At 65.1% G+C, this 57671-nt stretch carries 47 protein-coding genes, 4 tRNA genes and 1 riboswitch (2 of these 52 cut by a window edge); of the genes, 28 read left to right on the top strand and 23 right to left on the bottom strand.

Annotated elements, in window-relative coordinates; genetic code table 11:
- Window positions 1–477: the 3' portion of a gluconokinase gene (locus K7G81_RS07960; protein WP_439649535.1), read on the top strand. It extends 84 nt beyond the left edge of the window; only the last 477 of its 561 coding nucleotides appear in the window; the start codon falls outside the window, past its left edge; it ends in the stop codon at window positions 475–477.
- Window positions 478–497: 20 nt separating this feature from the next.
- On the top strand, window positions 498–1397 hold the full coding sequence (locus K7G81_RS07955; protein WP_223030249.1) for an alpha/beta hydrolase: 900 nt from the start codon (window positions 498–500) through the stop codon (window positions 1395–1397).
- A 106-nt stretch (window positions 1398–1503) separates the two neighbouring features.
- Here K7G81_RS07955 and K7G81_RS07950 read toward each other — a convergent pair whose 3' ends face one another.
- From K7G81_RS07950 to K7G81_RS07940, 3 genes are all read right to left on the bottom strand, one after another.
- Entirely contained in the window at window positions 1504–4542 is a 3039-nt protein-coding gene (locus K7G81_RS07950; protein WP_223030248.1) for a glycosyl hydrolase family 28-related protein, read from the bottom strand.
- A gap of 86 nt (window positions 4543–4628) precedes the next feature.
- The gene (locus K7G81_RS07945; protein WP_223030247.1) at window positions 4629–5306 is read right to left on the bottom strand and encodes a FadR/GntR family transcriptional regulator; all 678 of its coding nucleotides are present in this window, start codon (window positions 5304–5306) and stop codon (window positions 4629–4631) included.
- Window positions 5307–5330: 24 nt separating this feature from the next.
- Window positions 5331–6677, bottom strand: a complete 1347-nt coding sequence (locus tag K7G81_RS07940; protein ID WP_223030246.1) for a GntT/GntP/DsdX family permease — start codon at window positions 6675–6677, stop codon at window positions 5331–5333.
- Window positions 6678–6941: 264 nt separating this feature from the next.
- Here K7G81_RS07940 and K7G81_RS07935 point away from each other — a divergent pair, with 264 nt between their 5' ends.
- Window positions 6942–7232, top strand: a complete 291-nt coding sequence (locus K7G81_RS07935; RefSeq protein ID WP_223030245.1) for a response regulator transcription factor — start codon at window positions 6942–6944, stop codon at window positions 7230–7232.
- A 48-nt stretch (window positions 7233–7280) separates the two neighbouring features.
- Here K7G81_RS07935 and K7G81_RS07930 read toward each other — a convergent pair whose 3' ends face one another.
- The 5 genes from K7G81_RS07930 to K7G81_RS07910 all read right to left on the bottom strand — a co-directional run bounded on the left by K7G81_RS07930 (window position 7281) and on the right by K7G81_RS07910 (window position 12926).
- Window positions 7281–7496 (bottom strand): hypothetical protein, encoded by a 216-nt coding sequence (locus K7G81_RS07930; protein WP_255586786.1) that lies wholly within the window; start codon window positions 7494–7496, stop codon window positions 7281–7283.
- Between the two features lie 119 nt (window positions 7497–7615).
- Window positions 7616–8092 (bottom strand): glycine zipper 2TM domain-containing protein, encoded by a 477-nt coding sequence (locus K7G81_RS07925; RefSeq protein ID WP_223030243.1) that lies wholly within the window; start codon window positions 8090–8092, stop codon window positions 7616–7618.
- A 99-nt stretch (window positions 8093–8191) separates the two neighbouring features.
- Complete coding sequence (dcp, locus tag K7G81_RS07920; protein WP_223030242.1) at window positions 8192–10327, bottom strand: peptidyl-dipeptidase Dcp; 2136 nt, start codon at window positions 10325–10327, stop codon at window positions 8192–8194.
- A 69-nt stretch (window positions 10328–10396) separates the two neighbouring features.
- Window positions 10397–11368 (bottom strand): CPBP family intramembrane glutamic endopeptidase, encoded by a 972-nt coding sequence (locus K7G81_RS07915; RefSeq protein ID WP_223030241.1) that lies wholly within the window; start codon window positions 11366–11368, stop codon window positions 10397–10399.
- A gap of 91 nt (window positions 11369–11459) precedes the next feature.
- Window positions 11460–12926, bottom strand: coding sequence for an FGGY family carbohydrate kinase (locus K7G81_RS07910; protein ID WP_223030240.1), 1467 nt, complete (start codon window positions 12924–12926; stop codon window positions 11460–11462).
- Between the two features lie 227 nt (window positions 12927–13153).
- Here K7G81_RS07910 and K7G81_RS07905 point away from each other — a divergent pair, with 227 nt between their 5' ends.
- From K7G81_RS07905 to K7G81_RS07880, 6 genes are all read left to right on the top strand, one after another.
- Window positions 13154–14269, top strand: a complete 1116-nt coding sequence (locus K7G81_RS07905; RefSeq protein WP_223030676.1) for an AI-2E family transporter — start codon at window positions 13154–13156, stop codon at window positions 14267–14269.
- A gap of 55 nt (window positions 14270–14324) precedes the next feature.
- Window positions 14325–14401, top strand: a tRNA-Asp gene (locus K7G81_RS07900).
- A gap of 268 nt (window positions 14402–14669) precedes the next feature.
- Entirely contained in the window at window positions 14670–15002 is a 333-nt protein-coding gene (locus K7G81_RS07895) for an ArsR/SmtB family transcription factor (RefSeq protein WP_223030239.1), read from the top strand.
- Entirely contained in the window at window positions 14999–15391 is a 393-nt protein-coding gene (locus K7G81_RS07890; protein WP_223030238.1) for a VOC family protein, read from the top strand. The genes K7G81_RS07895 and K7G81_RS07890 overlap by 4 nt, the downstream gene beginning before the upstream one ends.
- Complete coding sequence (locus K7G81_RS07885; RefSeq protein ID WP_223030237.1) at window positions 15388–15834, top strand: SRPBCC family protein; 447 nt, start codon at window positions 15388–15390, stop codon at window positions 15832–15834. Before K7G81_RS07890 ends, K7G81_RS07885 begins: the two co-directional genes overlap by 4 nt.
- Entirely contained in the window at window positions 15827–16357 is a 531-nt protein-coding gene (locus K7G81_RS07880) for an SRPBCC family protein (RefSeq protein ID WP_223030236.1), read from the top strand. Before K7G81_RS07885 ends, K7G81_RS07880 begins: the two co-directional genes overlap by 8 nt.
- 28 nt (window positions 16358–16385) lie before the next feature.
- On the opposite strand, the gene K7G81_RS07875 is transcribed toward K7G81_RS07880, so the two are convergent.
- Both K7G81_RS07875 and K7G81_RS07870 read right to left on the bottom strand, forming a co-directional pair.
- The gene (locus K7G81_RS07875) at window positions 16386–17165 is read right to left on the bottom strand and encodes an SDR family NAD(P)-dependent oxidoreductase (protein ID WP_223030235.1); all 780 of its coding nucleotides are present in this window, start codon (window positions 17163–17165) and stop codon (window positions 16386–16388) included.
- An 87-nt stretch (window positions 17166–17252) separates the two neighbouring features.
- Window positions 17253–18449 carry an acetyl-CoA C-acyltransferase gene (locus tag K7G81_RS07870; RefSeq protein WP_223030234.1) on the bottom strand — a complete coding sequence of 399 codons (1197 nt, stop codon included), beginning with the start codon at window positions 18447–18449 and terminating at the stop codon, window positions 17253–17255.
- Between the two features lie 94 nt (window positions 18450–18543).
- Between K7G81_RS07870 and K7G81_RS07865 the strand changes: the two genes are divergently transcribed.
- From K7G81_RS07865 to K7G81_RS07855, 3 genes are all read left to right on the top strand, one after another.
- Entirely contained in the window at window positions 18544–19266 is a 723-nt protein-coding gene (locus tag K7G81_RS07865) for a DUF4396 domain-containing protein (protein ID WP_255586781.1), read from the top strand.
- Window positions 19267–19361: 95 nt separating this feature from the next.
- Window positions 19362–20060 (top strand): response regulator, encoded by a 699-nt coding sequence (locus tag K7G81_RS07860; protein WP_223030233.1) that lies wholly within the window; start codon window positions 19362–19364, stop codon window positions 20058–20060.
- Window positions 20057–21616, top strand: a complete 1560-nt coding sequence (locus K7G81_RS07855) for a sensor histidine kinase (protein WP_223030232.1) — start codon at window positions 20057–20059, stop codon at window positions 21614–21616. Before K7G81_RS07860 ends, K7G81_RS07855 begins: the two co-directional genes overlap by 4 nt.
- 6 nt (window positions 21617–21622) lie before the next feature.
- On the opposite strand, the gene K7G81_RS07850 is transcribed toward K7G81_RS07855, so the two are convergent.
- Window positions 21623–22441: a DUF1134 domain-containing protein gene (locus K7G81_RS07850; RefSeq protein WP_223030231.1), complete on the bottom strand. Its 819-nt coding sequence runs from the start codon at window positions 22439–22441 to the stop codon at window positions 21623–21625.
- A gap of 162 nt (window positions 22442–22603) precedes the next feature.
- Here K7G81_RS07850 and K7G81_RS07845 point away from each other — a divergent pair.
- Window positions 22604–22693, top strand: a tRNA-Ser gene (locus K7G81_RS07845).
- A gap of 18 nt (window positions 22694–22711) precedes the next feature.
- Here the strand turns inward: K7G81_RS07845 and K7G81_RS07840 are convergent.
- The gene (locus K7G81_RS07840) at window positions 22712–22948 is read right to left on the bottom strand and encodes a hypothetical protein (RefSeq protein ID WP_223030230.1); all 237 of its coding nucleotides are present in this window, start codon (window positions 22946–22948) and stop codon (window positions 22712–22714) included.
- Window positions 22949–23453: 505 nt separating this feature from the next.
- Between K7G81_RS07840 and K7G81_RS07835 the strand changes: the two genes are divergently transcribed.
- Window positions 23454–24356 (top strand): OmpA family protein, encoded by a 903-nt coding sequence (locus K7G81_RS07835; RefSeq protein WP_223030229.1) that lies wholly within the window; start codon window positions 23454–23456, stop codon window positions 24354–24356.
- A 164-nt stretch (window positions 24357–24520) separates the two neighbouring features.
- Here K7G81_RS07835 and K7G81_RS07830 read toward each other — a convergent pair whose 3' ends face one another.
- Window positions 24521–26749 carry a beta propeller repeat protein gene (locus K7G81_RS07830; protein WP_255586780.1) on the bottom strand — a complete coding sequence of 743 codons (2229 nt, stop codon included), beginning with the start codon at window positions 26747–26749 and terminating at the stop codon, window positions 24521–24523.
- Window positions 26750–27023: 274 nt separating this feature from the next.
- Between K7G81_RS07830 and K7G81_RS07825 the strand changes: the two genes are divergently transcribed.
- From K7G81_RS07825 to K7G81_RS07815, 3 genes are all read left to right on the top strand, one after another.
- Window positions 27024–30017 carry a TonB-dependent receptor gene (locus tag K7G81_RS07825; RefSeq protein ID WP_223030228.1) on the top strand — a complete coding sequence of 998 codons (2994 nt, stop codon included), beginning with the start codon at window positions 27024–27026 and terminating at the stop codon, window positions 30015–30017.
- A 97-nt stretch (window positions 30018–30114) separates the two neighbouring features.
- Window positions 30115–31710: a GH39 family glycosyl hydrolase gene (locus K7G81_RS07820; RefSeq protein ID WP_255586779.1), complete on the top strand. Its 1596-nt coding sequence runs from the start codon at window positions 30115–30117 to the stop codon at window positions 31708–31710.
- Window positions 31710–34049: a glycoside hydrolase family 31 protein gene (locus K7G81_RS07815; protein WP_223030227.1), complete on the top strand. Its 2340-nt coding sequence runs from the start codon at window positions 31710–31712 to the stop codon at window positions 34047–34049. The genes K7G81_RS07820 and K7G81_RS07815 overlap by 1 nt, the downstream gene beginning before the upstream one ends.
- A gap of 39 nt (window positions 34050–34088) precedes the next feature.
- On the opposite strand, the gene K7G81_RS07810 is transcribed toward K7G81_RS07815, so the two are convergent.
- Window positions 34089–35219, bottom strand: a complete 1131-nt coding sequence (locus tag K7G81_RS07810; RefSeq protein WP_223030226.1) for a permease — start codon at window positions 35217–35219, stop codon at window positions 34089–34091.
- A 61-nt stretch (window positions 35220–35280) separates the two neighbouring features.
- Window positions 35281–35553, bottom strand: a complete 273-nt coding sequence (locus tag K7G81_RS07805) for a metal-sensitive transcriptional regulator (protein ID WP_223030225.1) — start codon at window positions 35551–35553, stop codon at window positions 35281–35283.
- Between the two features lie 207 nt (window positions 35554–35760).
- Here K7G81_RS07805 and K7G81_RS07800 point away from each other — a divergent pair, with 207 nt between their 5' ends.
- Complete coding sequence (locus tag K7G81_RS07800; protein WP_223030224.1) at window positions 35761–36981, top strand: NAD(P)/FAD-dependent oxidoreductase; 1221 nt, start codon at window positions 35761–35763, stop codon at window positions 36979–36981.
- A gap of 24 nt (window positions 36982–37005) precedes the next feature.
- Here the strand turns inward: K7G81_RS07800 and K7G81_RS07795 are convergent, their stop codons facing one another.
- The 5 genes from K7G81_RS07795 to K7G81_RS07775 all read right to left on the bottom strand — a co-directional run bounded on the left by K7G81_RS07795 (window position 37006) and on the right by K7G81_RS07775 (window position 46085).
- Entirely contained in the window at window positions 37006–38373 is a 1368-nt protein-coding gene (locus tag K7G81_RS07795) for an L-serine ammonia-lyase (RefSeq protein ID WP_223030223.1), read from the bottom strand.
- 123 nt (window positions 38374–38496) lie between these two features.
- Window positions 38497–40731, bottom strand: a complete 2235-nt coding sequence (locus K7G81_RS07790; protein WP_223030222.1) for a GH92 family glycosyl hydrolase — start codon at window positions 40729–40731, stop codon at window positions 38497–38499.
- Entirely contained in the window at window positions 40728–41996 is a 1269-nt protein-coding gene (locus tag K7G81_RS07785; RefSeq protein ID WP_223030221.1) for a phosphatidylinositol-specific phospholipase C1-like protein, read from the bottom strand. The genes K7G81_RS07790 and K7G81_RS07785 overlap by 4 nt, the downstream gene beginning before the upstream one ends.
- Before the next feature lie 13 nt (window positions 41997–42009).
- Complete coding sequence (locus K7G81_RS07780; protein WP_369412061.1) at window positions 42010–43341, bottom strand: CehA/McbA family metallohydrolase; 1332 nt, start codon at window positions 43339–43341, stop codon at window positions 42010–42012.
- Between the two features lie 203 nt (window positions 43342–43544).
- Complete coding sequence (locus K7G81_RS07775; protein WP_255586778.1) at window positions 43545–46085, bottom strand: TonB-dependent receptor; 2541 nt, start codon at window positions 46083–46085, stop codon at window positions 43545–43547.
- Window positions 46086–46342: 257 nt separating this feature from the next.
- On the opposite strand from K7G81_RS07775, the gene K7G81_RS07770 reads away from it, so the two are divergent.
- The 3 genes from K7G81_RS07770 to K7G81_RS07760 all read left to right on the top strand — a co-directional run bounded on the left by K7G81_RS07770 (window position 46343) and on the right by K7G81_RS07760 (window position 50727).
- A complete protein-coding gene (locus K7G81_RS07770) occupies window positions 46343–46921 on the top strand; it encodes an RNA polymerase sigma factor (RefSeq protein WP_223030218.1) in 579 nt (192 codons plus the stop codon).
- Entirely contained in the window at window positions 46888–47889 is a 1002-nt protein-coding gene (locus tag K7G81_RS07765) for a FecR family protein (RefSeq protein ID WP_223030217.1), read from the top strand. The genes K7G81_RS07770 and K7G81_RS07765 overlap by 34 nt, the downstream gene beginning before the upstream one ends.
- 132 nt (window positions 47890–48021) lie before the next feature.
- The gene (locus tag K7G81_RS07760; protein ID WP_223030216.1) at window positions 48022–50727 is read left to right on the top strand and encodes a TonB-dependent receptor; all 2706 of its coding nucleotides are present in this window, start codon (window positions 48022–48024) and stop codon (window positions 50725–50727) included.
- A 31-nt stretch (window positions 50728–50758) separates the two neighbouring features.
- Here K7G81_RS07760 and K7G81_RS07755 read toward each other — a convergent pair.
- Window positions 50759–50835 (bottom strand) — tRNA-Arg (locus K7G81_RS07755).
- Between the two features lie 61 nt (window positions 50836–50896).
- Between K7G81_RS07755 and K7G81_RS07750 the strand changes: the two genes are divergently transcribed.
- Complete coding sequence (locus K7G81_RS07750) at window positions 50897–51646, top strand: queuosine precursor transporter (RefSeq protein ID WP_223030215.1); 750 nt, start codon at window positions 50897–50899, stop codon at window positions 51644–51646.
- Here K7G81_RS07750 and K7G81_RS07745 read toward each other — a convergent pair.
- Together K7G81_RS07745 and aroA are read right to left on the bottom strand one after the other, a co-directional pair.
- A complete protein-coding gene (locus K7G81_RS07745; protein ID WP_223030214.1) occupies window positions 51623–52264 on the bottom strand; it encodes a (d)CMP kinase in 642 nt (213 codons plus the stop codon). The genes K7G81_RS07750 and K7G81_RS07745 overlap by 24 nt on opposite strands.
- 14 nt (window positions 52265–52278) lie before the next feature.
- Entirely contained in the window at window positions 52279–53604 is a 1326-nt protein-coding gene (aroA, locus tag K7G81_RS07740) for a 3-phosphoshikimate 1-carboxyvinyltransferase (protein WP_223030213.1), read from the bottom strand.
- A gap of 105 nt (window positions 53605–53709) precedes the next feature.
- Between aroA and K7G81_RS07735 the strand changes: the two genes are divergently transcribed.
- The 6 genes from K7G81_RS07735 to K7G81_RS07710 form a co-directional block, all read left to right on the top strand.
- Window positions 53710–54048 carry an FYDLN acid domain-containing protein gene (locus K7G81_RS07735; protein ID WP_223030212.1) on the top strand — a complete coding sequence of 113 codons (339 nt, stop codon included), beginning with the start codon at window positions 53710–53712 and terminating at the stop codon, window positions 54046–54048.
- Between the two features lie 56 nt (window positions 54049–54104).
- Window positions 54105–54180: transfer RNA gene (locus tag K7G81_RS07730), tRNA-Ala, on the top strand.
- A 214-nt stretch (window positions 54181–54394) separates the two neighbouring features.
- A riboswitch (Fluoride riboswitch) is annotated at window positions 54395–54461 on the top strand.
- 47 nt (window positions 54462–54508) lie between these two features.
- Window positions 54509–54910, top strand: coding sequence for a fluoride efflux transporter CrcB (crcB, locus tag K7G81_RS07725; protein WP_369412060.1), 402 nt, complete (start codon window positions 54509–54511; stop codon window positions 54908–54910).
- A gap of 77 nt (window positions 54911–54987) precedes the next feature.
- The gene (locus tag K7G81_RS07720; protein ID WP_369412059.1) at window positions 54988–55509 is read left to right on the top strand and encodes an RNA polymerase sigma factor; all 522 of its coding nucleotides are present in this window, start codon (window positions 54988–54990) and stop codon (window positions 55507–55509) included.
- Window positions 55510–55562: 53 nt separating this feature from the next.
- On the top strand, window positions 55563–56498 hold the full coding sequence (locus tag K7G81_RS07715; protein WP_223030211.1) for a FecR family protein: 936 nt from the start codon (window positions 55563–55565) through the stop codon (window positions 56496–56498).
- 103 nt (window positions 56499–56601) lie between these two features.
- On the top strand, window positions 56602–57671 hold the 5' end (the start) of the coding sequence (locus tag K7G81_RS07710) for a TonB-dependent receptor (protein ID WP_369412079.1). It continues 1114 nt past the right edge of the window; the window shows 1070 of its 2184 coding nt (coding positions 1–1070); its start codon is at window positions 56602–56604; its stop codon lies beyond the right edge, outside the window.

The raw sequence follows: 57671 nt of genomic DNA, 5'->3' as shown, positions 1-57671 counted from the left end.
GGCGGGATGCTCGCCGCCGAGCTGCATTGCCCCTTTCTGGAAGGGGACAGCTTTCATCCCGATGCCAACATCGCCAAGATGCGCGCCGGCGAACCGCTCGATGACGATGATCGCTGGCCCTGGCTCGATGCGCTGGGTGCCGCGGCGGGCAGGGCGGCGGCGGGTCGGGGGCGGGTGATCGTCGCTTGCTCGGCGCTCAAGCACAGCTATCGCGACCGGCTCGCCGCCGCGATCGATGCGCCGGCATTGTTCGTGCTGCTCGAGGCGAGCGCGGCCGAGCTCGAACATCGCATGGCCAATCGGCCGGGTCATTACATGCCGCGGAGCCTGCTCGACAGCCAGCTCCAGACGCTCGAACGTCCCGGCAGCGACGAATGCGCGCTGGCGCTTGATGCCGAACGCCCGATCCGCGCGCTATGCGACGATATCTACGCCTTTATCGATCGGGTGAACGCTGGTGGGAACGGCGTCTCCTGACCTCGCGGAGGAGATTTCGCATGAACCGCTGTTCGCTGCTGGCCGTGCTCGCCATCGTTTCGGCCGTCCCCGCTTCGGCGCAGACGCCGCCACCCGAGCCGGTGCGCGAGGTGATCCACATCTGGCCCGAGGGAGCGTCCGGCGCCGAGGCGCGCAAGAGCGAGCCCGAACGGATCGTCAACAGCTACGTCCACAACGTCCAGAACCCGTCACTGACGGTGTTTCCCGCCGATCCGCGCCACGCCAACCATATCGGCATGATCGTCATTCCCGGCGGCGGGCACCAGTTCCTCGTCTGGCAGAACGAAGGCGTCGGCCCGGCCAAGGCGCTCAATCGTTATGGCATCACCGCCTTCGTGCTCAAATATCGCCTCGCGCGGGAGCCGGGCTCGACCTACACGATAGAAGGCGACGCCGCTGCCGACGCGCGCCGCGCGGTGCGCTGGGTTCGCGCTCATGCCGCGCGTTACCATGTCGATCCGCACCGCATCGGCATGATGGGCTTTTCCGCCGGCGGCGAGTTGGTGACGCTGGTCGCCGATAATCCCGCGCCGCCGCGGCGTGCCGATAGCGATGCCGTCGACAGCGTGAGTGGCCGGCCCGATTTCCAGGTGCTGGTCTATCCCGGCCCGCTCGGCATCCCGGCTAAGGCCGCCGCCGGGGCGCCGCCCGCTTTCATCACGGCCGGCACGCTCGATCCCTGTTGTGCCATGCCGGCGATGACTCTCTACAAGCAGCTCCGCGACGCGCATGTCTCGGCCGAGTTGCATTTGTGGGCGGATATCGGCCACGGCTTCAACATCGCGGCGCATTCCGAACGGTTGTCGATCGCGCATTGGCCCGATCGCCTGGCTGATTGGCTGAGCGACGAGGGCCTGCTGACGCCCGGCGATGCCGACGCGGCGGCGCCGGTTCCCTGACTCCCCGTCATTGCGAGCGGAGCGAAGCAATCCAGAGTACGCTCGTAACGCTGGGTCGCTTCGTCCCCCCGATCAAGTCCGTGGTCCTCGGCAACGACGGGTGAGGCTATGGCTGCACCGCATAAAGCGAATGGTGGGTCAGGATGAACAGGGTGTTCTTGTCCTTGCCGCCGAAGATGAGCTGCAGCGGGCGTTCGGGCACGTCGATCTCGCCGGCCGCGGTGCCATCCGGGTGATAGACGAACACTTGTCCGTTGGCGACATAGACGCGGCCGTCCGGACCGGCGACGACGCTCTCGCCGCCCCGGTCGGCAAACCGCTTCGGGTCGGTGACGGCGCCATTCGCGCCGACCAGCCCGGTGTAGGTCACGTCCTGCGAATCGTTGCTCAGATAAACGCGGCTGCCCGGCATGGCCGGCACGATGCTGTAAGCGTCGAGCGTGTCGGAAAAGCGCAGGCCGAGGTGGTTGGGCGGCCCCAGGCTGATGGTGCGGAACGCGGGCAGAACCAGGCTGCCGTCGGGCGATAGATATTCTTCGGCCTTGGGCGCGGCGGCGTAATCGCGGAACATCTCGCCCAGCGTGGTGAATTGATAGCTATCGGGGTCGAGCTGGTCCTTGAACTCGCCGTTCACCCACCAATTGCCCGGCAGCAGCGTATCGGCGCCGGGATGGCCGGCCGCCGGTTGCGGCTCGATCACGCTCAGGTCGGTCGCAGGCGCGTCCGGCCTGAAGCTGTAGACGGTGCCGTTCTTGCCGGCCGATGACAGCACCAGCAGGTCGCCCGCCTTGTCCATCGCCAGATTGACGGGATCGAGCGTGTCGTCGCGCACCAGCTTGAGGCCCTTGTCGGTCGACCAGCTCCAGATCCGCTGGAAGTGATTGTCGACGAAATAGAGCGTGCCGTCCGGCCCCACCGTTGCGCCGGACGCTGACCAGAAGTCGCCGGCCAGCTTGGTCGGCTGCGGGCCGGATGCCGGCGGCGTTGCCGGATCGGCGGGAACGTCGAGCCGCGCAAATTCGCGCTCACGCACCTCCAGGCCGTGGGTGATGTCGTGGATCGCGTTCGAATAGGGGAATTTGCTCAGCCGCAGGAAGGTCGTGCAGCCATTGTCGTCGCACAGGCCGATCCCGCTCTCCGAATTGACGTGGACGTTGCGGAACCGGATGTCGGCGACATTCTCCAGCTCGACGGCCGCGCGCACCGGCTTAACCGTGCGCGTCACGCGATAGCCGTGGTAATTGGCGACGAGGATGTCGTGCGAGTTGCGGATCGACAGCGACACCGTGTTGCGCCCTTCGCCACCCTCCTCCTCCGTCTGGGGGGCGAGAAGCTCCCAATTGGCGACGTGATCGAGCTCGATCTCGGTGCGGACGTGATGCTCGTTGGACAATTCGTAGATATGCCCCGGCGTATCGGTGTACGACACGCGGAAGCCCGATTTGGCGTAGGTGTCGGGGCTCCAGATGCCCGCGAACGTGCCGCCGCCGCCATCCGTCACCCAGATGCTGGCATATTGCGCGCCCCAGCGCTTGCGCGGATCGGCGTCGCCGGTGTGGGTGGCGTTATAGGGATCGAAGCGCGTGCCGTCGTAGAGATAGGTGCCATGGCCGCCCTGGATCTTGACGTCGTCGACCAGTGAATTTGCGCCCGCCTTCCACAGCAACGCCGTGGCGCGGTCGTTGATCCCGCTGGTGTAGAGCCCCAGCCCCGAGACGATGTTGTCGCCGCCCCTGGGCGCCTCGACCAGCGCCTTGGGCGCGCCGACGCCCTGATAACCGGGCGTGCCGTCGGGCAGAACGATCTGCGTCAGGCTGGGGTGGAGGCCGATCAGCACAGTGTCGGGCCGGAGCTTCAGCGTGTCGCTGACATGGTAGAAACCGGCCGGGAAATAGAGCACGCGGTGGGTGTCGATCGCGTGCTGGATCGCGGCGGTGTCGTCGGTCTTGTCGTCGCCGACAATGCCGAGGTCGCGGACGTTGACCCATTCGGAAACCGGCGGCAGCGGCCGGATCGCCGGCGGCGCGGCGGCGGGCATCGCGCCGATCGCCTCGGCCTTCATCACCGTCTCGTAATGGCCGGTTCGGCCGAGGCCGGGCACCGTCATGCCATAGCCGAAATCGCTGACCCGATAGGTGTTTCCCTTGCCCGGCACCGTTCGCCCGCTGTCGCGGAAGCGCGCGAAGGTCGGCGTGTTGCTGGCCAGCGCGTTCTCGAAATTGACCTGCGTATAGGCGGTGCCCTCATTGCTGATGACGACGCCGGCCCGCGCGATATTCTCGAACCGCACGTTCTTGCCGAACAGCCAGTCGCCATAGCCCTTGTCGATGTCGATCCCGACGGGCGTGTCGCGCATGGTGACGTTGACCAGTGTCAGCCCCGCCTCATGCTCGCGGATCGCGGCGTCGCGCTGGCCGTCGAAGCTCGAATCGATCAGCGTGAACTGCCAGGCAGGCGAGGGCTTTTCGGTCAGGATGCCGTAGCGGCCGCCGTGGAAGTGCAGATCCTTCATGATGTTGCCGACCTGGTAGATGCCGGCCAGCCCCGAGCCGAGATCGAAGTCGATATGGCTGAGATAGGCATGCTGCGCGGCGTGGAAGCGCACGCCGATCGCAGCCGGATTGCCCTTGCCGATCGCGAAATCGACGTTGCTCATCGCCGAATAGAAGGTGCCGGGATTGGCGTCGGCGATGGCCGCGTTGGCGGGCACGCTGTCGGGCGGCGGAAAGGGGACATGGGCGCTGCTGTCGGGCCCGTTGCCGGCGAAGATCACCATCGTCGCGACGCCCTTCTGGAAGCCGGGCGTGTTGTCCGCGAGTACGAATACGGGGCGGGTCTTGCCGATGCCGAACAACCGCACCCCGGGGCGCATGTAGAGCGTGTGCGTCAGGCGGTAGCGGCCGGCGGGCAGGAAGACGATCCCGCCGCCGCCCTGGCCATAGGCACTGTCGATCGCCGCTTGCAGCGCGGCGGTGTCGTCGGTGATCCCGTCCCCGGCCGCGCGAACGGTGATGGCGCGGGCGTCTTGCGGTGCGGTGGCGAATACCGAATGCGACGGCGCGGCGAGCGCCGTGGTCGACAGGAGCAATGCCGCGCCGAGCGCCACGCCGCGAGCCCCGCGCCTGATCGGATGCCGCACTTTCATATCGCTCCCCATCTCGGTCTTTCGTGATCTCGCGCGACTATAGATGCGGCCCGCCGGCGGACCACCCGCGACCAAGGTCGTAGGTGCTAGGGCATCAGCCGCTTGCGGCCCTGCGACAGGTGCCAGCGCATCGCCAACGCGGCGCCGTCGGGATCCTGCGCGTGGATCGCCTCGACGATCATTTCATGTTCGGCGAGCATTGCCGCGATCGCCTCGGGCGGGCGCGATCGCGAGATATCCACGCCAGCGCGCATGATGCGGTCGATATCGGCGAACATGCAGTCGAAGGTCGAAACGAATGCCGGGTTGGCGGTGGCGAGCGCTATGGCGCGATGCAACGCCATGTCCTCGCGGTGCGCCGGCCCCGTCTCGAGCAGCGCCTTGCGCAGGTCGGCCATCGCCTGCTCGATCATGTCCAGCTGGTGGCTCGATCGGCGCATCGCCGCCAGCCGCGCCGCTTCCGCCTCGACCACGAAGCGCACTTCGTAGCTGCCCATTGTGGTCGACAGTTCGTCCATCGGCAAATGCGCGCCGAGCCGTTCCGACGGGCGGCGTTTGACGAACGATCCGGCGCCACGCCGCGCCTCGGTAATGCCGTCGGCGGCAAGCCGCACCAAAGCCTCGCGAACCACGGTGCGCGACATGCCGAAATCGGCCGCCAGCTTGCCTTCGGCCGGCAACCGGTCCCCGGCAACGAGCCGGTGCGCATTGATCAGTTCGACGATGTTCGAATAAGCGCGATCGGCCAGGCGTCCCTCGTTCATCGGTCTTCCCCTCGCCCCGTGCGGTCAGAACAGCCCGCTGCCGATCAATACACAAATCAGCCCGACCACGGAAACCACGGTCTCCAGCACAGACCAGGTCCGGAAGGTGCCGGCGGTCGACGTGCCGACATAGCTTTTGACCAGCCAGAAGCCGGGATCATTGACGTGGCTGAAGAACACCGAGCCGCAGCCGATCGCCAGCACCATCCATTCGGGCGAGGCCCCTGTCGCGGTGAGCACCCCGGTCATGATGCCCGCGGTGGTGATCGTCGCAACGGTTGCCGAACCGGTCGCCAGCCGGATCGCTACCGCGACCAGCCAGGCAAGCAGGATCGGGGACAGGTCGCCTTGCGCGGCGAGGCGCCCCAGCAGGTCCGAAAGGCCGGCGGTGACGAGCACCTGCTTCAACGCGCCGCCGGCGCCGATTGCCAGCAGGATTGCACCGGCAGGCCGCAGCGTATCGTCCCAGATCGCGTCCTGCACGGCTGCTTCGGTCAGCCGCCGGCCGAACAGCAGCGCCAGCGCGGCGAGGTTGGTGACGAGCAACGCCAGCACGGGATTGGACAGGGTGCCCAGCCAGGCGAGGCGCGCCGCCACGTCCGGCGGCATCACCGCCTGTATCTGGCCGGCAGCGATCAATACCACCGGCATCAATACGATCGTCAGTGCGATCGCGTTGGCCGGTGCGGTGGCAACGATCTCGCGCGTGTCGGCCATCGGCGGCTCGAGCGTCACGCCGCGCGCGGTAAAGCGGGAGAGCACCGGCCCGGCGAGGATCGCGGTGGGAATGGCGACGATCACGCCATAGACGATCGTCCTGCCAAGGTCGGCGTGAAGCGCATGGACCGCGATCAGCGGGCCGGGATGCGGCGGCACCAGCGCGTGGATCACCGACAGGCCGGCAAGCGCCGGCAGCATCAGCCGCAGCCGCGCATAATCGCCGTCGCGCTCGCCCGCCATGCTCGCCGCCGCGGCGGCGACGATCGGCAGCAGCAGCACCAGGCCGGTTTCGAAAAACAGTGGCAGCCCGATCACCAGCGCCACCACCAGGCTGGCCCAGGGCGCTCCCTTGGCGCCGGCCATGCGCAGCCCCGTGCGGGCGAGGTTTTCCGCCGCTCCGGACAGTTGCAGCATCGCGCCCAGCGACAGGCCCAGCGCGACGATCAGCCCGGTGCCGCCGAGGATATCGCCCGCCCCCTTTTCCACCGCCGCGGCCGTCGCACCGGGCGAAACCCCGGCGCACAAGCCGACGGCGAAGGCGCCGCACAGCAATGCGATGAAGGGATGCAGCCGCGCCTTGACGATCAGCACGATCGACAGGCCGATGCCGAATATCGCCGCGGCGATCAGTTGCAGGTCGGCGCCAGTCATCGCCGTGCTCCCCGCATTGCCTGCGCGTTGATCGTTGCCAATATCATCGACACCCCTCCCATGCTTGTCCGTTCTTCACGACGGCCGCGATTTCCATTTCTGTAGGACAGGTATGGAAAAAAGGCGATAGGAAATTGGGGAGTTGACGGACAGATCAACCGATATATACAAAACCTGTCTAACTGATTTGGCAAAATCGCCGGTCGGTTGGAGGCGTAGGGGTAGGGACGCGGCTAACGTCCCGCCCCGATAGGGAGGAGAACGATGGGCGCACCCGCGAGGCAATTCGACGCTATCGAAGCAACTGGCGCGACCAGGCTGACGCCGACCCAGCTCAAGGTTTTGCAGGGCGTTCGGTCGGGTCGCCTCAACAAGCAGATCGCGCACGATCTCGGCATCGCCGAGGCCACCGTCAAAGCGCATATGACGGCGCTCATGCGTAAGCTCAACGTGCGCAATCGCACGCAAGTTGCCGTTGTCGCCCAGGCGCTTGGCTATGGTGCCGACGCAGAACTCCGCCAGCCGCGCATTGTCCGTCTTGAGTCGCTTCAATAGATTGTCGGGCAAACACCACTATGGAAAGGCGGTGCCGCCCGGCCGCCTTCAGCCGCCGCCGACGAATTTCGCCAGCACCTTCATGTCCTGATCGCTGACCGCGGTGCCGGTGGCGTCGGTCGGGCGCGCCTCGGGCTGATGCGCATCGGCTTTTGCGGCCGGGGGCGCGGGCGGTGCGGTCGCTTCGGCGACATCGTACGCCGTCCAGATAACGCCGCCGGCCCAGATCAGCGCCGACCAGCGGCTGCGGAAGATCTTGCTCATGCCCATCGCGGGCAAAATAATGGCGGCGAAGGGTTAGCATGCCCTTCGCCGCCATGGTTAAAGGAGTCTTTTTCTAGGGATGCGCCGCCGGCCCGGCAGCGCCGGGCCGACAATCCCTATCAACGGCAGGTCAGCCTGCCGCGGTCGATCTCGCGGCCGAGCAGGCCACCCGCAGCCCCGCCGAGCAGCGTCGCGGCCAGCCGCGAATCGCCGTAACCGAGCGAGTTGCCGAGGATGCCGCCGAGCGCGGCGCCGACGATAAGCCCGGTCGTGCCATCCGACCGGCGGCAATAATAGCGCCCGTTCGATCCGCGATAGATGCGGGTGTAGCGCGTTACGCGGACCGGCCGGTAATGCCGCCCGGTCACATAATAGCGGTCGGCATAATAATGCCGATAGCCGGGCGGGTGACGGTTCCAGTCGTACCGGTGCCAGTCGCCGCGCGGCGGGCCGTGACGATAGTGGTGGCCGCGATCATGGCCGTGGCCACGGTCGTGGCGGCCGCGGTCGTGGTGGCCGTGCCAGCTTTGGGCAAGCGCCGGCGTCACCGGCATGGCCAGCGACGCGGCGGCGGCGGCAAGGATTAGGTTTCGCATTGGTCGAACCTCCTTCGAATTCATGAACCATCAACGAGCGGATTGTACGTGCCGTTGCATGAACTCGAAACTACGCCGCGTTCATCTTGAAATGCCGCCTTATTCAGGCGCTTGTGCCGAAGTAAGCCCGTAATCCTCCACCATCGGCCCGACGTCCGGGTCCTTGCCGTAGAAGGCGCGGAACATCGTGCCGTAATCCTCGGTATGGCCTTTCGACAGGATCATGTCGCGGAAGCGCTGGCCGTTCTCGCGGGTCAGCCCGCCATGTTGTTCGAACCAGGCGAAGGCGTCGTCGTCGAGCATCTGGGTCCACAGATAGGCGTAATAGCCGGCGGCATAGCCGTTCGCCCAAATGTGCAGGAAATAGCTGGTGCGATAACGCGGCGGCACGTGCGCGATGTCCAGCCTCATCTTGGCGAGCGCCTGGTTTTCGAAATTGTCGCAATTCTGCTTGCCGGCGCTCGCCGGCAGCGTGTGCCAGTCCATGTCGAGCATCGCCGCCGCGAGCAGCTCGCCGAGATTGTAGCCCGAATTGAACTTGGCCGCCTTCTTGATCTTGTCGACCAGCGCCTGGGGGATCGGCGCGCCGGTCTTGTAGTTCTTCGCGTAATGCGCGAGCACCTGCGGGTCGAGCGCCCAATGCTCGTTGAACTGCGAGGGGAATTCCACCCAGTCGCGCGCGGTGTTGGTGCCGGAGACCGAGGGGTAGGTCTGGTTGGCAAACAGGCCGTGCAGCGCATGGCCGAATTCGTGGAACATCGTCGTCACGTCGTCGAAGCTGATCAGCGCGGGCTGGCCCGGCGCCGGCTTGGTGAAATTGGCGACATTGTAGATCACGGGCTTGGTGCCGAGCAGCTTCGACTGGCCGACGAAATTGCTCATCCACGCGCCGCCCGACTTGTTGTCGCGCTTCCAGTAATCGAAATACATCAGCCCCAGTTCGGAGCCGTCCTTGTCATAGACGGTGTAGACCATCACGTCGGGCTGATAGACCGGCAGGTCGGTGCGCTTCTTGAAGGTGACGCCGTACAGCTGGTGCGCGGCGTAGAACACGCCGTCCTCCAGCACATGGTGGATCTCGAAATACGGCTTCACCTCGTTATCGTCGAGGTCGTATCTGGCCTTGCGCACCTGGTCCGAATAGAAGTCCCAGTCCCACGGCTTGAGCTGGAAGCCGCCGCCCTGGCTGTCGATCAGCTGCTGGATGTCGCCCGCCTCGCGCTTCTCTTCGGCCGCGGTCGCCGGCACCAGCGCCTGCATGAACTTGATCGCCGTGTCGGGCGTCTTGGCCATCTGGTCGTAGAGCTTGTAGGCGGCGAAATTGGGATAGCCGAGCAGATCGGCCTTCTGCGCGCGCAGCTGCGCCAGCGTCTCGACGATCGCGCGGGTATCGTCGGCATCGCCCTTCTCGGCACGCGTCCAGCTGTTGTTGAACAGCGCCTCGCGGGTCGCCCGGTCGGTCAGCGAGGCGAGCGCGGGCTGCTGCGTGGTGTTCTGCAGCGGCAGCACCCACTTGCCCGGCATCCCGCGCCCTTTCGCCGCATCCGCGGCCGCGGCGATCTCGCCGTCGGACAGCCCGGCGAGCTTGGCCTTGTCGTCAACCACCAGCGCGCCATCCTTGGCGGCCTTCAGCAATTTCTGCTGGAACGAGGTCTCCAGCGTCGAGATATCGGTGTTGAGCGTCCTGAGCTTCGCCTTGTCGGCATCGGACAGGTTGGCGCCGGCATGGACGAACTTCTGGTAATAGATCGTCAGCACCTGGGCCTGCTCGGGCGTCAGCTTCAGCGTGTCGCGCTTCTCGTAGAGCGCCTTCACTCGCGCGAACAGCTTGGGGTCGAGGTAGATCGCGTCGTCATGCTGCGACAGCTTGGGCGCCTCGGCGGTCTGCACCGCGTCGAGCGTCGGGTTGGTGTTGGCCTGCACCACCGCGAAGAACACCTGCTCGACGCGATCGAGCATTCGCCCCGATTTTTCCATCGCGGCGATCGTGTTGTCGAATGTCGGCGCCGCCGGATTGGACGCGATCTTCTTCATCTCGTCGAGCTGGATCGCCATCCCGCGTTCGAGCGCGGGCTGATAGTCGCTGTCCTTGATCTGGTCGAAACGCGGCGCCTGGAACGGCAGCGTGCTGGGCTTGGCGAACGGATTGGCCCGCGTCGGCGTGCCGGTCTGGGGGGCTGCGGCGGCACAGCAGGCGAGGGCGGTGGCACCGAGCAGCAGGGATTTGATGATCATGGAAGAAGCGACCTTTTCGCGAGAAACCTCAATCGGATTCCCGCATCGTCGCAGGCGAGCTGGTTTCGATCAAGCCTCGCCGTCGAGCACCGGCGGAATCCCGCGCGGCATCGTCTTCCACACCAGCGCCATACTCGCCAGCAGCACCGGAATGCACAGCACGCTGCCCTCCGGCCCGGTCGTCCCGCCCGACATCAGCGCGTGGCCCGCTGGCGCGGTGACCAGCAGGTGCCCGGTCGAGACCAGGCCCGAATCCGCGACGCCATAGAAATAGCTCTGCGCCCAGTCCCACGCCGCGTGAAAGCCGAACGCCCACCACAAGGATCCCGTCCACCACAGCGAAAAGACGAACACGAAGCCGGCCAGGCTGACCTGGAAGATGCCGAGCGGCGTCTCGCCGCCATTGCCGGTATGCACATAGGCGAACAGGATCACCGAAAACACGATCGCCGCCACCCAGAAGCCGATCGCCGGCGCCTTGGGCGTGTCATGCCCCAGCCACCGCGCGATCCCCGCCACGCCGCGCGCCAGCGTGAAGTGCAGATAGCCGCGAAACGCGAATTCCTCGAACAGGCCGACGAGGACGAACGCCGCCAGCCACGCGATCCCGTAGCTCAGGATCGCGCTGCCGCCGAGCGCCAGCCCGCCGAAAGTGATCGATCCGGTCGCCGCCAATAGCCCGATCAGGATCGACAGCATCACGAAGCCCGAGGCCAACCCCTTGCCGAACGCCGCCAGCCGGTTGCCGCCGCCGAGATTGTAGCGAACCAGCCGCCGCCGCTCGATCAACGACATGATGAGGGCGGGAATGCCCACCGCCAGCAGCGACAGCACCTCCTGCAGGATCGTGCCTTGCGGCGTCATTCCGGCGCCGAGCTGCAACGCCGCAGGCGCCAGCGTGCGCAGGCCGACCACCATCGCGATCGCCGCCAGCAGCACGAGCGCGAAGAACAGTACCAGGCTCCACCCGGCGCGCAGGCCGTCGTCACCGATGAAGATCCAAACGAAGCGCGAGCGCGTCGCGGGAACCGTGTCGTTCATTTGGGAGGCCCTTTTCTCGGCGACGGAGCGCCTTGTTTCACCGGCAAATAAGCGGTTCGGCGCGGGGCGTCAAAGCCGTTCCGTGCGGCGGCTAAGGCTTGCCGACCACGCTCGCCACCGCCTTGGCCCAGCCGCCGAGCCGCGCCGCGCGCGCCGCCTCGTCCAGCGCCGGCTCGAACGTCTCGACTGCCCCGCGCATCGCGCTCGCCGCGTCGAGATCGGCGAACAGCCCGCACCCCACGCCGGCCAGCATCGCCGCGCCCAGCGCGGTCGTCTCGGCAAACGCCGGCCGCTCGACCGTCAGCGCCAGCACGTCGGCCATGTCCTGCGCCATCCAGTCGTTGGCGACCATCCCGCCGTCGATCCTCAGCACGCCCCAATCGGCGCCGTCGGCCGCGAACGCGGTCTTCAGGTCGTGCGCCTGCAGCGCCATCGCCTCCAGCGCGGCGCGGACGATATGTGCCCGCCCGCTCGAAAAGGAGAGGCCGGTGATGCTGCCGCGCGCCTCGGGCTCCCACCACGGCGCGCCGAGCCCGGCCAGCGCCGGCACCAGATAAACGCCGCCATTATCGGCCACGCTACGCGCCAGCGTCTCGGTCTCCGCGGCGGTTTCGATCAGCCCGATCGTGTCGCGCAGCCACTGGATCAGGCTGCCGGCAACGAACACCGAGCCTTCGAGTGCATAGGCGCGCTTGCCGCCGAGCTGCCAGGCCACCGTCGCCAGCAGCCGGTGGTCCGATGTCGGCGGCGTCGCCCCGGCATGGGTCAGCACGAACGCGCCGGTGCCGAACGTCGCCTTGGTCTCTCCGCGCTTGAGGCAGGCCTGCCCGATGCTCGCCGCTTGCTGGTCCCCCGCGACGCCGGCGATCGCGATGCTGCCGCCGAACGCGCTGGTCGTGCCGATCGGCCCCGCGCAATCGATGATCGCGGGCAGGGCGGTGTGCGGCACCTTGAACAGCTCGACCAGCCCGTCGTCCCATGCCCCGCTGCCCAGCGCCATCAGCGCGGTGCGGCTGGCGTTGGTCGCGTCGGTGACGTGCAGCCCCCCGGTCAGCTTCCAGATCAGCCACGAATCGATCGTGCCGATCGCCAGCCGGTCGCCGGCGTCGCGCACCGCCTCCCAATGCTCCATCGCCCAGGCGATCTTGCTCGCTGAGAAATAGGGATCGAGCAGCAGCCCGGTGCGATGCTGCACCATCGGCTCCAGCCCCTTGTCGCGCATCGCGCGGCACATCGCGGCGGTGCGCCGGTCCTGCCAGACGATCGCCGGTGCCAGCGGCTGGCCGGTCTTTCTGTCCCAGAACACCAGAGTTTCGCGCTGGTTGGTGATGCCCAGCGCCGCGATCCGCGTCGGCCCGCCCGCCTTCACCACCATCGCCCCGGCGCAGGCCAGCGTCTCGCGCCAGATTTCGGCGGCATCATGCTCCACCCAGCCGGGGCGGGGATAATGCTGCGTCAGCGCGCGCGCCTCGCTGCCGTGGCAGGTGCCATGGGCATCGAACAGCATCGCCCGCGTCGAAGTTGTGCCCTCGTCGATCACCAGCAGGAAGTCGCTCATCGCGCGAGGCTAATCGATTTTGTCGTCGCGCCCAATCGTTCGTGCAATGATTACAATCGGGCCGAATCCGGTTAAGCCTGTAAACAAGCGTATCGGTAGCGAGAACGACAGTGGCGACCATTCAGGACGATCCGACCGCGAGCCCGGCGCCGCCGTCGCCGCGCCCCGGCGCGTTCGGCCTGGCGCCGCCCGCGCTCGACAATGTCGACGCCGCCGAGCGTGTCGAGATGCGCCGCGACCGGCTGCTCGCCGGGCTCACGCTGATGATCGGCATCGGCGTCGCGATGGCGGCGCCGTTCGCGCTGCAATTCGGCGCCACCTTCTTCCTGCCGGTCACCGCGGCGCTGGTAATCGCCGTCGCGCTGGTGCCGGTGCTCGAATGGCTCGAACGGCATCATTTCCCGTCGCCGCTCGCAGCCCTGGTCTGCGTCGTGCTGTTTCTCCTCGCCGCCAATGTCGCGCTTGCCGCGATCGTGGTGCCGGCGACGCAATTCTTCCGCCTGCTGCCCGAGCGGATCGATCGCATCCAGACCAACATCGCGCCGCTGCTCGAACTCTATTCGACATTGCAGCGCTACGTGAACCGCACGCTCGAACACCTCATCAATTCGAGCCAGCACCCGGCGAGCACGATCGCCGCCGCGCCACCCAATTCGCTGCTCGAGCTCACCGCCACCTCGGCGCCCACCGTCATCATCCAGGTGTTCTTCGCGATCCTCGTCGTGTTCTTCTTCCTGTCGGGCTGGACGCGGCTCCGACGCCGCACGATCACCAGCCGGTCGAGCTTCGGCGGTGCGATGGCCACGGCGCGCGTCATCCAGGCAGTGGTCGACGATACCTCGGCCTATCTCGGCACGATCACGCTGATCAATTTCGCGCTCGGGCTGATCGTCGCGTTCGGCCTGTGGCTGGTCGGCATGCCCTATCCGCTGATGTGGGGCGGCATCGTCGCGTTGCTCAACTACATCCCCTATCTTGGCCCGATCATCGCCGCCTTGCTGATGGCGCTCGGCGGGCTGATGGTGTTCACCGATTTCTGGACGGCGATGATCCCGCCGGCGATCATGATCTGCTGTCATCTGCTCGAAGCCAATGCGGTGACGCCGATGATCGTCGGCCACCGCCTGACGATCAATCCGCTGCTGATTCTCATCTCGCTGAGCTTCTGGGGCTGGGTGTGGGGCACGCCGGGGGCGCTGCTCGCGGTGCCGTTGCTGATCATCATCCAGACCATCATCGGCGCGGCCGGCAAGCCCGACATTTTCGGTTTTCTCTTCGAACACGGCACCTTGATCCGCGATTATCGGCGCACCTCGGACGATGCCGACGAAGCGTTGCGATGATCGGTTGACAGCCTCGCGCGGCTCGCTTAGGTGCGCCGCCTCACGCTTGGTCCAAGCGGGTGTAGCTCAGTTGGTTAGAGCGCCGGCCTGTCACGCCGGAGGTCGCGGGTTCGAGCCCCGTCACTCGCGCCACCCTTGATAAGGTGGCGCCGATCCGGTCCGGCGCGTTTTCCAAAACCATTTTCCTACACGGCCGAAATCTGCCTTAACCTCGTGGATGGCAGATGATCGCTTCGACTCGCCCTTCGACGCCAATGCCGTCGAGCCCGCGCCGCACCGCGCGATATCGCGCGAGCTGCTCCACTTTCTCCAGTTCGAATCGTCAACAGACAGAAAAGTCGCGGAAAAATATTCAACTAATCGGTTGACTAAAAATCTCCGCCGCGCCAAATTCAACCGTATGGTTGAACAACGACTCGACTCGACATTCGCCGCGCTCGCCGATCCCACGCGGCGCGGCATGCTGGCCGCGCTCACCAGGGGCGAATGCAGCATCGGCCAGCTCGCCGAGCCCCTGGCGATGAGCTTCGCCGGCGCCGCCAAGCACGTATCGGTGCTCGAACGCGCCGGGCTGATCGAGCGCCGCAAGGCCGGCCGCCAGCAGCTCTGCCGCCTGAAGGCCGAGCCGCTGGCAGAAGCCGAGGCATGGCTCCGGCAATGGCACCAATTCTGGAGCGCCAGCCTCGATCGCCTCGAAGCGCTGATCGCCGAGGAACAGGAGCGCGCGGAATGAGCAAGGCAACCCCATTCCTGATGTTCACCGGCCGCGCCGAGGAAGCGCTGACTTTCTATGCCGCCTCCGTGCCCGGCGGTCGGATCGACGCGATCGATCGCTACGGCCCGGGCGAGGCCGGCCGCGAGGGCAGCGTTCGCTTCGCCGAAGCGACCCTCGCGGGCTTGCGCGTGTTTGCGATCGACAGCCCTGCGGTCCATGCCTTCGATTTCACGCCGTCGTTTTCGCTGATGCTCGATTGTGCCGATCTCGCCGAGTTCGAGCGATTGGTCGAAGTGCTCGGCGAAGGTGGCGGGATGCTGATGCCTCCCGGCGATTACGGGTTTTGCAGCCGCTATGCCTGGCTCAACGATCGCTTCGGCGTGTCGTGGCAAGTGAGACTGGCATGACCGGCCTCGTCGTCACGCTCACCCGAGCTTTCGCCGCCACGCCCGAGCGCGTGTTCGATGCCTGGCTCGATCCCGCGCAGGCCCGTCGCTTCTTGTTCGCCACGCCGGATGGCGAGATGACCAAAGTCGACATCGATCCTCGTGTCGGTGGCGACGCGCTGATCGTCGAGCGGCGCGGCGACAAGGAGGCGCTTCATCGCCTCCGCTACGAGGTGATCGATCGTCCGCACCGCCTCGTTTTCCTGTTCAAGGCGTGCATCGCCGGCGGACCGGTCGCCGACGAATGGACCCGCGTGACGGTCGCGATCGAAGCCGAAGGGCAGGGTGCACGCCTGACGCTGACCCACGAGGGCGTCTGGCCCGATTTCAAGGACAAGACCCGCGAGGGCTGGACGATGATCCTCGCCAGCCTCGCCACGATATTGGAGAGCGATCATGGCTGATACCGACGTCATCACTGCCCACGAACTGCGCTTCGAGCGCCTGCTCGATGCGCCGGTCGAGACCGTCTGGCGCTATATCGCCGACGATGAGCTGCGCGCGCGCTGGTTCATGGGCGGCCCCACCGACCCGCGCCCCGGCGGCAGCATCACCTTCACTTTCGATCATGATCGCTTGTCCGATGGCGATGTGCCGATGCCCGATCGCTTCCGCGCCAATGTCGGAAAAAGATGGAGCGAAAAGGTCACGCGCGCCGAGCCGCCGCATCTGATCGCCTTTGCCTGGGTCGGCGGCGAGGCCGGCGAGGTGACGATCACGCTCGAACCCGCCGGGGAGAACCGCACTCGCCTCGTCCTCCATCACACCGGCCTGCGCGGCCCCGATGACGCGCGCAATTTCGGCGGCGGCTGGATGGCCCATCTCGCCGCGCTCGAAGCCCGCGTCGCCGGCCGCCCGGTGCCCGATTTCTGGGCGATTCACGCTGAAAAGGAGGCTCAGGCCAAAGCGGCGGTCGAGGCCGGATGACGAACGGGTCTGCGGATGGGGCGGGGGCCTATCCCTGTCGCGCCTTCTGCAGCGACCCCGCGATTCGCCGTGCGAGTCCCCGCGGGGTGAACCGGATCGAGGCCGCCATCGTCTTGTTCATCGCCCCCGATACCGCCACAGCGCGGTTCGCCTTCAGCGCCTTGAGCCCGTCGGCGACGACCTGCTCGGGCGCGCTCGCGAAGCGCTTGAACAATTCGCTGTCGCCCATGTCGGCGATCTCGGCGAACTCGGTCCGCGTCGGCCCCGGGCACAGCGCGGAAACATGCACGCCTCTGTCTTTCACTTCCTCGTGCAGCGCTTCGGAAAAGGAGAGGACGAACGCCTTGGTCGCATAATAAACCGCCATCCACGGCCCCGGCTGGAATGCCGCCGTCGAGGCGACGTTGAGGATTGCGCCGGATCGGCTCGCCAGCATGTCGGGCAGGAAGCCGTGGCACAATTCCATCAGCGCCCGGCAATTGAGGTCGATCATCCGTGCCTGCATCGTCCGGTCCATTTCGGCGAAGGCGCCGCGGGCGCCGAAGCCGGCGTTGTTGACCAGCAGATCGACCGCGAGCCCCTGTCGCGACACCGCCTCGACGAGCTTGCCGACCGCACTTTTCTTGGCAAGGTCGGCGGCGAACACATGCGCGTCGACGCCATGTTTCTCGCGCACCAGTTGCGCCAGTTGCTGCAAGCGATCCTCGCGCCGCGCGACGAGGATCAGGTCGTGCTTCTCCCGCGCCAGCGCCAACGCGAAATGCGTGCCGAGCCCCGCCGATGCCCCGGTTATCAATGCAGTCGCCATCGTCCGTCCGTCTCAATGATGCCGGTGCATTCTATCTCAGCACGCCGGCGACGGCGAGACGGTCGAATCCCGCTGTGGGACGCGCCTTCAGACGATCTCGAACAGTCCCGCCGCACCCATCCCGCCGGCGGTGCACATCGAAACGACCACCCAGCGCGCGCCGCGCTTGCGCCCCTCGATCAGCGCGTGGCCGACCAGCCGGCTGCCGGTCATCCCGAACGGATGGCCGACCGCGATCGCACCGCCGTTGACGTTGTATTTCTCCGGATCGATGTCCAGTGTGTCGCGGCAATAGAGGCATTGGCTGGCGAACGCCTCGTTCAATTCCCACAGTCCGATATCGGCGACCGACAGCCCGGCGCGCGCCAGCAACTTGGGCACCGCGAACACCGGCCCGATCCCCATCTCGTCGGGCTCGCATCCCGCGACCTGGAAGCCGCGATAGATGCCCAGGATTTCCTTGCCCTCGGCCTCGGCGGTCTGGCGGTCCATCACGATCTGCGCCGAGGCGCCATCGGAAAGCTGGCTGGCGTTGCCCGCGGTGATGTTGCTGCCCGGCCCGGTGAACTGCCCGCCCGGCCATACCGTCTTGAGGCCGGCGAGCGCCTCGGCTGTCGTCCCCGGCCGAATGCCTTCGTCCTGGCCGATCGTCACGGTCTCGCTGCCCGTGCGGTTGCCCTGCTTGTCGAACAGCGCTTTCTCGACGGTGATCGGCACGATCTCCTCGGCAAAGGCGCCGCTGGCAAGCCCCGCCTCGGCGCGCTGCTGGCTTTGCGCGCCATAGGCATCCTGCGCCTCGCGGCTGATGCCGTAGCGCGCGGCGACGATCTCGGCGGTTTCGATCATCGGGATATAGGCCGCCGGCACCTTCGCGGTGACGCTTTCATTGATGTAGCGCGGCGCGTCCTTGGTCACGGTGAAGCTGATCGACTCCATGCCGCCCGCCAGCGCGACGTCTGCCTCGTCGGCGATGATGGTCCGCGCGGCCAGCGCCACCGCGGTCAATCCCGATCCGCACTTGCGGTCGAGCGTAAAGGCCGGCACCGATTTGGGCAGCCCGGCGGCGAACAGCGCCATCCGCCCGGCATTGCCGCCTTGCGTCCCCCATTGGTTGCCGACGCCCCAGAACACGTCGTCGATCCGGGCAGGATCGATCCCGGCGCGCGCGACGGCCGCGTTCATCACATGCGCCGCGAGCACCGGCGCCTCGGTCGCGTTGAACGCACCGCGATAGGCCTTGCCGATCGCGGTACGGGCCGTGGCGACGATGGCTGCTTCGCGCATGACGAATCCTCTCCATATTTCGGGTATCGGGTATGTTTGTCCGGCGTAGCGGATCGCACGATTGTTGCAAGTCCGGGAACCCGATCGCCGGTTCATGCCTTGGCATCGCATGGAAACCACGGTGCATTTCCCGGCCTGGCTGCATCTGCTGGCGGCCGCCTCGCTGGCCGTCGCCGGTATCTTTGCCCTTCTCATCTCGCTCGACGAGCTGCGCCGGCCGCAGAAGATGTGGATCATGAATCTGGTCTGGCCGCTCACCGCGCTGTTCGGCAGCGCCTTGTGGTATTGGCTTTATCGCCGTTGGGGGAGGACGGGCGCGGCGAGCCAGGAGGATACGCCGTTCGCGATCATGGTCGCCAAGGGGGCGAGCCATTGCGGCGCGGGGTGCACGCTCGGCGACATCATTGCCGAGTGGCTGTGTTTCGCCGTGCCCGCGGTGGCAATGTGGTTCGGCTGGCACAGCTGGACCGAGGAAAAGATCTTTGCCGTGTGGATTCCCGATTTTCTCGTCGCCTTTGGGCTTGGCGTGTTGTTCCAATATTTCACGATAAAGCCGATGCGCGATTTGTCGGTGGGGCAGGGTATCGTCCAGGCGCTCAAGGCGGATATCGCCTCGATCTCGGCGTGGCAGGTCGGGATGTACGGCGCGATGGCGTTGATACAGTTTGCCTGGTTCCGCCCGGCCTATGGCGGGACGGCCGAAGTCGCGACGCCCGAATTCTGGTTCGCGATGCAGCTCGCGATGCTGGCCGGTTTCGCAACCGCCTATCCGGTCAACTGGCTGCTGATCCGCGCCGGCGTCAAGGAACGCATGTAGACTGCACGGTTTCTCCATATCGCGCGGATCAGCCCGCGATCCCCCGCCGCTATCGCCGGTTGACTATGCCGACGACTGCCGCACCATGCGCCGCAATGAGCCACCATATCCTTGTCGTCGATGACGATCCGCATATCCGCGAACTGCTTGCCTTCGCGCTCGACAAGGCCGGTATGACGGTTACGGAAGCCGCCGACGGCGAGGCGGCGCTGGCGGCGATCGAGCATCATGTGCCGGACCTGATGGTGCTCGATATCAACATGCCGCGGCTCAATGGCCTCGACCTGTGCCGCCAGTTGCGCGGCTCGGGCGGTGCAGCGGCGGGCTTGCCGATCCTGTTCCTCTCCTCGCGCGACGACGAGATCGATCGTATCGTCGGGATCGAGATCGGCGGCGACGATTATGTCGTGAAGCCCTTTTCCCCGCGCGAAGTTGTCGCCCGCGTCGGCGCGATCCTCAAGCGGGGCAGGGCGCCCGCGGCCGAGCAGGCGGGCGCGATTGCGCACGGCAAGCTGACGCTCGATGCCGATGGCTGGGAAGCCCGCTGGAACGGCACGGTGATTGCGCTCACCGCGACCGAATTCCAGTTGCTCCAGATTCTCGCCCGGAACCCCTCGCGGGTCTTTTCGCGCGATGCCGTGATCGACCGGCTCTATGGTCCGGGCTTCGCGATCACCGATCGCACGATCGACAGCCACGTCCGCAACCTGCGCGCCAAGTTCGCCGCCGCCGGCTGCGCCGATCTGATCGAGACGCGCGCCGGGATCGGCTATCGGATCGGTGGCTGCGCTTGATCGCTTGGGCGAAGGCGATTGCCAAGGCGCATTGGCCGGCGCTCAGCCTGCGGACGATCCTGTTCGGAACATTGCTGTTCGTCGCCGCCTTGCCGGGCGTCGCCGCGCTCTCGCTGCGCGTTTATGAAAACACCATCGTCCAGCAGACCGAGGCCGAGCTGATCGCGCAATCGGCGGTGCTGGCCGCGGCCTATCGGGTCGACTGGCTCGCCGGCCGCCCCGATACCGATCCGCGCAAGATCGCGCCCGAACCGCCGACGATCGACCTTCGCGCCATGCCGATCCTGCCGCCGCAGCCGGCCGCCACAACGGGGCCGCCGCCGATCCCGCGCGCCGCGGCGGTTGCCCGTGCACTGTTGCCGGTGGCCAACGACGCGGCCTCGATCACGCTGGCTGCCACCCGCCTGCTCGACGCGCGCGGCACGGTGCTGATCGGCCACGCCGATACCGGCATGAGCTATGCCACCCTGCCCGAAGTGAAGACCGCGCTTGCCGGCCGCAGCGCCACCGTTCTGCGCCGTCGCGCCGGAGAGGCGCCGCATCCCTGGCTGACGTTGCTGAGCCGTGCGTGGGGCGTGCGTGTCCATCACGCCCGCCCGGTGCTGCTCGACGGCCGGGTGATCGGTGTCGTGATGCTGTCGCGCACGCCGCGCGGCCTGTTCCTCGGGGTCTGGCAGGATCGCGGCAAGATCCTGCTTGGCATCGCGGTGATCTTCGCGGTGTTGCTGGTGCTCGCCGGGTTGCTGTCGCGCGGGATCGCGCGGCCGATCGACGCGTTGGCGCGCGCCAGCGAAGGCGTCGCGCTCGGTGCCGTCGCAATGCCCGAAACACCGCCGACCGCCGCGATCGAGATCGCGCGTCTCTATGACAATTTCCGCGCCATGGCCGAGCGGATCGAGCGGCGGTCGAATTATCTGCGTGACGTTGCCGCCGCCGTCAGCCACGAATTCAAGACGCCGCTCGCGGGGATCACCGGCGCGCTCGAACTGCTTGACGAGCATGGTGCGGCGATGAGCGACCCGGAACGCCGCCGTTTTCTCGCCAATGCCACCGCGGATGCCCAGCGCCTGTCACGCCTGGTGCAGCGGTTGCTCGATCTTGCCCGCGCGGACATGGCGGTTGCCGATCGATATGCCGCTGCCGACGTCGCGGCGGTCTGCAACGTCGTCGCCGACGCTTTCCGCGGCGATCATTTCGCGCCGGAGGTGGCAGTGCCGGCTGGGGTGACCGCACGGATCGCGCCCGAAATCCTGGCGACGGTGCTGGAGACACTCGCCGAAAATAGCGTTCAGGCGGATGCTTCGGCCTTGCGCTTCTCCGCCACGCGGGAGAGCGGCAACGTCTTGCTGACCATTGCCGACAACGGCTCCGGCATCGCACCGACCGATCGCGAGCGCGTGTTCGAGCCCTTCTTCACCGGTCGGCGCGAGGCCGGCGGCGCCGGGATGGGGCTGGCGATCGTGCGCTCACTGATCGCAGCTGCGGGCGGGACGATCGTCGCCCAGGACGCGGCGGCCGGCGCAATATTCACGATCACGCTGCCCGCAACCACCTGAAATGGATCAGAACGGCAGCCATTTCTCGTGGTGCGAGAATTTCATGTAGCCGACATTGACGCCGGCACGCCAACCGACGCCCAGCCGCACGGGGATCAACACGACATTGCCGCTGCGCAGATAGGATGCCGAGAAGCCACCGACGAAATAGACGCGGCCCTCGCCCGCCGGGAAGCGCTTGTAGAGTTCCTCGCTGTCGTAAAGATTGTAGACCAGCACGAACACCTTGTTGGCGTCGCCGCCGACGTCGAAGCCGACCGAGGGGCCGGTCCAATAGACCGGCTGCTGGCCCTCGATCTTCGAATAGAGCACGCCCGAGCCGTAGCGCAGCCCGACGACGAACGCGCCCGAGGCCTCACGGCCGGCGATATAGGCATTGGGCTGGCCCTGATCCTTGAGGATCTTCTCGATGATGCCGGCGAGCCCTTCCGCGCCCTTGCCGAACACGCCCTCGGCCGCGCTCATCAGGTCGTCGCGATTATAGGTGTCGGCGGATTGGGTAACGGCATTGCGCTGCGCCTGCCCGCCGGGAGCAGCTGGCGCCGCATATTGGTTGCCCTGCGTATCGGCGGGCGCGGGCTGCTGCGGCGCTTGGGCCGGCACCGGATAGCCGTTGTCGGCGGATGGCGTGCTGTAATCCTGGCTGCCCGGGTCGACCGGCTGGCCCTGATCCGCGGTATTCGCCTGGGGGGCGGCGGGCGCCGGCGTGATGTCGCCATCGATCGCGGCATTGGGGTCGATCGTCTTCACCTGCGCGCTGGCAGGCGCCGTCGAGACGGCAAGACTCGCCAGCGCGATCAAGGAAAATTTCGACAAACGGCGCATGCGACGACCCCCAAACCTACGATGTCGCTAGGTTAACCATGGTGCGGCTGACCGTGCAATGAATGCGGCGACGACCCGAGTCGATTTCGCGCCCGATGAAGGTGATCGCGCCCATTGATCGCGCTGCCGCGCATCGCTATAGCCGCCGCTCGGCGCTTAACCGGAGACGTGGGTGAGTGGCTGAAACCAACGCTTTGCTAAAGCGTCATACGGGAAACCGTATCGAGGGTTCGAATCCCTCCGTCTCCGCCAGTCCCTAAATAAGTGTTCCTAATCAATTGGTTGAAGCGTTATTTCGAATTCCCCGAGCAGGATTCGAATTGATGGGCCAATCTTCGGCCGATTGACGAGCCGGAGCAGGAATCGCGTCAGCCGCGTGTAATAGGTGCGGTAGAGTTCCTCGAACGCGTCGATATCCTTCCGCCGGACAGCCGCGATCAGGCGCTCGTCGTCGTCGCCGCGCTGGCCTGGGTCATGGCGTTGCCTTGTCGCCATCGCTTCGTTCACTGGTCGCGTTCCTGCCATTGACGATGACTTAGTGCCGTCGAGCGTTCGAAAGGTTTCACAGGCACCATTTTGCGCTCCATTGCCCGGCATGCCAATCGCCGCGACGGACGCCGGTCAGAAAGAAGCTGTCGCAAGCGTGGCCGCTGAAGGCGCCTGGGATGTTCGATCGCCGGCCGACGGTAACCATGCATGGATCGGATCAGCGGCGGGCCCTGAGTTCTCGTGTCCGCAAACCCGCACGGTAGGGCGCTCCGTATCGGTTCACCGCACGCACCGCCCGAATTATCCGCGCGATCGGCCTTTCTCCCAGGCGCATTCATCTGGGCGCAAGGTTGGTCCGGACACGCCCGCAAATCCGTATCTGAGATGCGCAATTAGAGACCGCATATTTTTGCCGGGCAAGACATGGTGGCTACGACAGTCGAGTGCGCCAAGATGGCGATATTGGCTGATCGAGAAACGGTGATCGCGCAGGCCCGGCCGCTGGAGTAAAAGGAGTAACGAAATGGGTGCTGTTTCCAAGGGTTCTAGATTTATCCTTCTGTTTTCTTTGGTTGGTGTTCCGGCGACAGCCGGTTGGTCCGCGCAGCAGCAAGACGAGGTAGGTGCCGACACTACGACGACCGTATATGGATCGCCCCCGGCCGATCTGTCCGGCCTGCCTGAGGGGCCCGACGTCGAAGGGATCATCTCCGCCCGAAACGGGCATACGATGCAAGTCACGGGCGCTGACGGCAGCAACACGGTCATTAATATCGCCGATGCCACCAAGGTCAGTTCGTCCGGGGGCTTCCTCGGGCTGGATCACGATAAGCATTCCGCAGAAGCGCTGCTCGATGGCCTGCCGGTTTCGGTTAAGACGTTAAAATGGGGCGATGGTCTGATTGCGACCGAAGTTCACCTCAAGAACAAGGATCTCAAAACCGCGGCGATGATCCACAACGGCACCGATCAGCGCTTTGCCGAGCAGGGCGCGGCGATCGATAAGAACGCCGCTGCGACCGAAGCACTGCGCGGTCGGGTGGGCGATATCGATCAGTATGACGTCAAAAGCACGACGAACGTGAATTTCGATACGGGCAAGGCGGTATTGTCCGCCCAAGCGAAAAACGACCTCTGCGCTACGGCGACCGCGGCCAACGGTATGGATAACGCCCTGTTGCTGGTCGTCGGTTATACCGATTCCACGGGAAGCGCCGAATTAAACCAACAACTCAGCGAGAAGCGTGCCGGCCGCGTGGTCAACTATCTTCAGCAGACATGCGGTTGGAAGCCATATCGAATGCTTACCCCCACCGGCATGGCCGAAGCCGATCCGCTGGCGAGCAATGCCACGGCCGAAGGCAAGGCGGAGAATCGCCGCGTTGCAGTGAACGTTTTGGTCAGCAAGGGCCTGGACGGGATGTGAGGCGCGAGGGGTGGGCCAAGGCCCACCCCGCTATTCGGCCAGAACAAGCTCATTCGGTCGCGATGACGATAGCGCAATCACAATCGCAGTCGAAAGGCGCTTTGGATCGGTTGCCGGTTGCGGAGCGGCTCGGCTTCTGTGGCGTAAAGGTCCGCGTGGCCGGATCAATGCGACGCGAGCGCGGCAGCCGGATCGCCATAAACGATGCCGCGTCCATCGGTGCCGATATAAACGCGACCGAATTGCTTGGGATCACCGACGATACAGCGAAAGCGCAGGCCCCATTGGTGCGCGGCGTCGTTGATGCGGCGCCATTTGTCTCCACCGTCAACCGAACGCCACACTGCCTCGAGTCCGTCGCGTGTGCCGATTGCGTAAAGCGCGGGCCAACGGCTGCCCGGCGCCGCCTTGCCCAAGCCGTAATAAGCGAGCGAGAGCCCTTGCGCGGTCCGTTGCCACGTATCGCCGGCGTTGAGCGAGCGATAGAGCGCGTCGCCGATGCGCAGCCACAGCGCGCCAGCCGCGCCGGGGGTTGCGCGCATGGGATTCTGCGCCTCACGCCACGTCACGCGGGCACCCGATAGATCGGGCGGCAGACCGCGTCCGGCGACCGGATGGAATTGCTCACCACCATCGTCGCTCCGCAAAACCCGATTGGTGGCAAAATCGATCGCGTAGAAGCGATGGGCATCGGCCTTGTCGGCGGTGATCCGCACGCGTGGCGGCAGCCCGCGCACGGGATGCCATGTCTTGCCGCGATCGCGCGTCAGAACCGGCGAGGCGCCGCCTACGACGAAGGTTTTGCCGTTGGCGGAAACGACGATCGGCGCATCACCGGTTTCCACGGGAAGAGGCGCATTGTCGGCCGACACGACGTGCGGTGGATCAAGCGGCTGCCAGTTCTCGCCATTGTCGCTCGACCATGCGAGCGTCGGTCCTGGCACTACGCGGCTGTGCGCGCTGCCGCTGCGCACCATGATGTCGGGAGCGAGCCCGGCATAATCGAGCGTGTTGGTGTTCACCAGAAACGGATGGAGATGGAGGTGCGCCGGCGATTTGGCGAGGTCAGTATGACGAAATCCCGCGATATCGCCGAAGCCCGAAATCAGTGCCGCCCCACCGGTCGGACTCGCCATCGTGATGATTGCGGTCTGCTCAATCCCGGCGGTCCATGGTGTCCATCTCATCGTGCCGCCGGTGTCGAACTGCTGTGTCGCATAGACGGTCGCGCCGGTGACATAAGCGGCGTGCGTGTCGTCGAAGGGGTCGATCGCCAGCCCAGCGATCCAGTGACCGAAGTTCGGCGCCGCGCCATCGAGATTGAGAAATGGGGTTGCGCTAACATCGCGGGTGCTGCGTTTCCACAATGCTTGCCAATGGCGGCCGGCATCCTCAGAGCGCCAAACGGTGTCGACTGGGTTCGTGCGATCGACGGTGCTGACCGCGATAAGTTGGGGATCGCGCGCCGATACGGCGACGCCCATGTAACCGCCCGGCGGCGCGTCGGGCCGCTTATCGGGAGTAACGTCGGTCCACCTGCCCGACGCCGGATCGTAACGCCAGACCGCGCCGCGCGTGATGCCGTTGGGGCCGATGCCGTCGCAATAGGCGATGGTCAGTATTCCATCGCCGCCGATCACCGCTTTGACCGGCAGCAAAGCGGGATCGGGGCCGCCTTCCACCTGCCGCCAATGTTTCCCGTCGTCTTCGGAGACGAATAGGTGATGGGGCCCGGGATCGGCGCTGGCGACGAATATCCGGCCCGGCGTGTGCGGCGCGAACAACACGAAGCTCAGTCCGCCGTGCGTCGAACGGCCGTTCGGCACCCCTAAACCGGGAAGCGGGAAGCTGGCCACCTTGCGCCAATGACGGGCGCCGTCGTCGCTCCGCCACAATCCCTGATGGCGTGAGCCGAACAGCAAGGTATTGGTCCGGCGCGGGTCGATTGCCAGGCGCTCGCCCAGCCCGCGACCATCCTCATTGCCGCCCATCCGGAATGGCACCGGCACAATTTGCCAATGCGCCCCGCGGTCGGTGGAGCGCAGGATCGCCGCCGCGCTGCGGGACGACATGCCGACCGCAAGATAAACAATATCGGGATCGACCGGATCCGCCGCGATACTCTCGACTCCCATGTAGCTGCCGGTCGCGATCGAATCCTCCAGCGGCGTCCACCGGCCGACCGCGCCATCCCATCGATAAGCGCCCCCCATGTCGGTGCGGAGATAAGCGAGCCCGCGCGCTGCGCGGCTGAACACCACGTCCGGGGCAAAGCCGCCGCCACCGACGGAAACCGATCGCCAGTTGTAATCAATCGAGGAGCGCGGCGCGCCCAAAACAACCGTGGAGGTCAGCGCGAGCGCTAGGCCCAGGGCAATGTGACGAGCCGACAAATTTCTCTCCCGTCGATGGCCGATCGAGGATTGTTTCGGCCATTTGTCAGATAACTTATTACATAATAATAATTTATCTCGATTATCAGACAAGACTTGCTCTGTTTTGCCTTCGCTTTTAAGATAGCGCTACCTTAAGTGCCAGACAAAGAAGAATCGTATGACGCGCGGCACGCCGATGCGGACATGCGATCCAGAGGTGACGGCTCACGGGGAGAGGGAATTGAAAGTGCACCAAATCGATATTTTCAAAGGGCTTATGGGCCGAAACAAAATGGCTCGATTGGCCGGTGTTTCGGCGCTGGCAATGTGCGCCGTTGCCATGCCGGGCGCCGCTTATGCGCAAACCGGCGATACCGTTACCGCGACGCCCCAGGATGCCGATCAATCGACTGGCACTGCGCAAACCGACACTAAACAACCGGCGGCTCCAGCGGATATCGTCGTTACCGGGCAGCGCGCCGCGATTCAGAGCGCGATCCAGATCAAGCGCAATGCTTCCGAAATCGTCGACTCGATCACGTCGGATGACATTGGCAAGCTGCCCGACCGCAGCGTGACCGAGGCATTGCAGCGCGTCACCGGTGTGACGATCGATCACTTCATCGCGCGCAACGATCCCGATCATTTTTCGGTCGAAGGGTCGGGGGTGAATATCCGCGGCCTCACCTTTGTGCGCTCGGAGATCAATGGTCGCGACAGCTTTAGCGCCAATGGCGGCCGCAGCCTGAGCTTCGAGGACGTGCCGCCCGAGCTGCTTGCCGGCGTCGACGTGTACAAGGACCCCAGCGCGGATCACATCGAAGGCGGCATCGGCGGCCTCGTCAATCTGCGCACGCGTATGCCGTTCGATCAGAAGGGGCAGGTGCTCAGCATCGCCTATTCGGGATCGATCGGCGATTTGCGCAACCAACTCGAGCCCTCTTTTTCGGGGATCTACAGCAACCGCTGGCACACGCCGATTGGCGAGATCGGCTTCCTTGTCGATGCCGCCTTTTCACGCAGCGCGACGCGCACCGATGCCGAGCAGGTCGAACCCTATTACCCGCGCACCGATCTCGTGCCCGGCAAGACGGTCTATATTCCCAAAGGCATCGATTGGCGCCAGCTCGATTTTACCCGGCGGCGGTTCGGCCTTTACGGCGCCCTGCAATGGAAGCCGGCGGACAATCTCGATTTCGCCGCCACGTTCTTCCAGTCGAACTACAAGTTCCACTGGGACGAACACGCGATCTTCGCGCAGACCAACGCCTACAATATCGTGCCCGCGCCGGGTACGCAGTTCACCTATGACGACAACGGCGTATTCCAGAGCGGTACCGAGACCGACCCCAACCCGGGGGACGGCGGTGGCATGCCGTTCAACGATGACGTGCGTAGCGCCGATCAGAAGTCGGTGACGACAGATATCGCCGGTACGATCACCTGGCGTCCGACCAGCCGTTTGACCGTCAAGGGCGACCTACAGCACGTTCACGCGACGCTCACCGGGCTCGATTCGACCGTCGCGACCGGCGTGATCCTGCCCAGCCAGACTATCGATCTATCGGGGGGCTTGCCCAAGCTTTCGGTCGACGAGAATTACCTCGCCGATTCGTCCAATTATTATTGGGCGTTCACCATGGATGAGCGTCAGCACAACGTCGCCAACGAATGGGCCTATCGAGCCGATCTCGATTATGACCTCGATACCGGCGGCTTTCTCAAGAGCTTCCAGTTCGGCGGTCGCATGACCAATACCAAGGCCGATAACAAGGGATCACCCTATAATTGGCAGCCGGTCAGCCAGACCTGGCAGGTTCCCGGAACGCTTCCGCGACTGGCCTATTTGTCTGAATTCCCGTCGGCGAGCCAGCTCTTCAACTTTGGCGGCAACTTCTATCATGGCGGCGCCGATGTGCCGACCCGCGTCGTGTTCCCTGCGACGTCTCAGGCTACCGGATATCCGGACACCTATTTCGCGCTACACGACATCACGACCCAGCTGTGTCGGGAGATCCATACGGCAGCGGATTGTCCGACATTCGCCCTGGCGGCCTTCGGCGATGCTCAGACCAATATCCAGAGCGAAAACACCTATGCGCTTTACGGTTTGCTGAAGTTCGGTTTCGATGATCAGGGCGTGCCATTGACCGGCAATATCGGTCTGCGCTGGGTAAAGACCGATATGAGCGCCGACGGCTTCGTGGTCGAGCCGCAGCCGATTTCCGGTGCGCCTCCGGGTGGCCCGGTGTTCACGGGCGCGAGCGATCCCATCGTCGCGAAAAACAAATACAGTTATTTCCTGCCGACGCTCGATCTCCTTTACAAGATCACGCCCAATCTTCAGGCGCGCTTCGCTGCCGGGCGGCAAATGGCGCGGCCGTCCTTCAGCCAGCTTCAGGCCTATACGCCGCTCTCGGCGTCATACGACACCACCACCGGCGCCTACAATTTCTCATCGACCGCGTCGGGCAATCCGTATCTTAAGCCCACCATTTCGAACCAGGCAGACGCGGCGCTTGAATGGTATTTCGGCACGGCCAGCTCGTTGACTGCAACGGTGTTCTACAAGCATCTCGACAATATTATCCGCAACGTCGAGACGCCCTATGAATTCCACGGGACCACTTTTCCGCTGGTTCAGCTGCAGAATGTCGGCACAGCCAACGTCAAAGGGTTCGAGCTTGGGTATAACCAGGCTTTCAATTTCCTGCCCGGCCTTCTGAGCGGTTTCGGCATCTCGTCGAACTTCACCTATGTCGACAGCTCTACCCACATCAACGCGTCTTCGCTGCAAGCGAACAGCGGCGCGTTTGCCTCGGCCAACGGCGTCGATACCAACGGCACGATCTTCGGCAACCTGCCTCTCGAAGGCTTGTCGAAATATAGTTACAATCTGACCGGCTATTACGAGAAAGGGATCATTTCGATCCGTCTGGCCTATAATTGGCGCAGCAAATATCTTCTCGCGACCAACGTCAACGGCACGCAGGGAAGCGATGGATCGCCGCTGACGCCGGGCGGCGTTTCCTGCGGTGATCCGAGTGATCCTGCCGCGAGCCACTGCGTCGTTTGGGGGCTGCCGACCTGGAACGGCTCCTATGGTGAACTCGACGGGTCAATCTTCTTCAAGTTCAACCATGACAAGATCTCGCTCGGCCTCGAGGCGCAGAATCTCACCAATTCAGTCAATCGAGTGCTGATGCAGCAGTCGTTCGGGATGATGGGGCGCGCCTGGTTCCAGAGCGATCGCCGTTATACGGCTTCGGTTCGGGTCAAGTTCTAACAGCTTCCTCCCTGGGTGGAGAGCCGTCCCGCGGGATTGGCTCTCCCCCATTTTTCTTTCGATCTAAGGTGGCGCAATGGCGATGGGGCGATCGATCATGATCCGGCGAATGGCAATGTGCGTCGCGCTGGCGGCAACTCTCTGCACGGCTCCGGCGAGGGCGATTGCGCCCGCTGACCGCGAAATTACGGTCGATCTAGCGCGGGCGGGCAGACCGCTCGACCGCTTCTATAATTTCTCCGTCGGCTCCGATTATCCGGGCACGCTGATCCGCACCGATTCGCAGGCGCAGCTCAAAACCGCAGTCGACGAACTGGGTTTCCGTTATCTCCGCTTCCACGGGATCTTCCACGACGTGCTGCAGACGGTGCGCCTGGTTGATGGCAAGACGGTATATGACTGGCGAGGCATCGACCGGCTCTATGACGATCTGCTGGCGCGCCGCATCCGTCCCTTTGTCGAGCTCAGCTTCACGCCTGATGCGCTCGCGACCTCGCCCCAGACGATCTTTTACTGGAAGGGCAATACCTCTCATCCGAAGCCCGATGGCTGGCGCAACCTGATCGACGCGTTCGTTCGACATCTCGAGGCGCGCTACGGCCCCGCCGAGGTGCGACGCTGGTATTTCGAGGTTTGGAACGAGCCCAATCTCAGCGGCTTTTGGGAGGGCGCGGATCAAAAGGCCTATTTCGAACTATACGATTCCACCGCGCGAACCATCAAGGCGATCGACCCGGATCTACAGGTCGGCGGTCCGGCGACAGCGGGAGCAGCTTGGGTGCCCGAGTTTCTCGACTATGCCGCGGCCCATCATACGCCGGTCGATTTCGTCACCACGCACAGCTACGGCGTCGATGGCGGCTTTCTCGACGAGAACGGCAAAAGTGATACCAAGCTGTCGGCCGATCCCAACGCGATCATCGGCGATGTGAAGAAGGTAAGGGCGCAGATCAGCGCCTCGCCATTTCCGAACCTGCCACTCTTTTTCACCGAATGGAGCACCAGCTACACGCCGCGCGATGCCGTGCACGATTCCTATATCAGCGCACCTTACATCCTGTCGCGGATCAAGGCGGTGGCAGGCGAGGTCCAAGGCATGAGCTATTGGACCTATTCGGATCTGTTCGAGGAGCCGGGGCCGCCCACTGCGCCTTTCCAGGGCGGCTTCGGGCTGCTCAATCCCGAAGGTATCAGAAAGCCGGCCTTCTTCGCCTACAAATATCTGAACGCGCTCGACGGGCGCGTTATCCCGACCGCAGATGCACAGGTGATGGCAACCACCGATGGTTCCTCCACGGAGGTGTTGCTGTGGGACTGGCAGCAACCGAAACAGCCCGTCAGTAACCGGCCGTTCTACACCAAGCTGGTGCCATCCACCCAAGCATCGCCGGCGAGAGTCGCGTTCGAGCATCTGCGGCCCGGCGGTTACCGGGTGCGTGCCTATCGCACCGGCTATCGCCATAACGACGCTTATTCGGCCTATATCGATATGGGCCTGCCGAAGACGCTCGATGCGGCGCAATTGAGCAGGTTGCAGCAACTTACTCGCGACCTGCCGGTCGTCGATCGCATGGCGACGATCGACGGCACCGGCCAATTCGATATCGAGATGCCGATGCGAAGCAATGATATCGTGCTCGTCACGCTGTCGCCCATGTCATCGGCGTCAATTGCACCCAAGGAGCGAAAGTAATGAAAGTGCCAGCGATCCCCGGTACCCGCGTTGTCGTCGCCGCGTTGCTGACGACGACTGCGGTGTCCGCGGCGCATGCTGCGCCGATGGCAACGCTCGATCGCTACGGCAGCAAGGTCTCGATCGAGCCCTATGCGCCGAACATCGTCCGCGTGACCATTTCATTGGAAAAGGACGAGGCCGAGGCCGCGCCCGGCTATGGCTTCATCGCCAAGCCGGACGATGCCGGCTGGACGCACCGGAAGGACAAGGCCGGAGACGTGTTCGCGTCCTCAGCTTTGTCGGTCATCGTCGATCCGTCGCCGACGCCGCAGCCACCGACGCAGATGCAACGCTATTTCGCGCCATCGCTTCCGCCCGTCGCGCTGACGATCCGGGGCGCAGACGGCAAGGTGCTGCTCGACATGACGGGTTGGGAAATGGCGCCGCATACGGTCAATACGGAAAAGACGTTTCGGGTCGGCGCAACTTTCTCGACCAGTGCCGACGAGCATTATTACGGGCTTGGCCAGAACCAACAGGGAATTCTGGACCTCAAGGGACGTACGATCGACTGCAAGCACAATTATGACGCGCCCGCCGGCGAAACGGTGTGCGTGCCGTTCATGGTCAGCACCAAGGGCTATGGCATCGTGTGGGACAATCCGTCTGAAACGATCGTCTCGCCGGGGCTCAACGGTCGCACGCATTTCCAGTCCGAAGTTGGCGAGCGCGTATCGTTCTTCGTCATCACCGGGCCGACCGCCGATGCGCTTTATGCCGGTTATGCCAAGCTGACCGGTCCAACGCCGCTTCCGCCCAAAGCGGCATTCGGCCTGATCCAGTCCAAGGCGCGTTATGAAACGCAAAAGGAACTGATGAGCGTCGCTGACGGCTATCGCCGCCGCGGCCTGCCGCTCGACGTGATGGTGCTCGATTGGTTCTATTGGACGCGGATGGGGCAACTCGACATCGATCCCACCGCTTTTCCCGACCCCAAGGGTATGAACGAGAAGCTTCATGCGATGGGGATGCACAGCATCATATCGGTCTGGCCGCGGTTCGAGAAGGAATCACGATATTACGATCTTCTCGCGTCGAAGGGCTGGTTCCTCCATGACAAGGACGGCAGCCCGGTCGATGGCCTGCCGATCCGTTCGGACCGCGCCGGCGCCCTGATCGACAGCACCAATCCCGACGCACGCGCCTGGTATTGGGGCAAGATTCGCGACAATATCGCCAGCCAGGGGTTCGATTGGTTCTGGCTTGACGAGACGGAGCCGGACCTCGTTCCCGATGGCCATTGGTATTCGATCGGCTCGGGCGACCGCTATCATAATGTGTTCCCGCTGCTTCATACCGAGGGCGTCGCGGAAGGATCGGCGCGTGATCGGCCTGACTTCCGCAATCTGCTGTTATGCCGTGCCGCCTATCTCGGTTCGCAGCGCACGGGGTGCCTGTTCTGGTCGTCCGATGTCGATGCCAGTTGGGAAGCGTTGCGCCGCCAAGTGCCGACCGGACTCGATTTCACCGCGACCGGTCTTGCTTACTGGGGCAGCGATACCGGCGGCTGGCAATGGCCAGCGCCGCACGTTCCCGCGCATCCGCCGTTGCTCGATCCCGCCGGCGCCACCGCGATGTCTCCCGGCGATCCCGATTATCCCGAACTGTTCACGCGCTGGTTCGAATACAATAGCCTTACGCCGACCCTACGCATTCACGGTCAGCGCCCGGCGACCGCCTTGTGGTCCTATGGCGACGCCGCGCTGCCGGTGCTCGAGCAATGGCTGCGGCTGCGCTATTCGCTGATTCCCTATCTCTATGCGCTTGGGCATACCACGGCCGAAACCGGCGCCCCCTTCATGCGCGCGCTGTTCATGGATTTCCCGGACGATCCGGAAGTCGCCGATCTTGACGACGAATATATGTTGGGTCCGGCCTTTCTCGTCGCGCCGGTCACGAGGCAAGGACAGACCAGCCGCCGCGTCTATCTGCCCGCTGGGTCTGACTGGTATGATTGGTGGACGAACGCACGCATCGCCGGTGGCCAGTGGATCACCGCCGCCGCGCCGATCGATCGTATCCCGCTCTACGTCCGCGCGGGCTCGATCGTTCCCCTCGGCGTCCAGGTGCCCAGCACCATGACCAAGCAGCCGTTGAAGGAGATTCGCGTCTATCCCGGCCGCGATGCAACCTTCACGCTTTATGACGATGACGGCACCAGCAAGCGGCCGGGCCGCACCGCGACGCTGAGTTGGCACGAAGCGACGCGCCGCCTGACTGCTTCGGGCGCACTGCCCACCGGGCAGTCGCTCGCGCCGCTGGTCAAGATCGTCTCGCCATCGGAGCCCGCAGGTTGAATGAAAAGCGGCGGCGGCTGCTGCCGTCGCCGTTGCGCCTCAATGGCAGTGCGCGCACCCGCTATGCGCCTTATCGCGTGCCGACCGTCGGCTGACGATAAACAGTGCCAGGCCCAAAAGCCCGAAGATCAGGTTCAGCCAAAAGGTATAGTCGATCGAAAAGCTCGTCAGCATTGCGCGGATGTCGGTGGCATGGTGCGGCACGATCCCGATCGCGGTGAACGCGAGATCGATGACGATCGCCGCGCCTGCCATCGAGGCGAACAGCACCAGGCCGATATAGGCCGCCATCTTCCATCCGAAATAGCGCCGATAGACATCGAGCAGCGGAAGCACGATCAGATCGCCGTAGATGAAGGCGATCACGCCACCGAAACTCGCGCCCCCGCCCCACAGGACCGCGGCGAGCGGAATGTTGCCGACCGAGCACACGAAGGTCAGCATCGCCACGATGGGGCCGATCAGCGCATTGGCCGGAACCTGAATCCAGGATGGCGCATCGGTCAGGAACAACGACTGCCAGAGGTCGCGCGGCACGAAGGCGGCGACGAAACCGCCGACGACGAAGCCGATCGCCAGATCCTTCCACAGCATAGACCATTCCATCGTGAAGTTCCGCGCGATGGTGGCTCGGATGTCGGGCCGCGCCAGTTTCTGCCACCAGCGCTGGTGATCGTCGCCCCCGGTTTCCGGCATGGTCGGATCATCGCCATTGCCCATCGATCGAGCCTCCTCGCCCAGCTTCGCCGGATAGGTCAGGCGAACGATCAGGCTCATGATGGCGATCAGCGCGATCCCGCCCAGCCATTCCGCAACCATGAACTGCCAGCCCATCAGCAGATAGAGAACGATGCCGAGTTCGAGCACAAGATTGGTCGCCGCGAACAGAAAGGCGAGCGAGGTAACGAGGCTGGCGCCCTTTCTGAACAGCGTGCGCATGATCGCCGCGGCGGCATAAGAGCAGGAGGAACTGGCCGCCCCGAAAAGGGCGGCGATTCCCACCTGCCGAAGATCGGAGCCGCCCAGGTGCCGTTTGATCGTATCGGTCGGGACGATCGCGCGCAGCACTGACGAAATCGTGAAGCCGAGAATGAGGGCCCAGCCCGTTTTCCACGCCATGCCGAATGCCATCAGCAGCGCTTGTCCGATCGTCGTGATGATGTCCGTCATGCTTTTCCCGTTACGCGTCGAACGCCGTTTGGCGCGGCAATGGAGGCGGGAGCGCTTGCGATCAGCGCTTCACCTTCTCGAACAGGTCGACCAGTTCGCCGAACTTTTCGTGCTGCTCGGCCGGATCACCCGATCGGATCGCATCGGCAACGCAGTGCGCGGCGTGATCCTTCAGGACCGAGCTTTCGACCTTGCCAAGCGCCGATTTCACCGCCTGGATCTGATGCAGGATATCGATGCAATAGCGTTCGTCCTCAACCATTTGCGCCAGCCCGCGCACCTGCCCCTCGATGCGCCTCAACCGGTTGACCGTGCTCTTGCGCATGTCGTTCATATAGGCCTCGCCGATACCCTGTAGGGGTATATAGCTGGCGCACCGCAAGGGCGTTTTCAAGAGGGGCCCCTGCAAAGCCATCGCCCGCATCGCGCCGAGACGGGTTCTGAGGCGACCCAATATGGCGGCCGACGGGATGGCTCGTTCGGGCACGCGTCCGCCACATGAGTGCTGACAAGACAGGTTCCCTTTCCCTATCAGGCAGCGATGGAACAGGTTGATGTCCTTATCGTGGGTGCAGGGCATGGCGGCGCGCAGGTCGCGATCGCATTGCGCCAGGGCAAGTTCGACGGGTCGATCGCGATCGTCGGCGATGAACCGGAATTGCCGTACGAGCGCCCGCCCTTGAGCAAGGAATATCTCGCCGGAGACAAGAGCTTCGATCGCATCCTGATCCGTCCGCCGGCGTTCTGGGAAGACCGGCAGGTGACGATGCTGCCCGGTCGCCGTGTCGTCGCGGTCGATCCAGCGGCGCATGTCGTGATGACCGCGAGCGGGGAAAGCATCGGCTACGGTGTGCTGGTCTGGGCGGCGGGCGGCCATCCGCGACGGCTCACCTGCCAGGGCGGCGATCTCGTCGGGGTTCACACGGTGCGCAATCGGGCGGACGTCGATCGCATGATCGCCGAATTGCCCGCGGTGCGCGACGCGGTGGTGATCGGCGGCGGTTTCATCGGGCTCGAAGCGGCGGCGGTGCTATCCAAATTCGGCAAGCATGTGACGGTGATCGAGGCGCTCGATCGAGTGATGGCGCGGGTCGCCGGGCCGGAGTTGTCGCGCTTTTACGAGGCCGAGCATCGCGCCCATGGCGTCGATGTCCGGCTCGGCGTGGCCGTCGAAGCGATCGAGGGCGATGGCCGCGTGACCGGCGTGCGGCTGGCCGGCGGAGAGGTCGTGCCGGCCGATCTGGTCGTCGTCGGGATCGGCATCGTGCCGGCGGTCGAGCCGCTGATCGCGGCCGGCGCGGTGGGCGGCAATGGCGTGCGGGTGGATGCGCAATGCCGCACCTCGCTGCCCGATATCTTCGCGGTCGGCGATTGCGCTCTGCATGCCAATCGCTTTGCCGGCGACGCCAAAGTGCGGCTCGAATCGGTGCAGAACGCCACCGATCAGGCAAGCGTGGCCGCGAGGGCGATCCTCGGCGACGATATGACCTATCAGGCGATCCCCTGGTTCTGGTCGAACCAATATGACCTTCGGCTCCAGACGATCGGGCTGTCGCTCGGCTATGACGAGACGGTGGTGCGCGGCGATCCCGCCGCACGCAGCTTTTCGGTCGTCTACCTCAAGCAGGGCAGGGTGATCGCGCTCGATTGCGTCAATGCGACCAAGGATTACGTCCAGGGCCGCAAGCCGGTCGAGGCCGGCGCCAGGATCGATCCGGCAGTGCTGGCGGATACGTCTGTGCCGCTCAAGGAGATGCTCTGACCGGGAAGCGTCGCGTTGGTGCCGTCAGCATTCGACGACGTTGACGGCGAGGCCGCCCTGGCTGGTTTCCTTGTAGCGCGATTGCATGTCGACACCGGTCTGGCGCATCGTCTCGATCACGGCGTCCAGGCTGACGATATGCGCGCCGTCGCCGCGCAGGGCGAGATAAGCGGCATTGATCGCCTTCACCGCGCCCATGGTGTTGCGCTCGATACAGGGAATCTGCACCAGCCCGCCGACCGGATCGCAGGTAAGGCCGAGATTATGCTCCATGCCGATCTCGGCGGCATTCTCGACCTGCATGTTGCTGGCGCCGAGCACTGCCGCAAGGCCAGCGGCTGCCATCGAGCAGGCGACGCCTACCTCGCCCTGGCAGCCCATCTCGGCTGCGGAGATCGATGCGCGCTTCTTGTATAGCAAGCCGATCGCGGCGGCGGTGTAGAGGAAGCGCCGCACGCCCGCCGCGTCGGCGCCCGGCACGAATGTGGTGTAATAGCGCAGCACCGCCGGGATCACACCCGCGGCGCCGTTGGTCGGCGCGGTGACGACACGGCCGCCGGCGGCGTTCTCTTCATTGACCGCGAGTGCCCACAGGCTGACCCATTCGAATACGTCCGCTGGCTCGATCGGCCCGCCGCGTGCGTTCAGCCGATCGTGCAACGCTCTGGCGCGCCGCCGCACGCCGAGCCCGCCCGGCAGCACGCCGTCCTGCGTCAGTCCGCGATCGATGCAAGCGCTCATCGCCTGGTGAACGCGATCGAGCAAGGCGTCGGTCTCGGCGGCAGGGCGCCACGCTTCCTCGTTGGCGCGCACAATCTCGGCGATGGTCAGGCTGCGGTCCTTGCCGAGCGCCAGCAATTCGGCGGCCGAAGCGAAATCGTGGCGCAGCGATACGTTGGTCTGCCGCGCCGGCGCCCCCGCCTCGACGATCGCGCCGCCGCCGATCGAGGCATAACGGCGCGTCAGCCGGTCGCCATCGGCGAATACCGCCTCGAACACCATGCCGTTGGGATGGTCGGCCAGGAAGGACGGATCGAGGACAAGATCGCGCGCCTCGTCGAAAGCGATCTCGGTCGCGCCATCGAGCGGCAGCCGCCCGCTTTCCCTTATGCCGGCGACGATTGCCGGCACGGCATCGGGGTCGATCGTCTCCGGTTCCCAACCGGCCAGCCCCAGCAGCACCGCGGTGTCGGTGGCGTGGCCGCGCCCGGTCAGCGCCAGCGAGCCGTGCAGCGTGCAGCGAACCCGCACCGGCAGTTGGTCAGCCGCCGCCAGCGCGGCGAAGCGCCGTGCCGCGCGCATCGGCCCGACGGTGTGCGAGCTCGATGGGCCGATGCCGATCGTGAACAGTTCGGCAATGCTCACCGGCACGGTGGGTTCGGATACAGTCATGCAAAGCCCAATCATCCGCCTCGCCCGATGCGAAGCGCCGCCGGGCGGAATACGACGGGCCGCTGCCCCTATCCAGCCGTGTCTTGAAACTCTCGGTGGCGCTGGTCCGGCGCGCTCGCGTAGTCAGCCATCGGCTGACGGGCAGTGGTCGAATTGCGCGCCGTCTGACAGCGACGGGGGCGGGGTTGCCGTTCCCCACGTGCTCGGCGCCGACCCCATGTGCAGCCGCAGCGTGCCGCCGTCGGCGATTTCCGACTGGCGAAACCATGCGCGGTCGAGCGGCTTGCCGTTGAGCTCGGCGGACTGGACGTACCGAGCCGTCGTGTCGCTTCCCAATCCCTCGGCGAGGATCGTGAGGCGCTTGCCTTCGCCCAGATCGATCGTACTGCGCGGGAAGACAGGCGAGCCGATCAGATACACATCCTGTCCCGCGACGGGGTAGAAGCCGAGCATCTGGAAGATCAGCCAGCTCGACATCGCGCCGGCATCGTCATTGCCGGGAATGCCCGCACGGCGATCGGTGAAGTCTCGCTCGCGATAGGCGATGATGCGATCGACCGAGAGATCGGGACGGCCAGCCCAATGATAGAGCATCGGAATCAGGAAGCCGGGTTCGTTGCCCATGTCGAAATGGCCATGGTCGAACAGCGTATCGAGGCGCTTGATGAAGCCGGCCTTTCCGCCGGACAGCCCAATCAGTCGCGCGACGTCCTGCGGGGCGTAGAGCGAATAGGTCCAGATATCCGCTTCGTACATGAAATCGGGCCAGGTGCCCCGCTCGACCAGATAAGGGGCGGCCCAGCTCCCATCGGGATTGCGCGGCCGCAGGAACCCGCTCACGCCCTCCACGCTCAGCGAGCGATCCCACAGATTGGCCCAGTTGCCGGCGCGCTTGGCGAACGCCCTGGCGAGGTCGTCCCGGCCGAGCCCGCAGGCAAGCTCGGCGATGGCGTAATCGTCATAGGCATATTCGACCGTGCGCGATCCGGCGCGTTCGTATCTGGTGCTGATATAGCCCTTGCCAAGATAGTCCGGCAGCCCGCCGCGCCCTTCCTTCTGAGGATTCTCCGGCGAGACGGTGGCGTCTTTCAGCACCGCCTGCAGCGCGGTCCGATAGTCGATGCCGCGCAGGCCCTTCACGAAAGCGTCGGCGATGACGACGTCCGCGTTGCTGCCGCCCTGGGTGCGGCCGTTGATATTGCCGCTGCGGCCGTCGGGCAGCCAGCCGTCGTGGCGATAGATATCGATCAGCGATCGCACCATGTCCCGGCTGCGATCGGGGGCGATCAGCGTCAGCAGCGGCCACTGGCTGCGGAACGTATCCCACAACGTGTAGTAATCGTCATAATAAGGCTCGCCCGACTGCCAGTTGGGATTCTCGCCGGTGCGATCGGTGGGCAGGAGCATGACGTGATACAAGGCGGTGTATAATTCGCGCCGCTGTGCCGGGGTGCCGCCGTCGACGGTGATCGGCGCCAGCGCGCGGCGCCAGCGCGCCGTCGCCGCCGCACGCGTGGCGTCGAATCCGGCCGCGGCGAGCGCGTTGTGGCGCGCCTGATGGATGCTGACGAACGACAGGCCGACACGCGCGGTGACGGTTTGTCCGGCATGCGCGCCGAAATCGAGGACGGCGCCGAGCGGGTGATCGCCCGATACGGTCACGTCCTTCCCGGCGGAGGGCGCGCCGCCCGTCCAGCTTCTAACGCCGCTTGCGTCGCGATCGGTGACGAGCGCGAAATAGACCCGATACTCGCCGCCCATGTTCCAGCCGCCGGCATAGCGGCCCATGCCGTCGATCTCGTGCCGCGAAGCGAGGTGAACGCTGCCGCCTAGGAAACGCTGATCTTCGGGCCCCGGGCTTTTGCTCAGCATCTGGTCGATGCGCACCGTCAGATGCGCCGGCCGTGCCGACAGGAACGTGTAGCGATGCACGCCGGCGCGTGCATCCGCAGTAAGTTCCGCACGAACGTCCGGGCGTGTCAACTTCGAGGTGTAATAACCCGGCGCATCGCTCTCCGCGCTGCGAGGGGATGCGAGGTCGGTCATGTCGAGCGGGCCACTTGCCGGCATCACCCGGATATTGCCGTATTTTCCCGCCGCTCCGCTCAAGTGGGTGTGGCTGAATCCCAGGATGCGTCCCGCGCTCCGATAGCCGAATTTGGTCGGTACGCCGTCGAAACTCTCCATGTCCGGCCCGAGCTTGACCATGCCGAACGGCACCGCCGCGCCGACGAAGGCGCCACCGCCCCAGTCGACGCCGATGAACGGATCGACCTCCGCGACAGCATCGCCGGGCGCCGGTGCCGCGCCGAGCAGAGCGAGCACCGGCAGGAGGGCGAAACCGCGGGCGATCCTCATTTCGCCGTACCCGCATCTCGTGGCGCCGGCGAGACGAGCGGCGCGACTTCGGCGGCGTGCCAGTCCGCGGCATCAACCGTCTCGACAGGCAGCCCGCCGCATTCGCCCTGCGTGCGCATCGGATTGCAGATCGAGGCGGCATGGTTCGGCAGGCGCACCGTATAACCGCCTGCAAAGCGCGGATCGGGCCAGAGATAATCGGTCGACACCATCTGCGCGCCCGAGTGCAGGGCAAGGTCGCGATGGCCGACATCATCGCGGCGCGCCTCGAACGTATCGGCATCGGCACGCGTGCGGACCAGGAATCCCGCGCGGGCGTCGCGCGCGATCCGGTCGGCATCCTTCACCGGATCGGTGAGCGTCAGATAGGCGGCCGCCGGCGACGATTCGTCGGGTGCATTGACGAACATCACGCGCCCCTCCAGCGAGTGGCGGGCGCCGCGATAGACGGCGACCACCGCCGGGCTTTCGTCGAGCGCGAACATGATCCGCCCCCGCGCTGCGCCCAGCTGCGGCCAATTGTCATGCAGCACGGCATCGCGCAGCGTCGCATAACGGCCCTGAACGTCGTCGGGCGTGATCAGCATCGCGGGCGGCAGCACGTCGCGGACTTCGCGATCGAGCGCGTCGAATGCTGTGGCGTCAAACGGCAGTAGCGGCACGCCGCCGGGCGCGGCCCCGCCCTGCTTGGCGTTGATCAGGATGGTGATCGGGGCGTGATGGGGATGGGCTTGCGACCACGCCTTGACGATGCCGAGGCACCGCTTGAAAGTCACACAGCTCGACCGGAAATCCACGTCGGGAATGTGCAGCACCTTGAATCCCGGCCGGCGCATCATGGCAACCCAGGCGGGATCGAGCCTGGTCTGCGTCATCCGCGCGATCAGCGGGTCGGCATAGCGGCCGCCGTTCGGATCATAGACGACATCGATTTCGATCTGGCGCGCGCCAGCGTTCAGCTGGGCGGTCAGCGACTTGTGCGCATAATCCAGCCGTTTCGCCAGCAGTGCGTCATGATCGGCGATGATACGGTAATCCGGCGCGGGGATCGCGTGCTTGTAGCTGTTGTGGGTGCCTATTGTCAGCAGGTCGTTGACCCGAAGATGCCGGTCCATCCATTGCCTGGCGCAGCCTGGCCCGGCGGCTGTTGCCGTAGGCGCGTCGAGCCTGCATCGCGGGGCGGCTGCCGCGGGCGTGACGGCCAGGGCGGCCGCCATCGTGACGAGCATTGCTGTGCGGCGTCCGGCGATCCGATGATGCGTCATGAAGGCTCTCCGTTCATCGGTGAGAGGCGCGTGCCGGGGCGATATAGATCGGGTTGCCGATCAGCACGAGGCGGCCCTTTCCGTCGCGAACTTCCGCCCGGATCCAGTGTCGGTTGCCGTCGCTATGCCAATCCGGCAGCGCCACGGGCTGTCCGCCGACGAAAGCAGCACGATAGGCAGGCTCGGCCTTGCCATCGATCACCAGCTGGACGAGGCCGCTCGGCACGCCCTTCAGCATCAACGCGAATCGCACTGTCCTGCCCGGCGGGAGGTGCAGTGTCTGCCCCATATCGGCGTGCTGACCGTCGGCGATCGCGGCGAGATCGAGAACGCGGTCACGCGTGCCATCGACATCGATGAACACACGACCCGCGCGGAGCCCGTCGAGCAACCCATGCACCGACAGGTTCGGCATGTAGACAACCGTGGTCGGCGTGCCGATCGCACCGGGCTGGTCGGCTGGAATGTCGGCATCGTGATTGTCGCTGCCGCCGATCCCGGTGACGTGTTGGCCGTCGTTGAGCAGCCGGTTCCACAGATTGAAGCCCTGGGCAGGATGATCGGCGCGGCCGGTGGCGGCAAGCGTGCCGCCATTGACCACCTCGACGGCGGATACCGCCCCGGCCGGCAGATCGTCGACTCGCCAGCCGCAGCCCATACATTGCTCGCCCGACGGCACGCCGGGATGATTGATCGATACGAGGCCCCCCTCGCGCTCGGCCGCCGTCATCCACTTTGCGGCCTGCGCATAGCCCGGCTTGGTCATGCGCCAGTCGAGGAAGCTGGTGATGCCGAATACGTTGGCGTGGCCGAAAAAGGTGGTGATTTCGCGGCCGGGCACCAGCAGCAACTTGTCAAAGGCCGGTTGCAGGGCGCGCTCCGCATCATATTGCGACGTGGCATTGTGATCGGTCAGCGCGATGAAATCGAGGCCGCGCGTGGCGGCTGCCTCGACGGTGCGATAGACAGGACAGCCGATTTTTCGGCCAGTTTGCGACTTGCATTTGCCGTCGCTGTTGCCGCTGTGCATGTGCAGATCACCCCGATACCAGCCGGGATGGGTATCGAGCGGCGCATCGGCGAATTCGGTGATGCCGGGCGCGCGCTCGACGAAAATTTGCGCTTCATATGGCGCCGATACGCCAGCCCGGACGTTCGGCACGCCCAGGATCAGATGCCAGCGCCCCGCCGGCAGCGGGCCCGGCAGATAGCCGGGGGTGGCATCGGTTTCGCTCACTGTCATGTGATCGCGCGCGCCGCCGCTCCATCCGCGCAGGCGTTGCGGATCGGCCAACCCGATATCGATCGCGGTGTGCTGGTCCTTGCCGCCATAACTGAAACGCACCGTGAGGCGCGTCACGCCTGGGGGAAGATCGAACGGAATCTCCCGATACTGTTCAAAGTCAGCGCGCGTTATCGTACCGCGCAACGTCTTGAAGGGCGTTGGCGCCGTGACGGTGCCCGCTTTGTCCTGTGCGGCAGCCGTTGCCGCCACTCCCGTCACCAGGAGCAGCGGCAGGGCAATCCGTGCGAGGGCACGCCTCCACATCAGAAGCGGTACATCAGCGCGGCACGATAGTTGCGGCCGATCAGCGGCCGGGCGATGAAGACGCTGGCACCCGCCTCGCCATTGACGATCTCGCCGGCGCGCGGATTCCCCTCGGTCAGGCCCAGCGAGTTGTTCAGATTGTCGATATAGCCATACAGCGTCAGATGGTCGGTAATCGCCGCCCGCAGGCTGACGTTGACTGTCGCATAGGCCGGGAGCTTCACCGAATTGGCGGTGTCGACGTAACGCGACCCCTCATATTCCCAAGATGCCTGGAGGCGGAGGCGGCCATCCATCAGGTTGAAGCCGGGGACCAGCCGCAGGCTGGTGATCGGCACGCGGATCAGACGGTTGCCGTCGTAATCGTTCAGTTTGCCCGAACTGTCGGTGTAGGTCAGGCCCTGGTAACGCGGATCCTGGATCGTCGCAGTACCCGAAAGGTCGAACCATTTGACCGGCCGGATCGTGCCTTCCAGCTCGGCTCCGAAGGTCTGGGTGTCGGCATAGGCCGGGGTCGAGGTCGAGGCGCCGGTGGTCGGATCGAACTTATAGTTGGTGAAGCCGACATTATGGTATTTGGTCCAGAAACCGGTGGCGTAGAAATCGAGCAGGTCGCTCGAATATTTGAAGCCGATCTCGCCCAGGTCCATGGTCTGGATGTTGGGCGTGGCGCCGGCGTTGGTCACGTAATTGCCGAGGCTCGGCAGCCGGTTTGCCGACGTATAGCGCGCGAACACGCCCGACCGCGGACTGAACTGGTAATTGACGCCGACCGACCAGGTGGCATGACTGAAGGTGTCGTCATAATCGGCATAGACGCCGGTGCCGGTATAGATGCTCGATGTCGCGAAAGTGCCGAGGTCGACCTGGTGCTTCAGCCCGACCGTGCCGCGCGCGCGCATCGTTTCCCAGCGCACACCGCCATCGATGCGCAGCTTCGGAGTGATCTGCCATTCGTCGGTGAGATAAAGCGCGTTGGTCGTCTGCTCGCCGTGCGCGTCTTCCCACTCATAGCCATATTTGTAGATGCCGTGATCGCTGAAGGTCTTGACGATGTTGCCATCGGCATCGACCGCGACGAGATCGAGCAAGCGGGAATTATCCTGCACGTCGAGCAAGGTAGTCGACGAATAGCGGCTGAATGTTTCGTCGATATGCGCGAAATAATAGCCCAGTGTGATGTCGTGGGTAGTCGAGCCCATGTCGAAGCTGTGAGCGACGCGGGTGTCGCTCATGAACTCTTGCACCGGCAGCGTCAGGCCGCGCAGGCCGCCATAGATGACGAGGCCATTGCCGTTCTGGTTGGCATTGTCGAACACCTGATCGGGCGACGTCGTGTAGCGGAGCTGTAGCGCGGTCGCGCCGGGTGCCTGGTTGAGGATATAGGACGACGACGTCGGATCCTCCAGCGGGCCGAGGAAATTGTCGGCGCTCGCCACCGCGTTGGGGAACACGCCGTTACGCTGCGTGAAGCTGTCGTTGTACCGGCTGGTGTTGCTGATCTTCCAGCCAGCGGCCGGTTCGAAGTCGAACTTGCCGGTGATCTGCGTGCGCTTGACGTGCGTGCCTTCGCTATTGTCGAAATTGTAGATGCTGCCGTCGCCCTCGATCATCTTGACGCGCTCGGTCTCGGGCCCGGCGATAGTGCCCGAATGACCGTTGAAGCCCGGCACCGCGACAATATCGCCGTCCGAATTATAGGTCATCGGGATGCCGGTGTAGAAGATGACCTTGTCGTCCATGCGCTTGACGTCGAGGCTGAAGTGCGCACGATCCCAATCGTGTGACAGCGTCGCGCGGATCTGGCCGCCCTGATTGCCGGTGAAGCCAGGATCGCGGACGCCGCCTTCCGAGCGGTAGAATCCGCCAGTGGCAAGCTTCCAGCCGCCGCCGATCGGCGCGCCGACCCAGAAATCGGTGCGATACTGGCTGTCTGCGCCCAGTGTCATCTTGACCAGGCCCTCGGCATGGTCGCCGACCTTGCGCGGGATGAAGTTGACCGCGCCGGCCGGGGCGTTCGAATAGAACAGCGCCGACGGGCCGCCGCGGACCACCTCGATACGGTCGATCGTCTCGTCGAGGCGGAATACCTGGTCCGCATTGAGATAGCCGAGCGCCGGATCGTGCTGCACCGGAATGCCGTCCTCGAGCAGCTGGATCGAGCCGAAGCCGTCGACCGGCACGCCGCGCGCACGAATGTTGCCGCTGGCTTCGCCGCCTGATGCCTCGACCCAGAAACCGGGCACTGACTTGAGCGCTTCGGTAACGCTGGTCGGCGCCTGGAGGCGGAGCTGCTCCTCGCCGATGTTGGTGACCGAGTAGCTGGTCTCCGCCTTGGTCCGCTGGCCGGTGCCGGCACGGCCGGTGACGACGATGTCGTCGTAGTGACCGCCCTGTGCGGGCTGCGCCTCGGCAGCGTTGCCGGCTTGCGATTGCGGATCGGCCGCCTGGCCCCGACCAGCTTGATCCTGCGCCCAGGCCGGCGCCGCTTGTGCGAAAGCGGCAGCGAGCAACGATGATGTCAACAGCAACTGCTTCATGGATGACCCCCTTCTGGTCCGGTTTTTCGAACTTTGTTTCGGGTTCGCGACGGTCGCGAACGGCATTCACGGAGAAGACGGGCCCCGCCGCGCATTCCACGACAACGGTTCGAAAAAATATTTTTGAAAGCCGAATTCGACCGGTGGCCGGGGCGTCTGTCGCTTGCCGGCTGCTCCGTCCGGCCGGGTGTCAATCACGTGTAACAGTGCCGGCCTACCGCCGAAGCCACGACACCATTCCGACGGGGCACGGGAACATGGCCTGGTTGCGCGACATCGACATCTGGTTTGCCGACCATGTCTTTGCCTTCCAGCAAGAACATCGGCGCTATGCGCTGCACCTTGTCAAGCAGCCCGACGAGGCCGAGGAACTGGTGCAGGAGGCCTATGCGCGGCTATTCGCGCGGGCCGACTGGGCGGGCATCGCCAATCCCCACGCCTTCACCATGCGCATCATCCGCAATCTCGCGATCGAGCGGTTTCGCCGTGCCCACGTCGTGCGTATCGATCAGAGCGCCGCGTTCGCGTCCGTCGATCTCGCCGATCATGCGCCGACACCCGACGTCGTGGCGATGGACCGTTCGGAGTTGCATCGAGTCGCCGAAGTAATGCAGGAGATGCCGCCCCGCATGCGCGAGGCGATCTATCTGCGTCGGATCGAGGGCTTGCGTCCGGCGCAGGTAGCGGAAAGGATGAATATATCCGTCTCCACAGTGGAGACGCATATCAAGAGGGCGCTTCGCCTCTTGGTCTCAGGGCTGGCACAACCGGCAACGCAGAGGAAGGCGGAGCAGACACCTCCATGGGAGCAGGCGGAGAAGACGGAGACGATCTGACGGGCCAGGCGATCGACTGGCTGGTGGCGCTCGACCACGGCACAGCCGATCAGGAAGCTTTCGAGGCATGGCGCTCCGCCGGCCCCCGGCACGCCGCGGTGTTCGCCCAGGTAGCCGCGACATGGCGGCGGACGAGCGACCGCAGGATCGCCGCTGTGATCGAGAGCCCCGCCGCCGACCCGGAGCCGGAAAGCGAGGGCGAAGGCGCAGCTCCGAAGCCAGGATTGATATCACGACGCGCCGTCGCGGCGAGCGCGGCGGCGATTGCGGTCGGGATCGGTGGCGCCGGCGCGTTCGTGGCGTGGCCGCGCCGCGCCTATGCCGAAACGGCAATCGGTGAGCGCCGGACGATCGCTTTGCCCGACGGCAGCCATGCGTTGCTCAACACTGCATCGCGCGTCGCCTGGCGGTTCGACGACGGCCGCGATTTCTGGCTCGAGCGCGGCGAGGCAGCACTGCTGGTCCGCGCCGGCGACAGGCCATTTCGCGTTCATAGCGATCCGATCGACGCCCGCCTGAGCTCGGGTTCGTTCAACCTGCGGCTCGATCGCGACGGGGCCGACTTGTTGGTGCGCGCCGGCCGCGCCGCCGCCGCCTATCGCGATGCGCAGGCGGAGACGATCGATGCCGGCAACATGCTGGTGATCAGTGATGGCGCAGCACAGATCGAGACGGTTTCGCCGTCAACGATGGCGTCCGCGACTGCCTGGCAGCACGGCGAGATCGTCTTCGACGGCATGCGGCTCGATCGTGCTGTGGCTGAATTCAACCGTTATTTGCCCGACAAGATCCTGCTCGGCGACGAGAGCCTGGCGGGGATTCGACTCGGCGGCGCCTTTCGCATCGCCGCGCCCGACAGCTTCCTGGCGGCCCTGCGCGATGGTTTCGGAATCGCGTCGCGGCGGGAACATCATCAAATCGTGCTTTACCGTGTCGCCACTGGTGGGATCGACGCCGCTCGTAGCTGACACGAAGTTGTCGCGCGCGCGCGGCATTGGCGCGCGATGCGCGTGAATCGCATAGGTCGCCGGGGGAGGTGGCGCGGCATCGTCGCGTCGCTGCATCGAATCGTGCCTATGGCCTGCGCGGCCGCTTGTATCGTGGGCACGCCAGCCGAGGCGGCTCGGGCGATCCGTTTCGACATCGAGCCGCAGAGTTTGGCCGCGGCGCTCGATCAATTCGCGCGTGAGGCGGGCGTGCAAATCCTCTATCCCTATGCAATTGCCACGACGCATCGCGTCGCCGGATTGCATGGAACGATGCAGCCGCGGGCGGCGCTCGAGCAGCTGCTGCAGGGTAGCGGGCTCGCCATCGCCAGCTTCGATGATCGGACAATTGCGTTGCGTGTTGCCGCGCCCGCTCCGCAGCGGCGACGCCGCGTAGGGCGTTCCGAGGCACGTCCCGCACCGCCGCCCGCCTCGTCGCCGGCGCCCGAGATCCTCGTCACCGGCCGCGCGGCCGACGCCGCGCTCAGCGCTGCTGAAGAAAGCTATGCCGTCACCCAGATCAGCGCCGCGACGCTCGCTGACCGGGCACCGATGTCGACCGCCGATCTGTTCAAGGAAATTCCGGGTTTCTGGGTCGAATCCACCGGAGGCGAGGCAAGCAATAACGTCCGCTCACGCGGCATTCCGACCGATGGCTATTCTTCGGTCGCCCTTCTGGAAGACGGGTTGCCGGTACAATATGACGGCGGGCTCGCTTATCTCAACACCGATCAGGTGCTGCGGCTCGATGCGACGATCGACCGCGTCGAGGCCGTGCGCGGCGGGCCGTCGGCGATCTTCGCGCCCAACGCCCCGGGCGGCAGCATCAATTTCCTGACCCGCGACGCGCTGACCGATCCCGGCGTCACGCTGACTACTCAACTGACCCGCAACGACTATCGGCGCGTGGATGGCTTCTTCGGCGCCGGGATCGCGCCGCATATCGGGGTGTCGCTGGGCGGCTTCTATCGCTACGATAACGGGTTGCGCGATCCGGGGTACCCGGCCGATCGCGGTGGCCAATTGCGCGCGGCAATCGATTATGACGACGGGCGAAACCGCCTGGCATTCAACGTCAAGCGGCTCGATGATCGCGTTATTCTTTATTTGCCCGTACCGTTGCAATTCAGCGCCGACGGCAAGGTCGAAGCCATTCCCGGCTTCGATCCGTTGACCGACACGCTGGACGGCCCGGACAATGTCCATGTCCCGTTCAAGACTGCCGATGGCACGCGGGATTTCGATCTGTCGCGCGGCACGGACAGCCGCGTTACCTTCTATACGATGATGGGTAGGCTCGCGTTGGGCGACAGTGCGGCGCTGGAGGTCAAGTCGCGGTTGCGTACCGGAAAAACGGTTCGCAATGGCCTGTTCCCGATCGGTCGACCCGCGGCCGGCACCGACTATATCGCGAGCGTCTGGCCGCGGCTCGCCACGGCCTATCCCACCGCGGCGACGGCGGAAATCCGCTATGCCGATAGTGGAAAGCCATTTCTGCCGTCGAGCAACGGCAATGGCCTGGTGGTCGGCGCCAATCTGCTTTCGGTGCAGCTGCCGATGGACGAGTTCATCACCGACACCCGCGTGACCGACAGCGTCGATCGCTGGGGACGCCACGACATCGCGGTCGGCCTGACTTATGACGATACCCGGCTTGGCTATGATCGGCAGATGAGCACCGTTCTGCTCGACGTGAGCGGTCGCGCGCAGCGCCTCGACGTCGTCGCGCTCGGCGCCGCGGGCCAGCCGGTCGGCGCGCTGACCGACAACGGATTCATCCGCTATGGATCGCTGTTCGATGACGTCCATATTCACTCGTCGAATGTCGCGGTCTATCTCGCCGACGAATGGCACGTCGGTTCGCGTTGGCGGATCGATCTCGGTGCGCGCTGGGAACGCATCGCGATCCGTGGCGCCGCCGAGGGCAGCACGGCGGTCGACCTCGGCGATACCGCGACACTTGCCGACGACGCGGTGTTGACGGGCGACGGCGTGGAGGAGCCGATCCGTCGCCGCTATGCGGGGTTCAACTGGACGATCGGCGTCAATTATCATCCGGCCGCAGGCACCGGCCTGTTCGCGCGGTTCACCCGCGCCACGCGGCTGCCCGGCGCCACCGACTTCAATGCGGCGCCCGACCGCACCGATGCCGCGGACGTGCCGATCACCATGGCCGAGGTGGGCACTACGTTCGAACGCCGGCACTGGAGCTTGTCCGCCGTCCTTTTCGGGACGCGTTTCGAGCGATTGCCGTTCACCGACTATCGCTTCGACGCCGTGACCAACAGCTATGTTGAGCGGACCTCGATTGCCAATACCTCGACGATCGGTCTCGAGTTCGATGGCCATGCCGATCTTTTCGGGCCGTTGCAGCTGGACCTCAAGGCGACGCTGCAGAACCCGCGTTACCGCAACTTCGTCTATGTCGATCTCGCCGATGGCCAGGCAGTTACCCACGACGCCACCGGGAACCAGTTGATCCGCGTGCCCCGATTATCGCTGCGCGCGACGCCCAGCCTGCATCTGCTCAACGACCGCCTGAGGATCGGTGCCGATTTCGTGCATTATTCGCATCGGTTCGCCGATGTCGCCAACAGTCAGCGCCTGCCGGCTTATTCGCTCATCAATCTCGATATGGAGGCGCAACTCGACAGACACATCAAACTGTCTGTGCACGCGACAAACATCACCAATGTTCTCGGCTTGACCGAAGGCAATCCGCGCGTCGGATCGTTCGATGCCGGCGGCAGCACGGGATATTTCCTCGCGCGCCCCGAGTTCGGGCGCACGGTTCGCGTGATCCTGAACGTCAATTTTTGAGATCGATGCGGCTGCTATCGTCCGGCGGGGATGGCGCGCCCGGCTGGATTCGAACCAGCGGCCTCAAGATTAGAAGTCTCGTGCTCTATCCAACTGAGCTACGGGCGCGCGATGGCGTGTCCGTTAGCGCGGATTGCGTCATCGCGGAACCTCGATCATAGCGTTGGCCATGGGGGATCGTCACACAGTCTCGCTCCAGGCCGTCGATGCCAAGGCGATCGGCGCACGGCCGTTTCGTTTCTACGATCTCGTCATGGTGGCGTTCGTCGTGGTGCTGCTGCTGTCGAACGTGGTCGGCGCCGAAAAGCGATCGGTGATCGATCTGCCGGTGATCGGGCCGTGGCCGTTCGGCGCCGGCATCCTGTTTTTCCCGATCTCCTATGTGATCGACGATATCCTGACCGAGGTTTACGGCTATGCCCGCGCGCGGCGCGTGATCTGGGCGGGGTTCGCCGCACTAGCCTTCATGGCGGTGATGGAATGGACCGTTGTGCACCTGCCGGTCGCCGACGGGTGGACAGGCCAAGCCGCCTATGAGCGCGTGTTCGGCGGCGGATGGCGCATCATCCTCGCGTCGCTTTGCGCTTTCTGGGCGGGTGACTTCCTCAATTCGCTGGTGCTTGCCAAGATGAAGATCTGGACCCGCGGCCGCTGGCTGTGGACCCGCACGATCGGCAGCACCATCGTCGGCGAGGGGGCCGACAGCCTGATCTTCTATCCGCTCGCCTTCTACGGTCTCGCCGACTGGCCGGTCGCGGCGCTGGGGCAAGTGATGATAAGCCAGTTCGTACTCAAGGTCGGCTGGGAAGTCGTGTTGACGCCGGTGACCTATGCCGTGGTCGGCTGGCTCAAGCGGGCCGAGGGCGTAGATGTCTACGACCGCGGCACTGACTTTTCACCGTTCCACGTCGGCGTTTGACGCGATCCGGGCGTCGACCAGCGCAATCGCCTTCTGCACCGCCGCTTCGATCGACAGGAAGCTGGTATCGAGCAACATTGCGTCCGGCGCCTGGACGAGCGGCGCTGCGGAGCGCGACGAATCGCGCGCGTCACGGGCACGAATATCGGCCAGCACGCGATCGTAGGTGACGGTCGAGCCGCCGCGTTTCAACTCCTCGTGGCGCCGGCGCGCGCGAATCATCGGCGTTGCCTTGACGAACAGTTTCGCGTCGGCCTCCGGCGCGATCACGGTGCCGATGTCACGTCCGTCGAGCACGGCGCCGCCGGGTTGCTGCGCGAACCGCCGCTGGCGCTGCAGCAGCGCCGCGCGGACCAGCGGGTGCGCCGAAACAATCGATGCCGCCTTGCCGGCCTCGTCGCCCCTCAGCGCCGGATCGTCGAGCAGTGAATCGGGGAAATCGCACGAGGCGACGGCATCGGCTTCCTTCTCCGGATCGAGCTCGTTGCGCATCACGGTCAACGCTACGGCGCGATAGAGCAGGCCGGTGTCGAGATGGGGCAGGCCGTAGTGGCGGGCGAGCGCACGGGCGATTGTGCCCTTGCCGGAAGCGGCGGGTCCGTCGACGGCGATGATCATCGGTACACGAAACTCTATTGGGTCAGATCGTCAAGGCTGGAGAAGAAGCCCGGATAGCTGGTGGCGACCGGCGCGACGTCGTCGATCGTCACAGGATCGCGCGCCGCCAGTCCAGCGACGGCCAGCGACATTGCGATGCGATGATCGAGTTTCGAGGCGATCCGTGCCCCGCCCGCGATCGGCTGGCCGGCGGTGCCGGTGATCGCGAGGCCGTCCTCGAACTCATCGATCGCGACACCGCATGCGGAAAGCGCCTCCGCCATCGTCGCGATGCGATCCGATTCCTTGACGCGCAACTCGTGCGCGCCGCGCGCGATCGTGCGGCCGTCGGCAAGTGCCGCGGCCACGAACAGGACCGGATATTCGTCGATCATGCTGGGGGTGAGCTCGGGAGAAACGTCAATCGCGGAGAGCGGGGTGTGGCGGACGCGCAGATCGGCGACCGGCTCGCCGCCGACCGTACGCGAATCGAGTTCGCTGATATCGGCCCCCATCAGGCGGAGCGCCGCGAACAGCCCGGTCCGCGTCGGGTTCATGCCGACGTTGGTGATGGTGATATCCGACCCCGGGACGATCGATGCCGCGACAGCCCAGAAGGCGGCTGATGACGGGTCGCCGGGGACCGTGATGTCCTGTGGCTTCAATTCGGCCTCGCCGGTGAGCGAGATAATGCGGCCCTCGGCAGTTTCCTCGACGCTGATCGCGGCGCCAAAGCCCGCGAGCATCCGCTCGGAATGATCGCGCGTCGCGATCGGCTCGATCACCCGCGTGACGCCTGGCGTGTTGAGGCCGGCGAGCAGCACAGCCGACTTGACCTGTGCCGATGCGACCGGGAGCGTGTAGCTGATTGGCACCGCCGGTACGATGCCGCGCACCATCAGCGGTAGCCGGCCGCCCGGCGAAGCGGTAATGTCGGTGCCCATCTGCGACAGCGGCTCGATCACGCGCGCCATCGGCCGTTTCGACAGCGAGGCGTCGCCGGTGAAGGTGACGGTGATCGCATGGCTCGCCACGAGACCCATCAGCAAGCGCGTCGATGTGCCCGAATTGCCCATGTCGAGCGCCGATTGCGGTTGCAACAGCCCGCCAACGCCGACGCCGTTGACGCGCCAGCAGCCGTTTTCTTCGCGCACGATCTCCGCCCCCATCGCGCGCATCGCTGCGGCGGTGGCGAGGACGTCCTCACCTTCGAGCAGGCCGGTGATTCGGCTTGTCCCCACCGCCAGCGCCGACAGCATCAAGGATCGGTGACTGATCGACTTGTCGCCTGGAACGGCAACGGTTCCGGTCAGCGCACCGCGGGCGGCGATCGTCATTTCCTGGGGTGTGAGATGGGCCATGGCGCGCGGGCTTTTGACAGTCCGGTTGCGCTATGGCAAGGCGCGCCCCACTTTGCAGGCCAACCTGCAATCCTCCATCAATTCGAAAGGCAACGAGGCGCACAGATGGTGAAGCCGGAATGGGGCACGAAGCGGACCTGCCCGAAATGCGGAACGCGATTCTACGATCTCGGCAAGGACGACCCCGTCACCTGCATCGAGTGCGGCACCGCCTGGGTACCCGAGCCGGTGCTCAAGTCGAAGCAGCCGTTGCCGTTCGAGCAGAATACCGACGAGACCAAGAAGAAGGATGCGGCGCTCGCGGGCGGCAGCGATGACGATCACGACGATGATCTGAACATCGACGAGGACGAAGAGGCGTCGCCCGACGACGAGGTCGATCTCGGCGACGACGATGACGATATCGGCGGCGTCAAGCGTGGTGACGACGACGAAGAAAACTGATCGCTTGCCAAGGCGTCGCCACCCCTTTAAGGGGCGACGCCTTCGCAACCGCGAACGGGGCCGTAGCTCAGCTGGGAGAGCGCTACACTGGCAGTGTAGAGGTCAGGGGTTCGATCCCCCTCGGCTCCACCAACATGGGGATTTCCGCGACCCACCCGCCTAGATCCTCTCGCAGGGTACGCGCGCTCGAATCACGGCGTGGTGGCGATGATCGTTCGGCCGGCGACAAGTCCATGATTTCAGCCTTGTCGGTGCGATCTCGATCCGGCAATAGGCAGTCCCAAGGTGCCGTTGGGCGATCGTCGTTCCGATCCGGCATTCGAGGTTGCCCGGGCCAAAGGTCTTGGCGTCTTCCGGGGATGGGGTTCCCCGCAAACCGCTCCTCGTCGGGGGCTGATGACTCCTGCTGCTTGTCACGGATGGGAAGCGTCTTTTCCCGTCGGCCGGATCGGAGGAGTGGGTGTTCATAACCTATTTGTGGATCGCTCTCGGCGGCGCCATCGGCAGCATGAGCCGCTATGGCGTTTCGCGCATCTTCACCGTCTGGTTCGGCGAGACCTTCCCCTGGGGCACACTCGTCTGCAACGTGACGGGGTCTTTCATCATCGGTATCCTTTCGGGGCTCACCGGCCCCGACGGCCGCGCGATGGTGTCGCCCGATATCCGGCAGTTCATGCTGGTCGGCTTCTGTGGCGGTTATACGACCTTTTCCTCGTTCAGCCTCCAGACGCTCGCGCTGATTCGTGAAGGCGACATGCTGGAAGCCGGCGCGAATATCGTAATGTCAGTGATTCTCTGCCTTGTCTTCGTGTGGCTCGGCGTGGTCGCGGCAACGCTGATCAACCAGGCGAGGGCGGGGTGAAGGCAGCGCGCGGCGGCGTGGCCGGTGCATCAGCCCTTGAGGGCGACAACGAGACGGCAGCCCGATAGGTTGGTCGCGTGAATCCCGAATCCGATCCCGCCGGCATGGTCGCCCATTTCCGAGCCGATCTCATGCGCTTCCTCGTCGCGCGCACGGGCGATCGCGACGAAGCCGAGGATATTCTGCAGGAACTGTGGGTGCGTACCCGTGACGTCAAGCCCGCCGCGGTCGAGCATTGGCGAGCCTATTTGTTCCGCGTCGCTCATAATCTGGTGATCGATCGGCGCCGCGCGGCGCAACGCCGGGCGGCGCGAGAGCGGCGCTGGTCGGAGGAAGCGCATGGCGTGATGTCGCCGACCGAGGAGGCTGCCGATACCGCACCCGGCGCCGACGACGCGATTGCCGCACGCGAGGAAGCGGCGAGGCTCGCCTCGGCGATCGCCAACCTGCCCGAAGGCGCACGGCGCGTTTTCCAACTGCACAAGATCGAGGGGCACAGTCATGGGGAGGTCGCTGCGCACCTCGGCATCAGCAAGAGCGGGGTGGAAAAGCATATGGCGGTGGCGATGAAACATCTCCGCCGAATGCTGGCGGACTGAGGTGAGACGGATGATGCGACGTCATCTGCACAGGGGTGACGGGATACGTGGTGATGGATAACGGGGATATTGACCGCATCGAGGAAGCGATCGCCTGGCACCATGCGCTGGCGCGCGACGATGCCGATTGGGACCGCTTCACCGCGTGGCTGGAGGCCGATCCCGCCAATCGAACGGCTTATGACGAGATCGCCTCGATCGACGCCGCGGTCGATGCGCATCGTGATACGATCCTTGCGATTCTGCCGAGCGAGACCGGCGCGCGCGAGTCCCGCCCGTCGCGGCGTTGGGCGCTCGGCGCCGGCGTAGCCGCCGCGCTGGCGCTTGTGGTCGGAATCCCCTTGCTCCACACGCCGCAGGAGAAGGCGGTGATCTATACTACGCGGCCAGCCGAGACCAAGGCGGTGGCCCTAGCCGACGGTACGCGGATCGCCTTGTCGGCGGACAGCGCAATCAGCGTCGGCGGGAATCAACGTGAGATCACTCTTCAACGCGGCGCTGCCTATTTCGACGTGCCGCACGATCCGACACGCCAGCTTTCGGTCACTGCCGGTGGGTATCGCATCATGGATATTGGAACGCACTTCTCGATCGATTCCGGGGGAGGGCGCGTCGCGATCGCAGTCGCCGACGGTACGGTTACGGTGACTCAGGGCACGGGAGGTCGTACTGTGCTTGCCGCTGGTCGGCGCTTGATCGGCAATGGCGAAGGGGCGCCGATGGTTTCGCCGATCGCGAGCGCAGACGTGGCGAGCTGGCGCCAGGGGCGGCTTGTATATGACAATGCGTCGCTGGCAGTGGTCGCGGCCGATATAAGCCGCTATCGCGGCACGCCGGTCAGTGTCGATCCGGCGTTGGCAGAACGACGGTTCTCGGGGGTGTTGGTCATTGGCGACGGCACGAGGCTGGTTTCCGATCTTGCGAGTGTCGCGGGCCTTCGCGTGGACCGTCGTGGCGACCGCATCGTGCTCGGCGGCAAGCCTTCCTGACCGGGCCTCGGCCGCTCCCGTTGCCCAACGAAGCCGCATCGATATTCCCGCTGGGCCGCTGACGCAGAGCCTCGCTGCGTGGTCGCGGGCGACCGGTTTGTCGGTGGGGCTACCCGGCGCGCTGCCGCCGATGCGCACCCGCGCCGTCCATGGCACGATGACCGCGACCGCGGCACTGCGCCGGCTGCTGGCCGGGATAGGCTATCACGCCGTGGCGGCCGGGCCGCGTGCCTTTCGCCTGGAGAAGGATGCTGCCGCGCCGCCGCGCCGGGTCGCCAGAACGCGGCATCGTCCACCGCCGATCGTCACGCCGCGATCCGACATCATCGTCACCGCGACCAAGCAACCCGAACGCCTCGATGCGGTGCCAGCATCGATTGCGGTCGCCACGCCCGATCGGATCGGCACCGGGATCGTTTCGCCGGACAGCGCCACCATCGCCAGCGGGATCAATGGGTTGGCGTTCACCAACCTGGGGCCGGGGCGCAATCGCGCCTTCATCCGCGGGATTGCCGACAGCCCGTTCAACGGCCCCAGCCAGTCCACCGTCGCGGTCGTCCTGGACGACAGCCGGATCACCTACGACGCGCCCGATCCCGATCTGTTGCTCGTCGATGTCGCTCGCGTCGAGGTGCTCAAGGGGCCGCAAGGCCCACTGTACGGCTCGGGTGCGCTCGGCGGCATCTTCCGCATCGTCAGCAACGCACCCGACACGTTAAACTTTTCAGGCTCCGCTGTCGCGATAGGCGAGGCAAGCCAGCATGGGGGATTCGGCGGGGGAGGCGATCTCGTTGCCAATGTGCCGCTCGTCCGCGATCGGTTGGCCGTGCGCGTGGTCGGTTATTATCGCGGCGAACCGGGCTGGCTCGACGATGTCGGTGGCGCGCAAGACACCAATGGCACGACGGTCAAAGGGGTGCGCGCGGCCGCGCGCTGGACGCCGGGTGCCGACTGGCGCATCGATCTCGGTGGCATGCTGCAATCGCTCAACGCTGCCGATAGCCAATATGTCACGGGTTCGGCGGGACGGCTCGATCGCCTCCATCCGATCGCCGAACCAGCGGATAACGATTTTGTGCAGGCACATCTCGATGTGCATGGGCGGCTTGGCGGGCTAGCGCTGACGATGACCTCCAGCTACGTCGCTCAGGCAGTCGATTACCGGCTCGATGC

The organism is Hephaestia mangrovi, from assembly GCF_019880555.1.
GTDB lineage: Bacteria > Pseudomonadota > Alphaproteobacteria > Sphingomonadales > Sphingomonadaceae > Sphingomonas > Sphingomonas mangrovi.
The sequence above is the reverse complement of the archived record's forward strand: the minus strand, read 5'-3'. Positions and strand labels throughout refer to the sequence as shown.

Coding starts and splice junctions, on each gene's coding strand:
- K7G81_RS07955 (WP_223030249.1), top strand. CDS start 498: ATGAACCGCTGTTCGCTGCTGGCCGTGCTCGCCATCGTTTCGGCCGTC.
- K7G81_RS07950 (WP_223030248.1), bottom strand. CDS start 4,542: ATGAAAGTGCGGCATCCGATCAGGCGCGGGGCTCGCGGCGTGGCGCTC.
- K7G81_RS07945 (WP_223030247.1), bottom strand. CDS start 5,306: ATGAACGAGGGACGCCTGGCCGATCGCGCTTATTCGAACATCGTCGAA.
- K7G81_RS07940 (WP_223030246.1), bottom strand. CDS start 6,677: ATGACTGGCGCCGACCTGCAACTGATCGCCGCGGCGATATTCGGCATC.
- K7G81_RS07935 (WP_223030245.1), top strand. CDS start 6,942: ATGGGCGCACCCGCGAGGCAATTCGACGCTATCGAAGCAACTGGCGCG.
- K7G81_RS07930 (WP_255586786.1), bottom strand. CDS start 7,496: ATGAGCAAGATCTTCCGCAGCCGCTGGTCGGCGCTGATCTGGGCCGGC.
- K7G81_RS07925 (WP_223030243.1), bottom strand. CDS start 8,092: ATGCGAAACCTAATCCTTGCCGCCGCCGCCGCGTCGCTGGCCATGCCG.
- dcp (WP_223030242.1), bottom strand. CDS start 10,327: ATGATCATCAAATCCCTGCTGCTCGGTGCCACCGCCCTCGCCTGCTGT.
- K7G81_RS07915 (WP_223030241.1), bottom strand. CDS start 11,368: ATGAACGACACGGTTCCCGCGACGCGCTCGCGCTTCGTTTGGATCTTC.
- K7G81_RS07910 (WP_223030240.1), bottom strand. CDS start 12,926: ATGAGCGACTTCCTGCTGGTGATCGACGAGGGCACAACTTCGACGCGG.
- K7G81_RS07905 (WP_223030676.1), top strand. CDS start 13,154: ATGCGCCGCGACCGGCTGCTCGCCGGGCTCACGCTGATGATCGGCATC.
- K7G81_RS07895 (WP_223030239.1), top strand. CDS start 14,670: ATGGTTGAACAACGACTCGACTCGACATTCGCCGCGCTCGCCGATCCC.
- K7G81_RS07890 (WP_223030238.1), top strand. CDS start 14,999: ATGAGCAAGGCAACCCCATTCCTGATGTTCACCGGCCGCGCCGAGGAA.
- K7G81_RS07885 (WP_223030237.1), top strand. CDS start 15,388: ATGACCGGCCTCGTCGTCACGCTCACCCGAGCTTTCGCCGCCACGCCC.
- K7G81_RS07880 (WP_223030236.1), top strand. CDS start 15,827: ATGGCTGATACCGACGTCATCACTGCCCACGAACTGCGCTTCGAGCGC.
- K7G81_RS07875 (WP_223030235.1), bottom strand. CDS start 17,165: ATGGCGACTGCATTGATAACCGGGGCATCGGCGGGGCTCGGCACGCAT.
- K7G81_RS07870 (WP_223030234.1), bottom strand. CDS start 18,449: ATGCGCGAAGCAGCCATCGTCGCCACGGCCCGTACCGCGATCGGCAAG.
- K7G81_RS07865 (WP_255586781.1), top strand. CDS start 18,544: ATGCCTTGGCATCGCATGGAAACCACGGTGCATTTCCCGGCCTGGCTG.
- K7G81_RS07860 (WP_223030233.1), top strand. CDS start 19,362: ATGAGCCACCATATCCTTGTCGTCGATGACGATCCGCATATCCGCGAA.
- K7G81_RS07850 (WP_223030231.1), bottom strand. CDS start 22,441: ATGCGCCGTTTGTCGAAATTTTCCTTGATCGCGCTGGCGAGTCTTGCC.
- K7G81_RS07835 (WP_223030229.1), top strand. CDS start 23,454: ATGGGTGCTGTTTCCAAGGGTTCTAGATTTATCCTTCTGTTTTCTTTG.
- K7G81_RS07825 (WP_223030228.1), top strand. CDS start 27,024: ATGGCTCGATTGGCCGGTGTTTCGGCGCTGGCAATGTGCGCCGTTGCC.
- K7G81_RS07820 (WP_255586779.1), top strand. CDS start 30,115: ATGATCCGGCGAATGGCAATGTGCGTCGCGCTGGCGGCAACTCTCTGC.
- K7G81_RS07815 (WP_223030227.1), top strand. CDS start 31,710: ATGAAAGTGCCAGCGATCCCCGGTACCCGCGTTGTCGTCGCCGCGTTG.
- K7G81_RS07810 (WP_223030226.1), bottom strand. CDS start 35,219: ATGACGGACATCATCACGACGATCGGACAAGCGCTGCTGATGGCATTC.
- K7G81_RS07805 (WP_223030225.1), bottom strand. CDS start 35,553: ATGAACGACATGCGCAAGAGCACGGTCAACCGGTTGAGGCGCATCGAG.
- K7G81_RS07800 (WP_223030224.1), top strand. CDS start 35,761: ATGGAACAGGTTGATGTCCTTATCGTGGGTGCAGGGCATGGCGGCGCG.
- K7G81_RS07795 (WP_223030223.1), bottom strand. CDS start 38,373: ATGACTGTATCCGAACCCACCGTGCCGGTGAGCATTGCCGAACTGTTC.
- K7G81_RS07790 (WP_223030222.1), bottom strand. CDS start 40,731: ATGAGGATCGCCCGCGGTTTCGCCCTCCTGCCGGTGCTCGCTCTGCTC.
- K7G81_RS07785 (WP_223030221.1), bottom strand. CDS start 41,996: ATGACGCATCATCGGATCGCCGGACGCCGCACAGCAATGCTCGTCACG.
- K7G81_RS07775 (WP_255586778.1), bottom strand. CDS start 46,085: ATGAAGCAGTTGCTGTTGACATCATCGTTGCTCGCTGCCGCTTTCGCA.
- K7G81_RS07770 (WP_223030218.1), top strand. CDS start 46,343: ATGGCCTGGTTGCGCGACATCGACATCTGGTTTGCCGACCATGTCTTT.
- K7G81_RS07765 (WP_223030217.1), top strand. CDS start 46,888: ATGGGAGCAGGCGGAGAAGACGGAGACGATCTGACGGGCCAGGCGATC.
- K7G81_RS07750 (WP_223030215.1), top strand. CDS start 50,897: ATGGGGGATCGTCACACAGTCTCGCTCCAGGCCGTCGATGCCAAGGCG.
- K7G81_RS07745 (WP_223030214.1), bottom strand. CDS start 52,264: ATGATCATCGCCGTCGACGGACCCGCCGCTTCCGGCAAGGGCACAATC.
- aroA (WP_223030213.1), bottom strand. CDS start 53,604: ATGGCCCATCTCACACCCCAGGAAATGACGATCGCCGCCCGCGGTGCG.
- K7G81_RS07735 (WP_223030212.1), top strand. CDS start 53,710: ATGGTGAAGCCGGAATGGGGCACGAAGCGGACCTGCCCGAAATGCGGA.
- K7G81_RS07715 (WP_223030211.1), top strand. CDS start 55,563: ATGGATAACGGGGATATTGACCGCATCGAGGAAGCGATCGCCTGGCAC.